The organism is Flavobacterium sp. 270, assembly GCF_004368785.1.
Taxonomy (GTDB): Bacteria; Bacteroidota; Bacteroidia; order Flavobacteriales; family Flavobacteriaceae; genus Flavobacterium.
Genome location: NZ_SODM01000001.1, coordinates 57,672 through 115,342 on the forward strand (window position 1 = coordinate 57,672; position 57,671 = coordinate 115,342).

Sequence of the window (57,671 nt, forward strand, 5' to 3'; positions counted from 1 at the left end):
GATTCACGTTGCAGTAATTGTAGCAAGTTATGGTCCTTTTGCTTTAGGAATGATTTTAGGTTTTGTGGCTTTGATATTGATTTTCTTTACCAATGATAAGAACAAGGCCAAAATGAGCTTAAATGTTAAGGAAATCACCTATATAAATGAAATGTCATTGACTATTGGTTTAATCATGCTAACAATAGGAAACTTCCTTGGAGGTCAATGGGCCAACGAAAGTTGGGGACGTTACTGGGGATGGGATCCAAAAGAGACTTGGGCTTTAATCTCTATTATGGTTTACGCATTTGTAATTCACGCGCGTTTTGTGCCGTCATTAAGAGGAAAATGGTTCTTTAACCTAATGAGTATGTTTGCCTTCATTTCGATTTTGTTTACTTATTACGGAGTAAACTTTCACTTAGTTGGATTGCATTCTTACGCAAGTGGAGAAGCACATTCTCTAAGCTGGATTTGGTATTCTTTAGGAACAATTTCTGTAATTGGAGCCATAACATATCCAAGTTATAGAAAACATTACAAAAGCAAAAAATAATAAAAGACATTATTATTAATTCATAAAAAAAGGTTCAACTTCTGTTGAGCCTTTTTTGTTTATTGACAATCTCTTAAACTCGACAGCTTTTTAAAACCTGTCGCGTTTATCGAAAACTTCAAACCTGAAACTTGAAACCTGAAACAAAAAAACAAACCTTAACTCCCTTCCTCAAAAGCAATAATCAAAGCTCCAATAGAAATAAAAAGAATCAAAAATATAATGTGACTCAAAATCGAAAGCCACAAGACTTTGGTTTTAGGCATTGTATTAAAGAATTGAATATTAGTCCAGATAATTAGAAAAACATCAAGGAGATAAACAAAATTAGTAACAGTCGTTATTTTAGAAGTTCCGTTGAAATAATAAAGGAGCGGAAATAAGAGAATCGAAATAAAAAGTTTTTGCGATGCTTTGTATGTATTTAAAACAAAATATTCAACAAAATTATATCCTTGATTTCGAAAACAAATATAAGTTCCCAATGTAAAAAGCGGAATAGTTGCAATAGTAACCCATCCAAAATGAGTAGAAACCCATTCATTAAATTCAACAAAATCAATTTTTGAATCTGAATTGTTTATAAATAAATTAATGTGAAAATAATGGCATAAAAAACCATAAAGTGCAGCCAAAACTACAACTAAAGAGAGCGGTTTAAAATGCTTAACTCGTTTTCCTTCAATGAATTCGCGGATAGAATGTCCGGGTCTCGTAAATAATTGCTTGATAGAATACGGAATTCCTTCGTCAAAATGTAATAAACTATGCTGGATATCGTGCCATATAAAGTGCCAGTTTATTTTATGCGTATCAGCAGTCTGCCCGCAATTATTGCAATAGTGGCCTGTGTAGGTATTATGACAATTCTTGCAGGTTATTTCCATTCTATAGTTTTTTAAATTTGAGCGTTTATTTTCTTAAATCCATTCGGATACATTATCGCCAAAAGAACAACAATCAATAAAAAATTATACTCCATACCATTTCGTCCGCCGCCAACAACAAACCAGCCTTCTTTAAAATGGACTAAAACAATACCCATAATAAGTACAAAAATGGTAACAAATCCCGCCAATTTAATGTATTTATTAAAGAGCAGTAAAATGGCAGCAATAACATGTGATAATTTTATAGACCAAGCCAAAAAGACTCCAAAAGGAGCAAAGCCAATTTGATTTAGATATAAATTGCCAAAATCATTAACACTATTATCAAACATTCCGAAAACGGAATGGGTAAGGAGAATGATCGCGACAGCAATTCTTAAAAGTAAAGTTCCGTTCATGGTTTAGTTATTACGTTTATAGCTTAAAAATAATAAAAAAACGCATATCAATTGAATCGATATGCGTTTAAATATTTAATAATTAGGTTTTTAAACTTTTCCTAAAGTATATAATTGTTCCATTGTAGGCGTCAAACTTCCGCCGGCAGGCTCAAGTGTAATTCCAAAAGCTTCTGCAGCATTGGTTTGACTTACAGCGAATATCTTTTGTCTATTTCCTTCAAAATCATCCAATAAACCAATACTTGTTGGTGTTAAAACAGGACTTAATTTTAATGCCCATACTTGATAAACCATTCCTTTTGGAGGTTTTGGTAAACCAGCAGCATCAATATAAGTAGTTTTAGTGTCTTTATTCCAATATACTTTTGCAAAAGATGTTGGAGAAACCGCTTGTCCGCCAAGAGTTACGCCAGTATTTTTAATATCTCTAACAATTGTTAAGTTTTTCTCTGTTTGTTTATTTTGCTGATCTAAATAAGCAAAATCTCTTTGGATTTTATTTTTCTCAGTACCAACAGTAGCAATAGCTTCTTTTGTTTTTGTTAGTTCTAAAGTTTGGTATCCAAGACCTAAAAGTAATACAACAGCTGCAGCCCAGCCCACATATTGTGACCAGTTTGATGCAGGTTTCATATCTACTACCTTGCCATGTTTAAGCTCTAAGCGCGCTTTAATTTTCTCAAAATTAGCTACTGAATGAAATGGAGAGAAACTAGATGATAAAGCAACAATAGCTTTTTCTATCGAAATAATTTCTTCTTCAACTTCAGGGTTGGTTTTTGCCAGCGCAGCTATTTCCAGATTCTCTTTTTCGGTTAATAAACCGTAAACATATAGTTCTAGAATTCCTGATTCAATATACTCTTGTGCTTCCATTAGATTTTTAAATAATTACGTAAATCGTTAATACAGTTTCTGTTTTGTGTTTTGATAGTACCCAGTGGCATTGCCAATTCTTCTGAAGCTTCTTGTTGGGTATATCCTTTAAAAAATAATAAATCAATTATCTCAATACATTTCGGTTTCAATTTTTTTACAAATTCTTGAATTCCAATTGTATCAATTCTATTCATTAATTTATTACTGTCATCTAACAGATTTACGAAATTATCTGAGGAAAGGTTTTTTTGGCTGTTATTAAAATTTTTAGATCGCAGTTTATCAATCGAGGTATTCCTAGCTATATTAAGGATCCACGTATAAAATCGTCCTTTACTTTCATTATATGAATCGATATTTTTCCAGATTTTGACAAAAACTTCCTGCAAAACATCTTCGGCTTCTTCTCGGTTTTTAATTAGAACATTTATGACTGAAAATAAACTTTTGGAGTACATGTCGTACAAATGGGTAAAAGCTCTTTCATCTTTTTTGTAGATTAAAACTAGCAATTCTTCTTGACTCATAGATTAGGATTTTTTAGTTTGAACAAATTTGTTAGACAATATTGTATTACTTGTTATAAAGATAATTTATTTTTTTGTGAAAATGATAAAATTTTTAACAGCCTTAAACTTAGTAAAATAAGGGGTTTGAAAAAAAAGTGATTTTTTTTTCATTTTTTTAAAACCAAAAGCAATCCAGTTACGTATATGCTATTATAACATCAAAATAATATTGTTTAAAATAGCAGGGAACAATAAAATGGAATTTAGGATTGGCGAGGTAGTATAATCTGGGAGAAATAAAAGAAAAAGAAATTTAACATTCTTCACAAAAAATTATCACAGAAATCGCTACAAATAAAGAGAAAATTATGATCAATATAAATAAACTGAAAATTTTAATTGTCGCTTTAACGAGTGTTTTAGCATTAGCCAATTTTAATAACAGTGATTTTTACAAAGCAATTGTACAGAATATACGCCATTAAATAGTTTAGTTATAGAAATAGTTGATGTCTTCGGACTTCCAACCGAAAATTTATAAAAGCCGCATCGCTAACAATAAGTTGAAATTATACCATATATAAACGCCATTTGAAAAGTATTTGAAGTTAGGATGAATTAAGGTTTAAAATTTTCACCATAACCGAGGCATCAACTATAATTTTTAAAAAGAAGTTTAAAAAAGAAAAAAAACGAGTCTGAAATTGTCGAATAAAAAGAATTTACATTCAGGACTCACTTTATTATAAAGCAATTTTTTGCGTAATAATTAATTCATGGTTTGATTTGTTTGTATGGGGGGAAGCCTAACGTCTGATTAACGTTAGGCTTCAATTTTTTTATTTAACTTATATTTAATAAAAAATAAAGCAGGTAAAAACTTTTGGAAGTCAGATTTTAATTAATTTTATAAAAAATTAAACAATGAAAAAAATAGCATTAATTGCTTGTAGTGCTTTCTTTCTGTTAACTACGCAGATTCAGGCTCAAACGAGTAAAAGTAAAGTATCTAAAACAGATAAAAACATGTCAAAAGAAACGATTTACCAATTTAAAGTAGAAGATTTATCAGGAGACACTTTTGATTTTGCTTCTTTAAAAGGCAAAAAAGTAATGATTGTAAACACCGCTTCAAAATGCGGATTAACGCCTCAGTACAAAGATCTTGAAGCGATTTACAAAGAGTATAAAGATAAAGGATTTGTAATTGTAGGTTTTCCGGCAAATAATTTTGCATCACAAGAGCCAGGAACTAATGAAGAAATCGGAGCTTTCTGTCAGCAAAATTACGGAGTTAGCTTTCCTATGATGGGTAAAGTATCTGTAAAAGGTTCAGACATGAGTGAAGTTTATAAATTCTTAACTCAAAAAGCTAAAAATGGTTTACAAGATTCTGAAGTAGAGTGGAATTTTCAAAAATACCTAATCAACGAAAAAGGAGAATTAGTAAAAGTAATTCACCCAAAAACATTGCCGACAGATCCAGAAATCATCAATTGGATCAAAAGCTAAGCTTAGAACTATCTAAACCAAAAAATCCACAAATTTGTTTATTCAAGTTTGTGGATTTTTTTTATACACAAGTTTTGTCATTGCGAGGAACGAAGCAATCTCATTTGCTAGATTGACAACGGCTCGCTATTGTTAGTGAGATTACTTCGTTCCTCGCAATTACATAAAACGTTACTTCAAAATCAGCTGCATAAAAACCAAATCCAGCCAATGATCAAATTTATATCCAACCTCGCGAATTGTTCCCGTAGCCACAAATCCGAATTTTTCGTGAAATGCAATACTTCCCGCGTTATCAGCATCGATAGCGCCAATCATAACATGCAAACCCTGTTCTTTGGCTAAACGAATTAATTCTACTAATAATTTAGAACCAACACCTTTTCCAATCACATTATCAACAACATAAACCGAATGTTCTACAGTATATTGATATCCAATTTTTTCTCTAAACTGTCCATAACTTCCAAAACCGACCACTTCACCGTCTAATTCTGCTACAACTATAGGTAGGTTTTTAGCCGTTTTATCTTCAAACCATTTTGTTTGTACTTCTAAAGTCTGAATATCATAACTATAATTTGCAGTGGTATGCAGAATAGAATGATTTACTATGTCCAGAATTTTTTCTAAATCGTTAGTGGTTGCTGGTCTTAATGTTACGTTCATTTTTTTGCGATCTTTTTAATATTATTTTGAGCCTAATTCGGCTAGTAAAGTATCTACTTCTTTAGTACTCCAAGTCATTTGAGAGCATATTACTTTTGCCTCTTTTGCGTATTGTAAAGCTAGTTTTTTGTTCTTTATTTTATTGTAAAGTCTTGCAATAAGTAAATTTCCATCGTAAGAATTATTTAATTCTAAAGAATGATTTACCCAGGAAATCGCTTTTTTTATACTTTCTGTATCCTTAATATGTTTTAAATAAGTCTGTCCGATATCTTTTAAGAAACTCGCATCATTCCAAACCAGCTTTTGAGTATCTTCCAACGTTACTTTTTTATAAAAATCCCATTTTTCAGTTCTTTCAGCAAGTGTCAAATCAAATTTAAAAACCAAAGAATCTGTTTTTTGCAAACGAATAGATTTGGCAATTTCCCTTTGTTTATAATAATTTATTGTATCTAAATTATCAACCAACGGACGAAGCGATTCGTTTACAATACTTTCTATTTTACGATCTATACGACTTTGAGAAGCTACAGCTGCAAATTCTTTCTGATGATTTAAAACATATTGAAATTCTCTCGATTTTATATCCGTAACGCCGTTTGCAATTATGCGCCAGTTGACTTCACTAACCAATTGTGCATCCGACTGTGTATTAAGATAAGTATGTGTCGCCGGCGATAAATCGGTTCGGTCTTTTCCTTTTTTTAATGTATTTAAATACACAAAGAATTTATCTGAATTGCTTGGATCTGCCATAAATTGCTGCTCTAAATAAGGCAATTGTAATTTAGGATTTAATGCATTGTAGGCTTCAGTCATAAATTCAGCTTTCTTCATTTCGCCTTTTAAGACATACAAAAGCGTTTCATTAGCATCCAAAAATAAAAACGTAGGCAGAGATTTGGTATTAAATTTATTCTTGAGTGCGGTTCCTTCTTCTTTTTCAATATTTTTCCAGGCGCAGATATAATTTTTGTTTAGAAAATCGATAACAGCCGGATCACTAAAAACCGTACTTTTCATCAAATTACAATGCGGACACCAATCTGCATAAAGCATAATAAAAATTGGTTTTCCTTGATTTTTAGCATTTTCCAGCATTGTTTTATAAGGAACATCAACCGGAACAAATTGATTTTGAGCATTTACACATTGTAACGAAATAAAAAGAAGACAAAAATATACGAAACGCATAAAAAGTGTATTGATGTTAAAAATTCGGTTTTACAAATATATTCCCTTTTTTAATAAAGAGACTTAATATATTCCCATTTATAAGTTAAATCAAGTGCTAAGTTTGTAACTTTGTAAATAAGAAAATAAGCTATATTTTTAGATTTTCTTTTAAAAAAAGTAATACGTCATAAGAATGATTTACCCCAAAATTCCGCTTGCACAAAGCATTATAGAAATTTTATCAGCCAAAGGCATTACCAATATTATAATCTCTCCAGGATCCAGAAACGCACCTTTAACGATAGGTTTTGCACAAAATCCTAATTTTAAATGTTACAGCATTGCCGATGAGCGTTGTGCCGCATTTTTTGCTTTAGGAATTGCGCAGCAAACCAAAAAACCTACTGCAATTGTTTGTACTTCGGGTTCTGCTTTATTAAATTATTACCCAGCTGTTGCAGAAGCATTTTATAGTGAGATTCCGCTAATCGTGATTTCAGCAGATCGTCCGCAAAGCAAAATTGATATTGGCGACGGACAAACGATTCGTCAGCAAAATGTTTATGAAAATCATTCTGTTTTTAATGCTAATTTAACCGAAGAAGCATCAGAAGAAAATGATTTAAAAATCAATAAAGCTATTGAAACTGCTATTCTCAAAAAAGGTCCCGTTCATATTAATGCCCCTTTTGAAGAACCTTTGTATGAAACTACAGAAGAACTTTCTGTACAACCTAAAATTACAAATGCTGAGCCTGTAACTATTCTAAAATCGATTGAAAATAAAGACAAGTTTGCCTCAATTTGGAATAACGCAAAGCGAAAATTAGTTTTAGTTGGCGTAAATGAAGCTAACGTAATTGATAAAGAAATAATAGACAATTTAGCTTCAGATCCGTCAGTAGTTGTCCTTACAGAAACAACTTCAAATCTGCATCATCCCAATTTTATTAATTCTATAGATACTTTAATTACGCCATTTGATGATTCTGATTTTAAAGAATTTAATCCAGAAGTTTTAGTGACTTTTGGCGGTATGGTAGTTTCAAAAAGAATTAAAGGATTTCTGCGAAAATATAAGCCAGAACATCACTGGCACATAGATACTTTACGCGCTTATGATACATTTGGTGCTTTGACAAAACATTTTGAAATGCAGCCAAATGATTTTTTTAAAGACTTGTTTTCGGAAACAAACTTTACAGAAAGCGATTATTTTAAAAATATTGATGCCGTTTATAAAACCAGATTAGAAAGAAGAAAAGATTATTTGAAAAAAATTCCGTTTTCTGATTTTAAGGTTTTTGAAAAAGTTATCGAGTCATTACCCAAAAACAGTCAGTTGCAAATCAGTAATAGTTCTGCAATTCGTTACGCACAATTAATAGATATTGATGCTTCTATAGAAGTTTTCTGTAATCGCGGTACAAGCGGTATTGACGGAAGTACTTCTACAGCAATTGGCGCGGCGGTTGCAAATTCTAAACAAAATATTTTTATTACAGGAGATATCAGCTTTTTATACGACAGCAATGCTTTATGGAATGCTTATATTCCTAAAAACTTCAAAATCATTTTGATCAATAATGGTGGAGGAGGAATCTTCAGGATTTTACCCGGACATGAAGAAAAACCGGTTTTTAATACATACTTTGAAACTTCGCACCACTTGACAGCCGAGCATTTGGCTAAAATGTATCAGTATAATTATTATGTTTCCTCAGATTTAAATTCTTTGGAAGAAAATATAAAAGCACTTTACAATCAAAATGATGCGCCATGTATTCTGGAAGTCTTTACACCAACTTTTGAAAATGATGTTGTTTTGAAGCAATATTTTAAAGAGCTGGTTTAAATTATTTGAAGGAAAAATAGTGTTAAAATTTAATATTTACTAGAATGCCCCAAAATTAATTTTTAAGTTTGGCTAAATTATAGTAACCAATATTAAACTTTTATCATGAGTGCAAGAGAAGAATTAATTACAAAGTATGCAGCAGATCTTAAAGACAAATGCGGAGTAACTCCAAACATGGATTTACTGACTAAAGTAACAATAGGATGCGGGCCATCAATTTATAATGCAGATTCATCTACCGTTGCGGGATCACAGCAATCTGAATTAGATACTGTTAAGAAAAACTTTTTAATCAAAAAATTAGGTTTGAAAGGCAGTCCTGAATTAGACACTGCAATTCACGCAGTTTTAGAGCAATACGGTAAATCAAACAAGCATAAATATAGAGCAGTTGTTTACTATTTATTGACTTTGCACTTTAAAAAAGAAAGTGTTTACAATAAATAAGCATTCAAAAGATTATAAAAGAAAAGCGCCAAATCTGGCGCTTTTTTATTGAAATAATTTTATCGAATTGGAATTGGAAAAACGGGCAGACTCGCGTGCCCCAAAGCATCTACAGTTTGAACGGCAAAAAAGTAATTGTCTTTAGAATACGGAATTTCCGCTTTAGTATCCTTTACAAAAAACACCTTTTCCCAATGAGAAGAAGAAGTTTCTCTCATCAAAATCTGGTATCCATATTGCTTTTTTCCTTCTGGAGCCGTCCATAAAAGAGCAGAAGAATTAGAAAGATTTTTAACTTCAATACCAACATTTACAGGTGCTTTTGGCGACCAGGCCAAATTCGCCAAAGTAGCTAAATTAGAACAAGTATTTTTTCTTAAATAATCAAAATCCATAAATTCCGGAAGATCTCCATATACAATTCCATTTTCTGTTCGTAAATCCTGATGCTGATGATCAAAATTTTCATTCAATTCACAAAAACGAACCGCTGTAAATCCGTTTTGACTAAAAGGCGTATGATCGCCGCCACGTAAAAAACGATCATTTCTGTAAACCAATTTCACTTTTAACTGATCTACATATTGTTCTGTAACTGTTTTAATATAACGCGCCAGTAATCGTGAAGGGCTGTCATTATCACGGTTTGTTGCTTTTCGCATTTTGGCTTCATCTTCGGTTTCTGTAAACGGAATGGTTTCGCTAAAAACTCTAATTTGCGTATTATCTCTTAAATTGGTTCCGCTGGATAAACTGTTACCAATCATATCATTATTAAGCATGGCAACAATATTCCATTTTCCTTCTTTGGCAGTTTCAGCAAGGTGTCTGGCGCCGTAAAGACCTTGTTCTTCGCCTGTTACAGCAACAAAAATTATGGTAGCAGGAAAAGCTCTTTTGCTCATGATTTTAGCTAATTCTATTACAGCAGCAACGCCAGAACCATCATCATTTGCACCAGGCGCATCAGATTTTACATTCATGACATCTGTAACACGAGAATCCAAATGACCGCTTATAATAAGGACACGATCATCATTAGGATCTGTTCCTTTTAGAGTTGCCATAACATTGGCAACCTGACTATCGGCAGGAATACGTTTTCCGTCTGCCTTAACCGTAAAATAGTCAATTTTAGAAGTCAGTCTTCCGTTAGATTCTAAAGCATATTTATCAAACTCCGATTTTATCCATTCTTGTGCAGCGCTGATTCCTCTTTTTTTATTTTTAGGATCACTTAAGGTATGTCTTGTTCCAAAAGAAACCAGTTTTCTCACGGTTGCTTCAAGATTTTCGGCTTTTACTTCGCTAATCATTTTTTTTATTTCCGGATCTTCAGATACTTGGGCAAAAGAAATTTGAGTGAAAAGTGAAAGGATAAAAATGGTGCAAAAAATATACTTTTTCATTGATTTGGGATTTATTATAATTCTCAAATTTAATTAAAAAAACTTCAAACTATAAAAACCTTTAATCTAAAACATAACTTCGTACATTTGCACCACAGAAACTTAGTCCCTTTGTGGCTTAGAACTCAATAAAATGATTGAAATAGGAAAATACAATGCCCTTACTATATTACGTGATACCAAAGTTGGTTTGTTTTTGGGAAATCCAGAAAAAGACCCAGAAGGAATTCACGATATATTATTACCCAATAAATACGTTCCAAATGAATTTGAAATCGGCGAAGAACTTGTCGTTTTTGTTTATTTAGATCACGAGCAGCGTCCGGTTGCTACAACACTTGAACCGTATATTTTCTTGAATGAATTTGCGCTTTTAAGAGTAAATTACATCAATCAAGTTGGTGCTTTTATGGATTGGGGAATGGAAAAAGACATTCTGGTTCCGTTTAAAGAACAGGCACGCCCGATGGAAAAAGGAAAACGTTATTTGGTTTACCTTTATATGGATGAAAAAACTAAGCGTTTGGTGGCTTCAAGTAAAACCAATCAGTTTTTGAATAACGATAATTTAACCGTTGAAAAAGGAGAAGAAGTAGATTTAATCGTTTCGCACATTACAGAAATTGGTATCAATGTTATTATTAATGAACAGCATAAAGGTTTATTATATAAAGACGAAGTTTACGATGATGCAATAAGAACAGGTGACAGAATGCGTGGTTTTATAAAAAATATTCGCCCTGATAATAAAATAGATGTTGCTTTACAAGAGCAAGGTTATCAAGGTATTGAACCAAACGCAGATAAAATTTTAGACGAATTAAGAGCCAATCGTGGTTTCTTGCGCTTAAATGATAATTCGCATCCGGAAGACATTAAAACAGTATTAAAAATGAGTAAAAAAACCTTTAAAAAAGCAATTGGAGCTTTATACAAAGAAAAACTCATAGAAATTAAAGAAGACGGAATTTATCTTGTAAAAGACAACTAAAGTTTAAAATTCCAAATTCCAAACTGCATTAAACATTGGAATTTGGAATTTTATTTTTGGAATTTTATTTTTGGAATTTATTCTATTAAACAATAATAACAGGAAAGGCTGCTCATTACAAGCAGCCTTTCCCTTTTTATTCAGTTTTAAAAAAAATTGTAATTAAAAAAAAACAGAAATAAAATAATTCGAATCCTTTACAAGAAACAATAGCTTTAAAAATTTTAGAAATTACTTCTTGATTGGGTATGTCTTTAAACGATCAATATATTTGTTTTTAAAAGCAAAAAATTAATTTCACGGCTTCTCCATTGGTTGATAAAATAACTTTTAGAAAGTGTCAATTAGTATTTTTTCCTCTTTTCGTTATCAATTTTATACTAAGTTATAGATACAATTCTAACATTTAACCTTAGGTGTTACTATTTCCTTTTTGAAGTTTCGACAAACACATAAATCATTTGCTCATTAATCGAAGGTTTACTAATAAAAACCGTAAAAAAATGAGCGACAAATTTTTTAAATTTTCTCAAAAAAATCATTTTTTAGGTTAATAAATCAGTGAAAGAAAATCAATCCTAAATCAATGAAATAAAATGTATCTCATTGATTTCTAGGATGTAAAATTACTCATTATTTTTTAAAACGAATGTTAAAAAATGTTATTTTTTGTAAGTAAATACCAATTGTTAACATTGGGAGTTATTTTCGTACATACTAAAATTAAATTGAGTAGGTAAAAATGTAAAAATGGTTTATTTTTACACTATAATTATTTTAAATAAAACAAATAGAAATGGATTGGATCACTGCCAGAGAATTTGAAGATATAACGTATAAGAAATGTAACGGAGTTGCAAGAATCGCTTTTAACAGACCAAATGTTAGAAATGCTTTTCGTCCAAAAACAACTTCAGAATTATATCAGGCTTTTTACGATGCACAAGAAGATACATCAATAGGAGTAGTTTTACTTTCTGCCGAAGGGCCGTCAACAAAAGATGGCGTATATTCTTTCTGCAGCGGAGGTGATCAAAACGCCCGCGGCCATCAAGGATATGTGGGAGAAGACGGGCAGCACCGTCTAAATATATTAGAAGTACAACGTTTAATTCGTTTTATGCCAAAAGTGGTTATAGCAGTCGTTCCAGGCTGGGCTGTTGGTGGTGGACACAGTTTACATGTAGTTTGCGATATGACTTTGGCAAGTAAAGAACACGCGATTTTTAAACAAACAGATGCCGATGTTACCAGTTTTGATGGTGGTTACGGATCTGCTTATCTGGCCAAAATGGTAGGACAGAAAAAAGCACGTGAGATTTTCTTTTTAGGGAGAAATTATTCGGCACAAGAAGCAATGGATATGGGAATGGTAAATGCTGTTATTCCACATGACGAGCTTGAAGATACTGCTTACGAGTGGGCACAGGAAATCCTGCAAAAATCGCCGACTTCTATCAAAATGCTAAAATTTGCCATGAACTTAACAGACGACGGAATGGTTGGACAACAAGTTTTTGCCGGAGAAGCAACTCGTCTAGCCTATATGACCGAAGAAGCAAAAGAAGGAAGAAATGCCTTTTTAGAAAAAAGAAAACCGAATTTCGGAGAAAATAAATGGCTGCCTTAAAAAGTTAAAAATATTGTTTCAAGTTTCAGGTTTCAGGTTCTGAACATGAAACTTGAAACTTAAAACCTGAAACAAACTAAACAAAAAATTAGAATGAAACATTGGATTGAAGCCGCTAGACTGCGCACATTGCCTTTATCAGTTTCTGGAATTATAGTTGGAAGTATATACGCCTTATCAAACCCGACAGAAACCATTAATACGCCTACAGAAGTATTCAGTTGGAAAATTTTTGGATTTGCGCTTTTAACAACTCTTGGTCTGCAGATATTATCCAATTTTGCAAATGATTATGGGGACGGTGTAAAAGGAACAGATAATGAAGATCGAGTAGGGCCAAAACGTGCCATACAAAGTGGCATTATTACGCCGCAAGCAATGAAAAAAGCGATTATCATTACTTCTGCATTAACTTTATTATCGGCTATTACCCTGATATATTTTGCTTTTGGGAAAGATAACTTTGCATATTCTATTTTCTTTTTATTATTAGGGATTGCTGCCATCGTTTCTGCAATTCGTTATACGGTAGGAAATTCAGCTTACGGATATAAAGGTTTTGGGGATCTTTTTGTTTTCATATTCTTCGGACTTGTAAGTACTTTGGGCGTTAACTTTTTATACTCAAAAGAAATAGATCCGCTTTTAATTCTGCCAGCAGTTTCAATTGGTTTGTTAAGCGTTGGGGTTTTAAACCTAAACAATATGCGTGACGAAGAATCCGATAAAAAATCTGGAAAAAACACGATTGTTGTGCAAATGGGCGGCGCTAAAGCTAAAATTTATCACTTTTCATTAATTATAACTGCAATGCTTTTAGTGGTAATTTTTGCCATTTTAAGCGATTATAATTTCGATCAATATTTGTTTTTACTGGCTTATATACCTTTAACTAAACATTTAATTACGGTTTATAAAAACCAAAACCCTAAGCTTTTAGATCCAGAATTAAAAAAACTGGCGCTTAGTACATTCTTGCTTTCAATATTATTAACAGTTTGTATGATTTCATTGATTTCAGACATTATTGTTAATCTTTTTTTGGGCGGAAGATAAAAAATGACATTCAACTTAAAAATTTATAAAAATGAAAATTACATTTTACGGACATGCTTCATTAGGAATTGAAGTTGGAGGAAAACATATTATTGTTGATCCATTTATTACAGGAAATCCAGAAGCTTCGGCAATTGATATCAATACATTAAAAGCAGATTATATCTTGCTTACACACGCGCACGGCGATCACGTTTTGGATGCCGAAGCAATTGCAAAAAATACGAATGCAACAATCGTTTCTAATGCAGAAATTGCAAGTTATTATGCAAAATTAGGTTTTCAGGCGCACCCAATGAATCATGGTGGAAGCTGGAAATTTGATTTTGGAACTGTAAAATTTGTAAACGCAATACACTCAAGTTGTTTTCCTGACGGAAGTTACGGCGGAAATCCTGGTGGTTTTGTAATCGAAGGAGAACACAAAAACATATACATTGCAGGCGATACTGCGCTTACTTACGATATGAAACTGATTCCGCTAAGAACAGAATTAGATTTAGTAATTCTACCAATTGGAAACAATTTTACAATGGATGTAGAAGATGCTATTATCGCTTCTGATTTTGTAGAATGCGACAAAATTCTAGGATATCATTTTGATACTTTTGGATACATTAAAATCGATCACGAAGAATCTATTCGTAAGTTTTTTGATAAAGGAAAAGATTTAATGCTTCTTGAAATCGGAGAATCTATTGAATTGTAATTTTCTGTTTATTTTGTTTCAAGTTTCAGGTTTCAGGTTCTGAACGTGAAACATGAAACTTGAAACAAAACTATTTAATTATTCAGGCACAATATTTGAATCACTAGTGCGATTTCTCCTTCGTCGAAATGACAAAAGAAGCAGAAAAAAATTAGTGGAAATTCGTGTAATTCGTAGCAAAAAAATCCAATCTATGACCTTCAAAAATATAATTCTATTTTTTTCTGTGATTTCTTTCAGCAGTATTTTTGCTCAGAAAGACGGATATTGGGACAAAGAACGTGCAACAACTAAAGAATTTTTGGTTTCTGCACACGACAGATTAATCGTAAATACAGAAGATTTACCCGTTGGTACAACAGAGATTGTGTATAGAATTACACTTTTAGATAAAAATCAGGAAATTTCAAACAGCTTAGTTTCTGTATTAAAAGCGATTCCGGATCCAACAGGAATTAGTCAGGGTTCTGCGGGTGCTGTATTTTTGATGTCAAAAATTTCTGGAGATGATCAATGTACGTATTCAATTTTTACTACAAATGAAAATGCAAAAAAATACGCAGCCGACGGAAAAATTGACAAAGCTTGTTTCTCACAATCAGAACCTGTAAGTAAAGACGCAAAGAGATTGTCGATTGATAAATCTTCTTGTATAAAAGAAAATACGCCTGTAATTTGGTTTGGTTTTGAAAGTAAAAATTGGCTTTTAAGTCAGAAAATTGTTTTAGAAGTGGTGCCGTGGGTTGATGTAAAACTAAACCGCGGTTGGAATCAAGACAATAAAAATGAAATTATTAGTTTGTGCAAAACTTCTACAATGGCACAAAAAATGGCCAATTCTGATGATTTTTGCGTATGTATTCTAGAGAAAATCATGAAGCAATATCGATATACAGAATTTCAGAAATTACTAGCAATCGAGAAAACTAAAGTTTACAAAGATTTCGGGAATGCTTGTTATAAAGATGCCGACATTTCTAAAAACGTATTTAATGATTTAAGAACACAAGCTGCAGTTTTAATAAAATCGCAAAAATACAACGAAGCGATTCCAAAATTAACTACTATAATTAATGAAGGAAAAGCAACTGCATTAGATTATAGTTCAATTGGTTACTGTTACCTTTTAACCAAGCAATACGCCAAAGCGCTCAAATTCTTAAAAGACGGCGAAAAGGTTGATGATACAGAATTAATGGTAAAATTAAATCTGGCGCATACTTATCTTATTACTGATGATTACAGCGCTGCAAAAGCAATCTACAAGCAATATAAAACTCAAAATGTAACTGATAATCTAAGTTGGGCTGATAAAACCAAAGCAGACTTTGAAGTCTTTAAAAAAGCAGGTTTACCATCAAAAGATTTCGACAACATTTTAAAACTTTTCAAATAAAAATAATATTTCACCATATAAGTGATATAAGATATTATAAGTTTAACGGTATTTTTTAAATGAACTTATATGACTTATATGGTTTTAAAAACTTCAATCTTGACAGCTTCCTACCACAAATACATGCTTGAGTTTAAACGTCCTTCCGGAACTTCCAGAGGCGTTATGACCGAGAAAGAAACCTGGTTTATTGCTCTTGAAGAAAACGGTAAAAAAGGAATAGGAGAGTGCGGGATTCTTCGCGGCTTAAGCGCCGATGACCGTGATGATTATGAAGAAAAACTAAATTGGGCTTGCCAAAATATTCATTTAGGAGAAAAAGCGCTTTGGGAATCTTTATTAGAATTTCCTTCTATTCAATTTGGAATTGAAATGGCTTTTTTATCTCTAAAAAATGAAAATCCATACCTATTATTTCCTTCTGATTTTACTGAAAATTCAAAATCAATTGTAATAAATGGTTTAGTTTGGATGGGCGAAGCTTCTTTTATGAAAGAGCAGATTGAAGAGAAACTAGCACAAGGTTTTAGTTGTATAAAACTTAAAATTGGAGCAATAGATTTTCAAAAAGAATTAGAATTACTGCAATTTATCAGAAGTCATTTTTCTGCAGAACAAATCGAAATTCGTGTTGATGCCAATGGCGCTTTTGCTTTAAATGAAGCTTTAGATAAATTAGAACAATTAAATGTATTTCAATTACATAGTATTGAACAACCAATTAAAAAAGGAAACATTAAAGCAATGACGGATTTGTGTGAAACAACACCATTTCCAATTGCATTGGATGAAGAATTAATTGGTGTATTTTCATTAGAAGAAAAAGAACAGCTTTTGCAAAAAATTAAACCACAATACATCATTCTGAAACCAAGTTTTATTGGTGGTTTTAGAGGAACTCAGGAATGGATTTCGCTGGCAGATAAATACAATATTGGCTGGTGGATTACATCGGCTTTAGAAAGCAATATTGGTTTAAACGCAATTTCGCAATGGACATTTTTGCAAAATTCAGAAATGCCACAAGGTTTAGGAACTGGAGGACTTTATACCAATAATTTTGATTGCCCGCTTGAAGTTTCAGAAGGACAATTATGGTACAATAAAACCAAAAAATGGGATTCTGTTTTTTGGGATAAAATATAAATTTTAATTTTCAATTATTCTTTTCCGGCTTGTAAACTATCCTGCCAGTCTTTTAGTTCGATCCATTTTCCTTCATAAGCAAATAAAGCTTGTTTAGACCAGGTACTCGGGTTATGAATCGCATAATTTTCGCCGCCGGCATCAATAATAGATTGTAGTTTTTCAGTTTCTGTTTCAGAAAGATCTTTCCAAGTACTTATTCCGGCGTGTTTTAGAAGAAATTCTATTTTCGGGCCAATTCCTTCTACAATTTTCAAATCATTTTCTTTTATAGCTTTACCGCAGACATCAGCAGCAATTGAGCTGTCAAAAAACAAAACAGACTCTGCTGGAGTTGCAAAAGATTTTTTTTTCTTTTTAGCTTTTGCTTCTAATAAATCATTTTCTAAGGAAGAAATTCGTCTGCTTAAATTCTTGGCAGTAGCTTTAGAAGCATCCAGATCATCTTGTAGGATTGATGCAAGAGAATCTTCATTTTTCAAACTCTTTTTTCCAAGTATATAACCTACAATCCCGCAGATTAATCCAACCAAAACTGGAAGTATAAGATAAGGTATATTCATGATAGCATTAATTTAAATTATTTTAAAGAAATTCTAGTCTATCAAATTTAATTAAATAAAAAAATATAAGCTGTTAACAATCAGTTATATTGAGCGGTTTTATCTGTTAAAATCAATAAAATTTATAGCTGAGTTTTGCTCTTCGTTCATTTAAGAACAAAATTAAATTGAGTAACTTGCAGTAAAATTAATTTAGAATAAAAATGATTGAAATTGAAAGAAAGTTTCTTGTAAAATCTACAGATTTTAAAGAACAGGCTTTTACTCAAAATAATATAGCACAAGGTTATTTGAGTTCAATTCCTGAAAGGACTGTCAGGGTTAGAATTAAAGGCCAAAAAGGATTTATTACTATCAAAGGTATTGGACATCAAGGCGGTATGTCGCGTTTTGAATGGGAAAATGAAATTCCGATTGATGAAGCGCAAGAATTACTTAAATTATGCGAAAAAGGTAAAATTGAAAAAACACGTTTTGAGATAAAATCAGGAAATCATGTTTTTGAAGTGGATGAATTTTACGGTGAAAATGAAGGTTTAATTATGGCCGAAATTGAACTTGAATCAGAAAATGACGAATTTGAACGTCCAGAATGGCTGGGAGAAGAAGTAACAAATGATGAACGTTACTATAACGCTTATTTGAGTAAAAACCCTTTTAAGGATTGGAAATAAAAGCGTTATGACAAAACAATACGATCTAATAATTGTTGGCGGAGGCCCAATTGGTCTGGCTTGCGCGATTGAAGCACAAAAGAAAAATCTAAAATATTTAATTATTGAAAAAGGCGCAATTGTAAACAGTATTTTCAATTATCCGCTATATATGACTTTTTTCTCTACAGCAGAACGATTAGAAATTGGCAATATTCCCTTTAATTGTCTGGCACCAAAACCAGGACGTCAGGAAGCTTTAGAATATTATCGAAATATTCATCGTTATTTTAATTTCAATATTAATTTATTTGAATGCGTTTCTGAAGTTAAAAAACAAGAAGATGATTCTTTTAAAGTAAAGACCGACAAGGATTTATACAATACTAAAAATGTCATTATTGCTACAGGTTTTTATGATATTCCGATTGAAATGAAAATAAAAGGTGAAGAACTGCCAAAAGTTCGCCACTATTATAAAGAAGCACACGAATATGCTTTTAGAAATATTTTGGTTGTTGGTGCTAATAATTCGTCTGTTGATGCTGCTTTAGAATGCTGGAGAAAAGGAGCAAATGTTACTATGGTAATTCGTAAAAACGAAATTAACAGCCGGGTAAAATATTGGGTAAAACCAGATATCGAAAACAGAATTGAAGAAGGAAGCATAAAAGCTTATTTTGCATCAAATATTACTGAAATTCGAGAAAGTGAAGTAGAAATCGAAACTCCAAATGGAAAAGTGACGATAGATAATGATTTTGTTCTGGCATTAACAGGTTATAAACCAGATTTGTCTTTTCTGCAAAATATGGGAATTCAGCTTTCTGATGATGAATTAAAAATTCCGGTTTACAATCCTGAAACGATGGAAACTAACGTAAAAGGTTTATTTCTGGCAGGTGTAGTTTGTGGCGGCATGCAGACGCATAAGTGGTTTATTGAAAATTCCAGAATTCATGCCAATATGATTATGGATTACATAACAGCATAAATAAGTTTGCCACGAATTTCACGAATTACTCGAATTTATTTCCTTTAATCTAGGGTAAAATTCGAGTAATTCGTGAAATTCGTGGCAAAAAAATATTTTAAGAACTACAAGAAAGCATAGAACAACCTACTTTTGAGCGTGCCCAATCGGGTCTTTTGGCGAACCATTTTTCCATTTCCGGTTGTTCGTCGTATGGTTTTTGTAAAAGCAAATACAATTCGTTTACCAAAGAAAAATCATCTTTGTCAGCAGCATCAATACTCAATTGCGCCATATAGTTTCGCAAAACATATTTCGGATTTACAGCATTCATTTTTATAGCACGATCTTCATCTGATAATTCTTCGACATTCAATCTTTCCAAATAAGTTATAAACCAATTGTTCCAATTTTCTAAAACATTATTGGCAATTTCTTCTGGAATATAAAATGCATCTTTGATTTTTTCTAATGCATTTGCAACTGTATCTTCTTTTCTAATTTTACTTAAATTTCTAAAAAAGATTGTCATATCCGTTTCAGACATTTGCAGATTAGCTTGTAAATCAGTTATCAATTCACTGTCTTTTTCACTTGAAGTGAACAAGCCTAATTTGCTTAAAAACATTAGTTTATAATCTTTATCAAATTCAGTCATAAACGATTCCAGAATATCTTCCAGAGGTTTCGCTTCATTGATTAAAGGATAAAGCGCATTTGCTAATTGAAACAAATTCCACTGCGCTACAGCTGGCTGATTTCCAAAACGATATCTTCTGTTTTGGCTGTCAGTTGTATTTGGCGTCCAATTGGGATCGTAATTTTCCAGCCATCCGTATGGACCGTAATCAATTGTGATTCCGTGTATAGACATATTATCTGTATTCATAACTCCGTGAACAAAACCAACTCGCTGCCAATCTAAAATCATTTGGCGAGTCGTATCGGCAACTATTTTAAAGAATTGTAAATATTGTTCTTTCGGTTCGCCTTTAATTTCAGGAAAATAATGCTTGATCGTATATTCTACAAATTGTTTTAGATTTCTTAATTCGTTACGAGAAGTAATCATTTCAAAACTTCCAAAACGAATAAAAGACGGCGCTACGCGACAAACAACAGCACCTTTTTCGTAAGCGGGATTTCCGTTATACAAAATATCACGTAAAACTTCATCGCTAGAAAGCATTAGAGAAAGCGATCGGGTAGTAGGAACGCCTAAATAATGCATGGCTTCGGCACATAAATATTCTCTAATAGAAGAACGTAAAACAGCCAAACCATCTGCGGTTCTGGAGTATGGAGTTTTTCCAGCGCCTTTTAACTGTAAGGTAAAAAACTGATTATTATGTTCAATTTCTGTTAAGTTGATAGCGCGGCCGTCGCCCAATTGTCCAGCCCAATTCCCGAATTGATGTCCTGCATAACACATCGCATACGGACGTGTTTCTGGCAATATTTCTTTTCCAGAAAAAGCATTCAAAAATTCTTCGGACTGTATTTCTTCTTTAGAAATCCCAATCATTTCTGCCACATCTTCTGAAGCGTGAATTAGTTTGGGATTTGAAGGTTTTGTTGGATTTACATACGAAAACAATGCATTAGAAACCTGACGAACTTCATTGATTTCGTTAGGATCTGCGGGTAATTCGGCAGTAAATCTGTTGTTTATTTTTAAGTTTTTCATTTTTATGTGGTATTTTTTTGCCACAGATTACACAGATTTAAAGGATTAAAAATCTCCCAAATCTCCCAAATCTGCGAGAAAAAATCTCTCCCGCAGATTTGGCAGATTGAGCAGATAAAAAAGAAATCTCTTTAATCTGTGTAATCTGTGGCTAAACTAATATTTAGCTAACTAATCGATCAGCATACATTTTTTTAAGTTTTTGAACTTTTGGGTCGATTACCATTTGGCAATAACCTGCTTCCTGATTTTCGTTGTAATAGTTTTGATGATAATCTTCGGCTTCGTAGAATACCTCAAAAGGTTTTAACTCCGTTACAATTGGATCAGGAAAAAGGCCTTTTACTTCTTCAAAAACCTGTTCTGCAATTTCTTTTTGTGATTCGTCGTGATATAAAATTATTGAGCGATATTGTGTACCGCTGTCGCCACCCTGACGGTTTAAAGTTGTTGGGTCATGACTTGTCATAAAAATGGAGATTAAGTCATGATATGAAATTATGTCAGGGTTGAATGTTACTTGAATTACTTCTGCATGTCCGGTTCTTCCGGTACACACTTCGCGATAAGGAGGATTTTTAATAAAACCACCTGAATAACCTGATTTTAAAGACTCTATACCTTTTAAACGCTGAATTACAGCTTCTATGCACCAAAAACATCCACCACCAAAAGTAGCCGTTGATAAATTTTCCATAAATAATAAAGTTAAAGTTTTTATTGCCCTATTAATCCGATAGAATATTGTGATAAATTATTAAAAAAAAGTATGTTTGATTAAATATACTAATCGGTTATTTAAGGTTTGAAGTTTACAATTGATAAATTCGCAATTCTATAAAAAAGCAATATATTTGCATTTCAAACTTAGGCACACTTATGAATAGCAAAAATAGTACCATCAGTCTAGAAACGTATTTTCAGGATTTTCGAAAAAATATTGTCGGAATTAATCAGGAATTTTCGTCTCCATATGGTAAAAAAAATATTATTTATACAGATTGGACTGCCAGCGGAAGGTTATACCGACCAATAGAAGAGAAACTTCTCAATCAATTCGGGCCTTTTGTGGCTAATACACATACAGAAACTACTGTGTCAGGTACTGCCATGACAAAAGCATACCATCATGCCAGAAATATAATCAAGCGTCATACTAATGCAAATAGTGATGATGTTTTGATTACAGACGGTACTGGTATGACGGGCGTTATCAATAAATTTCAGCGTATTTTAGGTTTAAAAATTCCTGAAAACCTAAAAAATTTCACGACTGTTCCAGCAGAAAAAAAACCTATTGTTTTTATTTCGCATATGGAGCATCATTCTAATCAAACCTCTTGGCTAGAGACGATTGCAGATGTAGAAATTATTCCATCTTGCGAAAAAGGACTTTTTTGTCTGGATAATTTAGAACTTTTATTAGAAAAATATAAAGACAGAACGATTAAAATTGCTTCGATAACGTCATGTTCAAATGTTACGGGTTTGAAAACTCCTTTTCATGAAGCGGCTAAATTAATGCACCAACATAACGGTGTCTGTTTTGTAGATTTTGCCTGTTCTGGCCCTTATGTAGAAATTGATATGCATCCTTCAGATCCAGAATCTTATTTGGATGCGATTTTCTTTTCTCCGCATAAATTCTTAGGCGGACCAGGAACTTCTGGAGTTTTGATTTTTAATAAAAAATTATACAACAACATGATTCCTGATCACCCGGGTGGAGGAACAGTGAGCTGGACAAATCCTTGGGGTGAACATCAATATGTTGATAATATTGAAGACCGAGAAGATGGCGGTACTCCTGGTTTTCTTCAGGTTATAAAAACAGCACTTGCAATTGAGTTGAAGGAAGAAATGGGAATTGAAAACATTTTACAGCGTGAACACGAAATTGTTGATTTTGTTTTCAACGAATTAGATCCGGTTGAAAATATCAAAATTTTGGCAGGTCAGCATAAAAACCGTTTGGGTGTGATTTCGTTTTTTATTGAAAACCTACATTTTAATTTAGGAGTAAAATTACTGAATGATAAATTCGGAATTCAAACTAGAGGTGGCTGCAGCTGCGCGGGTACTTACGGACATTTCTTGCTACACGTAGATCAGGAAACGTCAAACAAATTGGTTAACGAAATTACGATTGGCGATTTAATCAAAAAACCGGGATGGATTAGAATGTCTATTCACCCAACAACTACAGATGATGAAATTGCTTATGTGTGTGAAAGTATTAAGGACTTAGCTAAAAATCATGAATCTTGGGCTTTGGATTATTCTTATAATAAAAACACTAACGAATTTATTCATAAAAATGCTAATTCTTTTGAAGATGAATTAGTTGCTGGTTGGTTTAAATCTTAGTTTTTTTAACCGCAAAGTTTATAAAGGTTTCAAAGTTAAATAAGCTGTATGTTTAAACTTTGTGGTAAAATATATAATCTACATTATCAACCGTACACCGCCAAGATCAGAAACACGATATGAGAATTTATTTCCGGGAGAACCAATAAACATAAAGTTTTTTGGAATATTCCATTTCTTAGAAAGTTCATCAATAATTTCTGGACCAAAAACACCTTCGATTTCCAGATATTCAATATCAATATCATCATAAGCACGATCTAAAACTTCAAGATCTTTTATAAGTGCTTCATTATTTGATGCATCATTTTTTACATGAACAATTTTTAGTTTTTTAGTAGTTTCATTTCCTTCTACATATTGCAAAACTTTATTGAGTATGGCAATATTATCACCTTTTGTAAAAAACACAAATTCCTGCGAATTAATTTCAACACTTAATTTTTGCAGATAGCGATTGCTCAAAATTACCATTTTACGCAAGGGACGATAAAAATATTCTAAAACTTCAACCAAAAGCCTGATGATTATTACACGGTTCAGCATAATCCCAATGAAAAGGAGAGAAGGAACCATGTATTTTAAAAAGGTATAAAAGGAATGTATATTCAATTTCATATTTCCAACAAAAGCGGTGATGATGCAAGAAATTGCAATTACAACAACAATTCCTTTAGCGCGTTCGGGTCTTGGCAATTTTCTTCGTTTAAATTTTAAAAGTAAATTCCCAATTCCGAATAAAGCCATAACGGCAAGAAATGAAAAGGTATAAACGCCGGCCAAAGATTCTAAATGACCTTTGGTGGCAAATAAAACAGATATACAGAGAATTAAAAAACTAATAATAATTCTATAATTTGAACCTCTTTTGTTTTGTTTTAAAAAATAATTAGGAAGAATTCGATCTAAAGTCATTCGGCTTAATAAACCAGAAACACCAACAAATGAAGTTAATACGGCTCCGCATAAAACCAAAACAGCATCTATAGAAATTAACCAGGCGAGCCATGAACCTCCGGCTGTCTGTCCTAAATAAGATAAAAGTGATTCTTTGTGCGCGCCAACTTCTGCGAGCGGAATTATACTTATTAATAAAAGTGCAATTACAGGATTAAAGAAACTAACGATCGCCCACATGTTGCGCAATGTTTTTGGAAAAACACCATGTTCTTGTTCTTCAACAAAATTGGCAGAACTTTCAAAACCAGAAATTCCAAGCATTGCTGCAGAAAATCCCAGAAAGAGCGCTGTTTTAATATTCCCGTAGGCAATTGGCATTTCCCAATTAATATGAAAAGTTTCTACACCATTATTCATTATAAACCAAAAGGAAGCCAAAACCAATAAGCTTAAAGTGACTAAATGTGTTAGAAATATAATTACGGCAACAAATGCAGATTCTCCTATTCCTAAAATGGCAAGTCCTGTAAATAAGGCTAATACAACAACTGTTGCGATGGTAACATTTAAACTTTCGAAAATACTGTGCAGATAATGCATTCCTTCTGAGGCAGATATAACCGCGGTTGCCATATAAGAAAGCACCGTTAAGGTAGCTGCAAGTGAAGCTAAACGTTTGGTAGAAGTATTTAATAAAACATTATAAGCGCCTCCATTTAAAGGGATTGCGCCAACAACTTCGCCGTAAATTCTTCTGAACATGAATAAAACAACAGCAACAATTAAAAGTGAAATCCAGGCATATTGCCCCGCATAAATAATAGTAAGTGCCGAAACATACAGGCATGAAGAACTAATGTCGTTGCCGCAAATTGCCGTAGCTTGTAATACGTTTAATTTCTTGTGTAGAATTTCTTTCATAATTAGTTATAGTAAAAACACAATTAACTTAATTGAAGCAACGCAAGAAATAAAACTTCTAAAAAAAAGATAGCTATTAGATGCCTTAAATTATTTTATCCTTTAAATTTTTCTAAGGATAATAAAGCCTGCTTTTGTATTTTTTTCTGAAAAAATCCTGTCCAGCCCAATAAATATCCAGCAGGACCAAAAGCTTGTTTTGACCATTTCCAAACATCAAAACTATCTGTATGTTTGATAATTAGCCCATCTTTAAAGACAAATTCGGCAGCGATTTTATTAATTACATTTCGATTGGTTTTACTAAAATTATAGGTTGCAACCCAATTGGCAGAACCAGTGGTTTCATCTGCTTTAATATTAGAAAACTCAATTTTAATGTTTCCTTTGCTTCTTAAAATGAGCATTCTCCACATTTTAGAAACCTGTTCTTCTTTTAATAATCCAAAAGCCGGATCAATAAAATGAATTTTTGGATGATAACATTCCGACATTGTTTGAGCATCAGAATTGGCAAAAGCGGTGTAGAATTTTGTAATTAGAGCTTCGTTGGCGTTCATAAAAGTGGTGTTTAGAATATAAATATAAGATTAATTAACTCAAATTATATTCATAATACACTAATTTCTTTTGCGGTATCGTAAGATTTCTTTGATTTATCGTACGCCGTCGAAAAATAGTTCATTTTATTATAGGTAGTAAAGTAACCCGTCTGATTTCCAAAATTATTTGGCCCGCCGGCAATTATAAATCGTATGGCGTAAATATCAGTTTTCTTTAGTTTTAAAAATTCTGCCGGAGTAAAATAATAATAAGCTGTCGTTGTGCCGTCTGCAGCTTCTTTTACATTTTTATCTGTACAGGCAATTACATCGGCATTGGCCAAATCTACATAAAGTCCGCCGGCAATTCTGGCCTTATCATTGGCCGTTGCAATAGTTAATTTTAAAATACCACCTTTATCTGTTTTTGCAATCTGTACTTTTGTTTCGCCTGTAAAAGCATATTTTTCGCAAATAAAAGTATATTTCTGAGTTGCAGGAAAAGGTTTAGAACCGTTTACAGTAATGGTTTCCTGTGCATTTGCAAAAGTTGAAAGTAAGAGCAGTAGAAAAAGTAATAATTTTAATTTCATATTTACTTATTGTTCGTTTAGTTTAGAATCAAATTTTTCGTCCCAATCCATTGATTTTATGGCAGAAATCAAATTTTCATCATTTACAAAAATACGCAGTTCTTTGTTTGCGACTTTTTTGGTGTATAAAGCATGATAGCGATAAATGACTTCTTGTTTAGTTTTATAAACTCCATCTAATTTTAAATCAATAAAACTTCCGTAGTATTGTCTAAATCTTGTACAAGTTTTAGTCAATCGTTCTTCTGTTGTATTTTCTCTTACCGAAGCCGTAACCTCAGTTTCGTTAAAAGGTTTAAACTTTGATGTGTTGCAAGTTTCTAAAACTCGTTTTCCTAATTCGTATGCTTTTCTCTGCTGATTGGCATCAATATCAGAACCAGAAACTTTTTTAATTTTCAAATCTTCTGTATCTCTGCTAATCGTTTTAGACTTACACCCAATTAATAACAACAAACATATAATCAATCCCGCTTTCTTCATAACTATTTAAGTAATTTTTAATAATAAGTTGGGGTCTGGGCAGTTTTCTATATAAAAATTTAGGTCGTTTGTGTTGCAGACTCCGGGATAATCTCCCCAATAATCTTCAATATTATTGATGATTTGAAAGTGCAAATGAGGCGGATAATCTCCGTTAACTTCCTGATTCCCAATTGTTGCAATTTCCTGACCTTTTTCAAAACTGTCCCCAACAGTTAAGTTCTCTATACTTTCTAACGATAAATGTCCGTATAAAGTATAAAATTTTTCATTTTCAATTTCGTGTTCTAATATTATCGTTGGGCCATAATCTCCCAAACCAATGTTATTTTTAAAACTGTGAATTTTTCCGTCAATCGGTGCCAGCACAGGCGTTCCCGCTTTTGCCCATAAGTCAACTCCAATATGAATGTTTCTTTCTGGCAGCGAATCGTTTTTAAAAATCGTACTTCGTTTGTACAAAGAGCGGCCTTCTATATAACCGCCAAAGGCAACTTCGGCATTATTCTTTTTTATATAATTTGAAATATAAACATCAAAAGCAGCAGTGCTTTCGGGCTTAATATCAACCAATTCCTGATTCGTAACCGATAGATCTAATAAAATATATTTAGAAAAATCAATATTCGAATCGATTACTTTAGTAGGTGGCAAAGTTTTTAAAATAGAGGCAAGGGGTTTCATAAAATTTTAAATTTAGGCTACTTTTTCAATGATTATCAATTCATTATGCACTTCTATGCGGGGCAGCATTTTTGAAGTAAATAACTTAGAGTCAATTTCGGCAATGTATTTTCTATTTCGAACATTATGTGCTTCATCAAGAATCATGGTATTGAATAACACAAAACCCTGATCTTGCAAAAGATAACAGATACGCTCGCTAAAGAAACGTTCAAACAAAAAGTTGGGCATATTAATATCTTCAAAAATATCGATAATAATAAGATTATACTTTTCTTTTGTTTTTAAGACAAACTCAAAAGCATCATCAATAATAATTTCAAGTTGTTTTATTTGATTAAGGTTAAAATACTGGTTGGCAATCTGAATCATATCTGAGTCAATTTCTACACCCGTAATTTTACCTTTATATTTAATCTCATCAACCAGCGTTTTTATAACACTGCCGCCGGCAACGCCAAGCAATAAGATGTGGTCCATTTTAAGAATCGCATCGTAACCAATATTTCTAAGTCCGTACCTTAATATACGCTGCAAACTCCCGTAGGAATAATTTGTGTTTTCAGAATCTAAGACCAATTCGCCATTTGCCCAGGTAACTTCAATAACTTTGCTTCGTGCCGATTTTTTTTTAAATATTTTTACTGGAATAAGATAACTGAATAATTTTTGAATCATTTTTTGTAAAGCTTTTACTCAAATTTAGCATTAAATCTTTTATTTTGCATCAAATAAATAAACATTAATGAAAAAACAATTGTACAAATACATTTTTTTTAAGCTAATGGGCTGGAAAATAGTAGGATTGGAAAATGCTGAAGTGAAAAAATGTATACTGATGGTAATGCCGCATACAAGTAATCATGATTTTTATTTAGGAATTTTCACTAGAGGAATCTCAGGCTTACAAATGAATTGGGTAGGGAAGAAAGAATTATTCAAATTCCCATTTGGATATTACTTTAGAAGTGTTGGCGGAGAACCTTTAGACCGTTCTGGCGGATTGAATAAAGTAGATTCTATTGCAGCAATTTTTGACCGTAAAGAAGTTTTTCGTTTGGCTGTGGCACCAGAAGGAACACGTAAAGAAGTTTTAGAAATTAAAACCGGTTTTTATTATATAGCGCTTAAAGCAAATGTGCCAATTGTTCCTGTCGCTTTTGATTGGGGCAAAAAAGAAGTAAATCTAGGCAAACCTTTTTTTCCGACTGGAGATTACGAAGCTGATATTCAAATTTTGAAACAACACTATAAAGGAGTTTTAGGTAAGATTCCTCAAAATGGCATTCAAGTCTAATTTTTTCGTCTTTTTTCCTAATGCGTGAGAATCGCGTAAATGAAAAATATTTTTTTGAATGGGCAAATATGCGCTAATTTTAATTAGGGTGTATAAATCTTAAAAGTTCCATTTTTGTAAAAAAACACAATTTTTTCAATTTCACTTTCTTCCGAACTAAAATTTGAACTTTTTATTTCGGAAGAAATTTTTATTTCCGGTTTTGGTTCTTCTTTATAATTAATAGTAGAAAATAAATCTTCTCCGCCATAAATTTCATTTGATAAAATAGGAGTAGGTTTTGCAACTTCCGGAGAAACCTCTTCATCACTTTTTGGAAAATTTCCCTTTCCGTTCAAAATCCAATATAAGTCTACATCTGGAAAAACTTCCAGAATTTTCATGACAAAATCTAAACTTGGTTTGTTTCTGCCAGACAATAGGTGAGACATACTAGAGCGCTGCACACCAATTCTGTCAGCAAAAGCAGAAGCATTCAGTCCATAATAATCGAGTATAATTTCCAGTCTTTTTACAAAATCATCGATGTTTACCATTGTAAATTCTCATTTAAAAAATCTATGTTTACAAATGTAACTAAAAGGAACCAATAAAGCAATTTTACAGTTGTAAATCGTATAAAGCATTCTTTATTTCTAAGATATTTACTTTAATTAATGATGTTTAAGTAGTTGAAATAGTGCTATTTAATTTTATTTAATTAAAGTAATAACAATTGTTAATCAATATGGTGCTTAATAGTAAATAATTACTTAAAATTATGTTTACATTTCTAAATTACTCTTTATTTTTAATGTTTACAATTGTAAAAATAAAGATGTTTACTTTTGTAAACTAATCAAAACACAATGAATTTAGAAGAATTATTCAACCAATACAAAGAGCAATCTATTAGCGGACGTTATTTAACTTTAAAAGAAATCGAGCCTTTATTAGAAAAATTAAATACCAATAATCAAGTTAAAGTTATAGGACATTCTGTTTTAGAACAACCTATATATAGTTACGAAATTGGGACTGGAGAAACTCGTGTTTATCTTTGGTCTCAAATGCACGGAAACGAAAGCACTACAACCAAAGCATTGTTTGACTTTATTAATGTCTTAAACAGTGGTTCTGAATATGCCGTTAAAATGCTTAATACTTTTACGTTTTACTGTATTCCTATATTAAATCCAGATGGTGCTAAGCTTTATACACGAGCAAATGCTAACGAAATTGATTTAAATAGAGATTCGCAGGATTTAACGCAGCCAGAGAGTAAAGTTCTTAGAAAAGTATTCGAAGATTTTAAACCTCATTTTTGCTTTAATCTTCATGATCAGCGTACTATTTTTGGTGCTGGAGATACCGGAAAACCGGCTACAGTTTCTTTCTTAGCGCCATCTTTTAATGAAGAAAGAGATATAAACGAAAACAGATTAAAGGCTATAAACCTTATTGCAGGCCTTAATGATGTGCTTCAGCAGTACATACCGGGCCAAGTAGGCCGTTTTGACGACTCTTTTAATATCAACTGTATTGGAGATACTTTTCAATATCTTGGAGTACCAACCATCTTATTTGAAGGAGGTCATTTTCCAGGCGATTATGATCGTGAAATCACCAGAAAACTCCTATTTTTCTCACTAATTTCAAGTTTTAAACTCATTAGCGAAAACGATTTAGTTGATAACAGAATTAATGATTATTTGAATATTTCACAAAATAAAGTCGTTTTTTATGATTTTATGTATAAAAATGTCAAAATAAATTATGATGGTATCGAAATTATTACGAATTTTGTCGCTCAATACAAAGAGGAATTGATTGAAAATAAGATTCACTTTAACGCATATATCGTTGAAGTAGGTGAATTAGAGAATTATTTTGGACATTATGTATACGACGCAGAAGGTGCTGTTTACTCTGATGACCTAGGTAATTTTCCGAAAACCAATCAAAAAGCAGATTTTTATTTAAATAAAAATGTTAAATTTGTTAACGGATTAATAAAAAGTTAATTTTTTTGTGAATTTGTTGTTTTTTATATATAATTTTATACTTTGTAATAGCAATTAGTAATATTAATTAAAGAATTATGAGTAAATTTCGTTTAGATGAAGTAGATCACCAGATTTTAGATATGTTAATAGACAATACGAGAGTTCCGTTTACTGACATTGCAAAAAAACTATTGATATCTGCTGGAACAGTACACGTTAGAGTAAAAAAGATGGAAGACGCAGGAATCATAATGGGTTCTTCTTTAGCCTTAGATTATGATAAACTAGGGTATTCATTTATTGCTTATGTAGGTGTGTTTCTTAACAATACGTCGCAGACAAAATTTGTATTAGAGCGAATTAACCAAATTCCATTCGTTACAGTTGCATCTGTAACTACAGGAAAATTCAATATTTTTTGCAAAATTAGAGCAAAAGATACAAAACATGCAAAAGAAGTTATCTTCATGATTGACGATATCGAGGGTGTTTACAGAACAGAAACAATGATTTCATTAGAAGAAAGTATAAACGATAAGAAGCGTTTGATGCATACTATTTTTAAAAATATGTAATAAATTCTCTTGAATGCTATATTAAAATATACCTCAAGTTTATTCTTGGGGTTTTTTTATGACTAAATAATTAACCAACCAACTATAACACGATTATGTATACGCTGCCAAAAATTGAGCGCTTTAATCAAGATGTACTCTCAAAATATCACATTTACAATAGTGTTTTTATAACATTACCTTTTGATTCTATTGATAATACTGGAGTTTTACTTCCATTATTTACAGAAACTTGCGAAACAGGCTTTAAAAAACAAGAAACACCAAAGGAAATTTTTAATTTCTTTTCTAATAAATACCTTAATGATGCTTCTGAAAAGGAAAAAATCGATCTTATGTTTCGATTTATTCAATATATAGAACGTCAAATTGTGCTTTTTGATGCCATCGAAGACGCTGCTTTTCCTGCTGTAAACAACATGGAAGGACGTGGTTCTTTGCGCGATATCAAAGAGAAATCAGATGCAAAAGAGAAAGACGATGAGTTAATCGAATTCCTTGAAAACTTCAACGTACGCACGGTTTTAACGGCGCACCCGACACAGTTTTATCCTGGGCCGGTTCTTGGAATTATAAATGATTTGACAGAAGCAATTCGATCTAATGATTTATTAAAAATAAAACAATTATTAGCGCAGTTAGGAAAAACTCCTTTTATCCAAAACGAAAAACCAAACCCTTATGATGAGGCAGTAAGTTTGATTTGGTATCTGGAGAATGTTTTCTATGCAACTTCTGGAGAAATTGTACATTATCTGCAAAAAAATATTTTGCAGGGAAGTGCAATTCAGAACCAATTAATCAAACTTGGATTCTGGCCGGGAGGAGATCGCGACGGAAATCCTTTTGTAACAACAGAGATTACACTAAAAGTAGCAGAACGTTTAAGAACTTCTATTTTAAAGTGCTACTATGTTGAAATGAGAAATTTAAAAAGAAAGCTAACCTTCTCAGATGTAGATACTTTGGTAGCCGATCTTGAACATAAACTTTATCGTTCTGTATTTTATTCTAAAGGTGAAATTTACATCACTTTAGATGAATTATTAACGCAGTTGAATAAAATAAGAAACATAATTATCGAGAAGCATCAGTCTTTATATTTAGACGAACTAGAAGCTTTATTGGTAAAGATTAATCTATTCGGATTTCATTTTGCAACCTTAGACATTCGCCAAAACAGCAAAATTCATAATGTTGTTTTTAAAGATGTTGTTAATTATTATTTGAGTTCTGGATCTGATGTTTTCCCTAAAAATTACTTTGAATTATCTGAAGCCGAAAAATTGGTTGTTTTATCTAAAGTGAAAGGAAATTTAAATCCTGCCGATTTTACAGATGAAATTACACAATCTACTTTAGAATCTGTTCAGGCTATTAAAACCATTCAGGAACGTAACGGAGAATTTGGAGCAAATCGTTATATTATTAGTAATAACGAAAGTGCACTAAATGTAATGGAAACTTTTGCCATGATTCGTTTGAATAATTGGGAAAATCCATCTGTTGATGTAATTCCGCTTTTTGAATCTGTTGATGATTTGCAAAATGCACACGATGTTATGGAGCAGTTATATACTAATCCAGAATACTCTAAACATTTAAAAGCAAGAGGAAACAAACAAACTATTATGCTTGGTTTCTCTGACGGAACTAAAGATGGTGGTTATCTAATGGCAAACTGGAGTATTTATCAGGCAAAAATTGCTTTGACTGAGATTTCCAGAAAATATGGCATTAAGGCTATTTTCTTTGATGGACGTGGCGGACCTCCAGCACGTGGCGGGGGTAAAACACATAAATTTTACGCTTCGTTAGGGCCAAAAATCGAAAACAACGAAATTCAGATTACGGTACAAGGACAAACGATTAGTTCTAATTTTGGAACTTTAGATTCTTGTCGTTACAATATCGAAAACTTACTTACTGCAGGTGTTACTAATCAGGTTTTTAGCAAAGATAAAAATGAATTATCTGCTGAAGAAACTCAAATCTTGACACAATTAGCAGATTTAGGATATGAGAAATATTTAAGTTTTAAAAACCATCCAAAGTTTATTCCTTATTTGGAAAAGATGAGTACTTTAAAATATTACTCTAAAACAAACATCGGAAGCCGTCCTTCTAAAAGAAGTAAATCAGAATCGCTTGATTTTGCAGATTTAAGAGCAATTCCGTTTGTGGGTTCTTGGAGTCAATTAAAACAAAATGTACCAGGATTTTTTGGTGTAGGTACTGCTTTAAGATATTTTGAGGAAAGCGGACAATGGGATAAAGTAAGTGACTTATACCATAATTCTTTGTTCTTTAAAACACTGCTTGAAAACAGTATGATGTCTTTGGCAAAATCATTTTTACCATTAACAGCTTACATGAAAAATGATGCTGAATTTGGAGAATTCTGGCAGATTATCAACGAAGAATTTCAAGAAACAAAACGTCTTCTTCTTAAAATTGCTGATCATAAAACCTTGATGGAAAATTATCCTGATGGTATAGCATCGATTCAAATAAGAGAGCGTATCGTATTGCCATTGTTGACGATACAACAATATGCTTTACTTAGAATTAATGAATTGAATAAAGAAAATAACGGAAACGAAGAGTTGATAAAAGTTTATGAAAAGATCGTTACGAGATCACTTTTCGGAAACACAAACGCAAGTAGAAATTCAGCTTAAAAAAATCCATTAATTTCAAAATTGTAAAATAATGAATACATCACAATTATTAGAAAGTGAATATTCCGGAGGATTTATAACGTATGTAAAAGAAGCCGGAGAAGTAAATTTAATTGAAGAATTAGAAATTTCTCTGCATGACTTTATCCGATTTGTACAAAATATTCCAATGGATAAATTTGATTATCGTTATGCCGAAGGAAAGTGGACAATTAAAGATATTATTCAGCACGTAATTGATACGGAACGTATTTTTGCTTATCGCGCACTGCGTTTTTCCAGAAATGACAAAACGCCTTTGCCAAGTTTTGAAGAAAATGATTATGCCGATAATACGGAGTCAAGCAAAAGAAGTATTCAGGATTTATTAACTGAATTTTCTGCTGTAAGACATTCAAATTTATTGTTTTACAAAAGTTTATCTGAAGAACAGCTTAAAAGAATCGGAACTGCATCAAACAATCCGATTTCTGTTCGTGCTTTAGGTTTTGTTTTGATAGGACATCAAAAACATCATCAAAAAGTTTTTCAGGAAAGGTATCTATAATACTAGAAAAATCATAAAACAAAAAACCTGTAAAAATAATTTTTACAGGTTTTTTGTTTTTAAGTCTATTCTTGTCATTTCTCCTTTCAGTCGAAATGACAAAAAAAAATTACAAGCCTGACTTCTCAATCACAGCTAATCCAAAACGAATTTTATCATAACCCATTTTTTCCTCAAAATATTCGAAGTATGGTCTAAGTGCATTTGGATTTTCTAATTCGTTTTTTGCGTTTTTGATTAGGTTTACTTCTTCATCAGAAACAAATTTTGTTATATCAATATCAAATCCTTCAGAATATAATTTTGCTAAATGCGAAATTATCGTAGTTACGCCCAGATTTCTGCTTTCTGCAATTTCTTCGACGCTAACACCATTCTGATACAATTCAAAAGTAACTTTATAAGTATTATTTTCTTTCTTGCTTTTTACTTTCTCTTTTTTATTTTTCTGAAATTCTATAATAGCGTTTATAAATTCAGAACCGTATTTTTCTAGTTTTGCTTTACCAACACCTTCTACAGTAAGGAATTCTTCATCACTTGTAGGTCGTATAATTTCCATCTGTCTTAAAGCAGCATCGCTAAAAATCACATAAGCCGGAACTTCTTCTTCTTGTGCAATTTCATAACGTAATTTTCTAAGCGTCTCAAAAAGAGAATTTTTAGTTGCTTTAGCTTTTGTTTCTTTGATTTCGTTTTTATCAATTACTTTTTTGACAACCGTCGTTAGTTTTACTTTTTCGCCTTCAAACAAAACTTTCTTTGCAAAAGGCGTTAGTAAAATTTTATTGTGTTGATGAAAAGCAATTTCACAATATCCTAAGTTTATTAATTGAATTAAGTATTGATTCCAATCGTACCAAGAAATGTCAGCGCCAATTCCGTACGTTTTAAGCGTTTGATAATTTTTTTCGTAGATATACGCGTTTCTCGAGCCTCTTAAAAAATCTACAATTACAGCCAAAGTCTCAGATTCCTGTAAACGGGTAATCGCAGAGAGTGCTTTTTGAGCCAAAATTGTTCCGTCAAAAAATACTGGCGGTTTTTTGCAGATATCACAGTTGCCACAATTTTCAGTTACCAATTCACCGAAATAGGAGAGTAGAATTTTTCGTCTGCAGCTTAATGCATCTGCATATTGTTTCATACGTTCTAATTTTGCCAGCTGTACATCAGCATTTAATCCTTCTGAAGCAAATTTCTGAAGCTGAATAACATCGGCATAACTTTCAAATAAAACCGTTTCAGCCGGAAGTCCGTCACGCCCCGCACGCCCAATTTCCTGATAATAACCCTCTATATTTTTTGGCAGATTATAATGAATTACCCAGCGCACATTCGATTTATCGATTCCCATACCAAAAGCAATTGTAGCACAAACTACCTGACAATCATCGTTTATAAATTCATCCTGAGTTTTAGCACGAACTTTATTGTCTAATCCGGCATGATACGCTTTTGCCGTGATACCAGCCTTCTGTAATTTTTGAGCCAGTTCTTCTGTAGTTTTTCTGCTTAAACAATAAATAATTCCAGATTCATTTGGATGCTCTTCTACAAAATCAACAATTTGTTTTACACGATCTAATGCCGGACGAACTTCTAAGCTTAAATTAGCTCTGTCAAAAGAAGCTACAAAAGTTTTTGGGTTTCTTAAATTTAATTGTTTCGTAATATCTGTGCGCGTTGCTTTATCGGCTGTGGCAGTCAAAGCCAGAACCGGAGTAGAAGAGAAGCGGCTTTTTAAATATCCTAAATTAGTATAAGCCGGTCTAAAATCATGTCCCCAGGAAGAAATACAATGTGCTTCATCAATTGCAATTAAACTGATTGTCAATTCATTAAAAACCACATCTAAATAAGAAAGACTTTCTGGAGCAATGTAAACCAGTTTAAAATTATTAGATTTTAAATTATCGATATAAAATTGCTGTTCTTCGCTTGATTGGCTGCTGTTGATGTAACACGCAGAAATTCCATTTGTTTTTAAACTGTCAACCTGATCTTTCATCAGGGCAATTAGAGGAGAAATAACAATTGTGATTCCAGGTAAAACCAAAGCCGGAAGCTGGAAACATATCGATTTTCCCCCTCCAGTCGGCATTATAGCCAATGTATCCTGACCAGAAAGAATGGTATTAATAATTGTTTCCTGATTGGGTCTAAATTTTTCAAAACCAAAGTTTTCTTTTAGCTTGGCGTGTAATATTTCTGAGTTCATTTTTATTGCTAAAATTTACATTACAAACATAGTACTTTTCTTATAATGTAATTGTTATTTATTGTAACAAAAAAAGGAACCCGAATTGAGTTCCTTTAGTTTAATATTTAGAAAGAGAAGAAATTAATCTTCGTCTTCATCATCTTCATCGTCAGCAATATCGTCTGGGTCTCTGTCTTCATCATCGTCATCATCTCCACCGTCAGTATCTGGCTTGTCTAGATTATCGTCATCATCATCGTCATCATCGCTGTCGTCATCAAGATCAAGTCCTTTTACTGGTTCGATTGTATCAACATCAAGATCGATATCGTCATCTTCATCGTAATTTTCGATTCTGTCTGCAAGTTTAGTACTAATTTTTACTAAATAAATAGTGTCTTCAGTACGAACTTCAACAGCCTCGATTAACTCGTTTTTAGCATTTCTAAAACGGATAACATCCGAATCATCATAACCATCAGGAAACTTTTCAACCAAAAGGTTCAAAATTTCGTTGGTAAGTTTAGCGTAGTCTACTATAACTCTTTTCATAAAATTATCCTATAAATCTAATAAATATGCAAAAATTAACGGTGCAACAATTGTAGCATCCGACTCAATAATAAATTTAGGGGTTTTGATATCTAATTTACCCCAAGTGATTTTCTCGTTTGGAACTGCTCCAGAGTACGAACCATAACTGGTTGTAGAGTCTGAGATTTGGCAGAAATAACTCCAAAACGGGACATCATGCATTTCCATATCCTGATACAACATCGGTACAACACAAATAGGAAAATCTCCTGCAATACCACCACCAATTTGAAAAAATCCAATTCCGTTGCTGCTGTTTTTTGGATACCAGTCTGCAAGGAATGTCATATATTCTATACCAGATTTCATCGTAGATGCTTTTAAATCACCTTTGATTACGTATGATGCGAAGATATTTCCCATTGTACTATCTTCCCATCCTGGTACGATAATAGGCAGGTTTTTCTCTGCAGCTGCATACATCCAGCTATCTTTTAAGTCAATTTCGTAATATTCTTCTAAAACGCCAGATAATAACATCTTGTACATGAATTCATGAGGAAAATAACGTTCTCCTTTATCATCTGCATCTTTCCAGATTTTGTAAATGTGCTTTTGCAAACGACGGAATGCTTCGTGCTCAGGGATACAAGTATCTGTAACACGGTTTAATCCTCTTTCTAGCAATGCCCATTCGTCTTCTGGGGTTAAATCACGGTAATTTGGTACTCTTTCGTAATGAGAGTGAGCAACCAAATTCATAATGTCTTCTTCTAGATTGGCTCCAGTACATGAAATTATTTGTACTTTATCTTGTCTAATAATTTCGGCAAAAATTTTACCAATTTCTGCTGTACTCATAGCGCCAGCCATACTCACCATCATTTTTGCTCCATTTGCCAATTGTTGTTCGTATGCTTTTGCAGCATCAACAAGAGAAGCAGAGTTAAAGTGTAAATAATGTTTTTCAATAAACTGACTGATAGGTCCTTTCATTACTTTTTTGTTTTTTTGTTTTTTTTGAATTAAGCTTAACCTTTTAAGAGGACACTGCAAATTAATACTTTTATAAATATTAACATAAAATTCACAGCTTTTTTTTTACGTTTTTTTTGTGTATCCTAAAATTTTCAATACATCATCAGAAGTCTGTTGTTCTGAGAAAACCTCAGTTGCCAAAATCCCGTTTTCATCACGATCTATTAAAATATGTTTAGGCTGCGGAATCAAACAGTGATGTAAACCTCCGTATCCTCCAATAGTTTCCTGATACGCACCTGTATTAAAGAAACCAATGTATAATGGCTTTTCTTTGCTGTATTTAGGCAGATAAATCGCGTTCATATTTTGTTCAGAATTGTAATAATCGTCACTATCACAAGTCAGACCTCCTAATAAAACCCGTTCGTACGTATCATTCCAGCGGTTTACCGCCAGCATAATAAAACGTTTGTTTATAGCCCAAGTATCTGGCAAAGTAGTTATGAATGAAGAATCAATCATATTCCATTTTTCTCTATCATTTTGTTGTTTTTGATACAAAATCTGATAGATTGCACCACCACTTTCACCTACGGTAAATGATCCAAATTCAGTAAAAATATTAGGAACATCAACTTCAGCTTCGTCACATGCAATTTTAATCTGATTGATAATTTCGTCAATCATATATTGATAATCATAATCAAAGGCTAATGAGTTTTTAATCGGGAAACCACCACCAACGTTTAATCCGTCTAGGGTAGGGCATTCTTTTTTAAGCGCAATATATACTTTTATACATTTTACTAACTCATTCCAATAATATGCTGTATCATTAATACCAGTGTTAATGAAAAAGTGAAGCATTTTAAGCTCTAATTTATCATTCTCCTGAATTTGTTTTTTATAAAACGAAACAATGTTTTTGTAACCAATTCCTAATCTTGATGTATAAAATTCAAATTTAGGCTCTTCCTCGGCTGCAATACGAATTCCGATTTTGAATTTTCCTTTAATTTCAGCCTGAAGAAGATCAAGTTCTTCATAGTTATCAATTATAGGAATAGTATTTTTATGTCCGTTATTAATTAATCTTGCAATATTTGTTATGTATTCGTCTCTTTTAAAACCATTACAAATTACATAGGTACTTTTATTGATCTTACCGTTTTCTAACAAATTTTCTACAATATTAACATCAAATGCAGAAGAAGTTTCGATATGAATGTTATTCTTAAAAGCTTCATTCATAATGTACTCAAAATGAGAGCTTTTTGTACAATAGCAATAGTAATATTTTGCTTCGTATTTGTTTTTTTCCATAGATTTTCTGAACCAGGCTTTTGCCTTATTAATGTTGTTCGAAATCTGTGGTAAGTAGGTAAATTTTAATGGGGTTCCGTATTGTTCAACCAATTTCATCAAATCGATATTGTGAAACTGAAGGTTGTCTTTGTTTAGTTTAAATTCCTCTTGAGGAAAATAGTATGTTTGATTAATTAGATCAGAATATTTTGTATTCATTTATTTTTAAATATTTAAGATTGTGATTTATTTTAGAAAAACGGCGTTTAGTCTAAATTCAAACCCTAAAATTTTCAAATATAATCTGTAGCTTTTCATTCTCTGCTTTTGAATACTGAAAGGCATCAAAACAAAAAGGACTTTTACTATTATAAAAACGGTTCAACATTCTTAGTAAAGAACTATTGAGGCGGTTTCTATAAGAACTAAATCGTCTTTGTTTATTGTTTGTTTTCATTGTGGCAAATGTAAAAAATAATATATACCTAAAGCAACGGTTTTGATTAAAAAAAGTTTAAGATTTATAATCTTGAAACGCATCTAGAATCAATTTATTTTCAACCAATTGGTTAATTTTAATTTTGCCTATTCCTTCGATCAAAGCAAATTGAATTAAACCGTATTCATTTTTTTTGTCATGAATCAGCAATTCTAAGATTGGTTCGATATCATTTTCTTCGATTATTACATTATCATAAATGCCCTGAATCGCCGTTTTGATTTCTGCGTATTCGGCTGCCGTAATTAAGTTTTTATGCAGTGAAATATAACTTTCCAGAATCATTCCGATTGCGATTGCTTCTCCGTGCAATAATGTTGTTTTGGTTTCACTTTCTAAAAAATAACTTTCTATAGCGTGGCCTAAAGTATGTCCAAAATTTAGTGCTCTTCGGATATTTTTCTCTGTCGGGTCTTGTATTACAATTTCATTTTTAATTTCAACAGAACGATAAATCAATTCATCAAAATCGGCAAAATCAATTGCTTTTAGATCTAAAAACTTTCTCCAATATGGCGCATCGTAAATCAGACCATGTTTAAGCATTTCTGCCAATCCAGAGCGCATTTCAGTTTTTGCTAAAGTTTCTAAGTATTGCGTATCAATTAATACCATTTGCGGTACATTAATAACTCCGATTTGATTTTTAAGGTTTCCTAAGTCTACTCCGGTTTTTCCTCCAACAGAAGCATCAACCATAGATAATAAGGTAGTCGGAATATTTATAAAATCAACTCCACGTTTAAAGGTAGAAGCAACAAAACCTCCTAAATCTGTAACTACACCGCCTCCAAGATTGATAATAAGAGATTTTCTATCTGCTCCAAGTTCAGTTAAAACATTCCAGATTTCGATACAGGTTTCTATATTTTTATTGATTTCACCTGCTTCAAATTCAATTATTTCGATTGTTAAATCAGTTTCGAGAAGAGGCAGAAATTTAGGTAAACAATATTCATTGGTTTGATTATCAACTATAATGAATAAATTTGAATATTTATTTTCTTTTAAATGTTTATTTAAAGCTTCGTAAGCATTGTGGTTAAAATGTACGTGATAATTATTAGCTTGAATAGATTGCATAATTCTTTGGTTAATTGAAAGCGCAAAATAAGGCATTTTTAAGGAAATAATGTTTAAACTGAACGTAATAATTTAAAAATTGATCGCTATAATTTCAGCTATAACTTTTTTGATTAGTTTATAAATTAGAACTGCTTTATAACTAAAAAATATTTATTAAGCTTTATAAAATTTAAAACTTAATAAATATTTTTAATGAATTAGTTCAAGATTTATTCACAAACATCTTTTGGTAGCTGTAGTGCCTGAGGATAGTTTTTGTTTTTAGAAATCTTAAAATACTTGCAGGCATTTTCTTTATCATTGATATTAACATAACATAAACCAATAAAATATTCTGTTTTTCCATCATAAAGACCAGGTTTTTTAATCGCATTCAAAAGATAAGGTACTGCTTGTTTGTATTGCCTTAAGTTTAAATAATAAAAACCTATATTTTGCATAACGTAAACATTTTCAGGATCTAATTTTAAAGCTTTTTCATATGCTTTTAACCCCTCTGCTAAATTTGATTTTGCAATATTTTCCTGTCCTTCCATGATGTAATTTGTTATCAAAAAGTCCTTTTTCTGTTTTAGCAGTAAGCTATCTTTCGGGAAGTTTTTAAGACCGTTATCAATAAGTTTACCTAAGTTTTTGCGATTAAAATTTGTATTAAGTAAAACTCTGGCAGGTGTACTCCATGCATCTGGAGCCTTTTTGTATTTAGAATATATTTTCTGTTCTTTTAGAATCTCAATAGTATCATTTTTTTTGGCAGCTGCAATAAGTGAGTTTTGAAATATCTTACTATGCCTTGGTCTTAAATAAAACGCTTGTTTTATATATACATACGCACTATCCTGATTTCCTTTTTTTCCAGCTATTACATATTTATAAAAATTGATTCGACCTGTATAAGGATTGATCTGGCTGGCCTTATAAAAACATTTAAACGCTTTTTCAAAATTATTTTCTCTTATATAATAAATTCCGGCATATTCATAAAAGGCTTCTGATGAACTTAATACATTAGGAAATTTAGCAATTTCAGCAACAACTTCATCGCCAGTCATTGAGCCCTTATTTTTGTTGTTAATATCGTCTTTAGCTATTAGATATTCTAATTTTGACGCTTTATATATAATGTGCGCAGCATAAGTTGCTGGAATAGATATCAAAATTATTACTAACGCCAGGTTTATTTTGGTATATATTCCTGAATTGGTTTCAAGCCCAACTTTCTTTTTTTTATTAACAACAGTAAAAGCCATCAGAAGCACAAAGAAAATCTGCATTGTTGGTCTGTACATAGGGAAATTGAACAATGAATCGACTCCAAAAACTATTAATAGCAGCAATGCTAAAAGTGCCAAAATTCTAGTGTTCACATCTTCGGATTTAATTATTCTTGTGACATTTACAAAAAAGAGATAGACAAATAGAGAAAAATATATAAGCCCATTTATAATCCCGGTTTCAGCCGTAATTTCCAGAAAATCATCGTGGGAATGTAATGACACTACAAATTCATCTGAAATTTCTTTTTCATAAGGAATAGATTCAACTTGATAATTACCTAATCCGATACCTAAAATTGGGCTCGTTTTGGCTAATTTTATAGCATTTTTCCAATATTCAAGCCTTACATTAATAGAGGCATCTTCTGAATTAAGTGTAGAAACCCTATGTTCTATGGAAACATATCTATCAACATTCTTTGATTTTTCGAATATTTCATTAGAAACGTATACTGAAATCAGCAATGGTATTATTAATGCTAATGATTTAATTATAGTAGATTTATTAACTGAATTTTCTCGTAAGTAATAAATTATATAAATTGTAAAAATTAGAAATAAGTTAATTAAGCTGTTCTGGCACCAGTCAACAAAATGACTAATGCCACTATAATTAAGGTAAAAACTGCGAAAATTCTTTTGAAGTAAGTAAAATTAAAGATACCTATAATTAAAAAAGGGACTTTTATAGTTAAGCTGGCCGCAAGAATATTAATATTTCCTGTATTTCCCTTCATATTACTTAGTGCAGCCATTGTATCGATACCTTTGGCAATTTCCTTGAAATAAAATAGCTGCTGTGCTGCCTGAAAAAATGCACTAATACACACTACTAAAATAATCTTATATAGTATGTCTAACTTATCTTTTAACAAGATAGTTAAGTTTATAAACAGTGTAAATGAAATTACTAATTCTGTAAATTTTGTAATGGAAAGTGCTGTGTTTTTGGCTGGTAGAAAAGATAACGCACAAAAGAATAAAAACAATAAATAAATTTTTGGTACATAATTCCTTTTTAATACCTGAAATGCTTCTATAGTTGAGAAATTTGAATTGAAATAAAAATAAACCCCCATTAAAAGGTTTATGACCGACAAGTATAAAAACTGAACGTTGATAATTTCTGCCGTTTTAAAATAAGGCATAAAATCAATAGCCAGAATAGAAGCTAAAAAAAGAATAACAATTGCGTCTGGAAATTTATAACTTGCTTTAAAATAGTTATTTACAAAATCAGTACTCATGACATTTTATTTAATTTTGCAAAAGTAATACTATTTTTTAAAATAAGTAAAATCTTACATTAAAAAATTTACTTCAAAACATTGAAATATTATCAAATTCTGAAAAAAATAAGGCGTTTTTTAACGAAATAATAATTGAAGTCTTTTTATATTTGCACAAAAATTTACTCTTAATGAAAAAAATATTCGACAATACTCAGGTTGCATTTTCGTTAAAAAGCGATACAGAACTTGATAGAGCTTATTTTCTTTTTAAAATGATCGACAGCGAGCCTTTGGTGAGAATTGGAACTGCTGTTACAAACTTTGCTATCAAAGCACATTTACCAGTAGAAGGATTAATTCGTGCAACTGTTTTTGACCATTTTTGTGGTGGTGTAAACGAAGATGATTGTATTACCGTGGTAGACAAAATGTTTACAAAAGGTGTTTCATCAGTTTTAGATTATTCAGTTGAAGGAAAAGAAGAAGAAGCACAGTTTGATGCAGCTTTGGAAATGACATTAAAAACGATAGAATTTGCAAAAGAACGTTTAGCGATTCCGTTTGCAGTTTTTAAACCAACAGGTTTAGGTCGTTTTGAATTGTATGAAAAACTGGGAGAAAAACAAACTTTATCTCCAACAGAACAAGCAGAATGGGATCGAGTAGTAGCTCGTTTTGATAAAGTTTGCAGTGAAGCACACAAAAAAGATGTTGCGTTGCTTATTGATGGTGAGGAAAGCTGGATGCAGGATGCTGCTGATGACTTGGTTACCGATATGATGCGTAAATACAACAAAGAAAAAGCAATTGTTTTTAATACTTTACAAATGTACCGTTGGGACCGTTTGGATTATTTGAAAAAACTGCACGATATTGCCAAAAACGAAGGTTTTTTTATTGGTATGAAATTAGTTCGTGGTGCTTACATGGAAAAAGAGCACAAAAGAGCAGAAGAGAAAAATTATGTTTCTCCGATTTGTGTTTCTAAAGAAGCTACTGATGTTAATTACGACAACGCTGTACATTATATGTTAGAGCATTTGGATATGATGTCAATTTTTGCCGGAACTCACAACGAATTAAGTTCTTATAAATTGATGGAAATGATGCAGGAAAAAGGTATTGCCAAAAACGACCACAGAATCTATTTCGGTCAATTGTACGGAATGAGTGATAATATTAGTTATAACTTAGCCGAAAATGGATATAATGTTGCTAAATACCTTCCTTTTGGACCTGTAAAGGATGTTATGCCATACTTAATTCGTCGTGCAGAAGAAAATACTTCTGTTGCCGGACAAACTAGCCGCGAATTATCTATGATTAAAGCAGAACGTAAAAGAAGAAAAGGAAAATAATCTGGATTTTAGATTTTAGATTTTAGATTTTAGATTTTAGATTTTAGATTTTAGATTTTAGATTTTAGATTTTAGATTTTAGATTTTAGATTTTAGATTTATATAAAAAAAACTCCGTTTGCAACGCAAACGGAGTTTTTTTTATAATTTGGAATTTGGAATTTTTATAATTTGAATTTTCTTTTTAAGAATTACTAAACTGAAGATTACTAAGGTTTTTATAAATACCGTTTTCAAGATTTATCAATTCCTGATGTGTTCCTTCTTCTGTAATTTTTCCGTTATCTAAAACCAAAATTTTGTCAGCACTTCTAATCGTCGAAAGGCGGTGCGCAATAATAATACTTGTTCTTCCTTCCATTAAAACTTCTAATGCTTCCTGAACTAATTTCTCGCTTTCGCTGTCTAAAGACGAAGTTGCTTCATCTAAAATTAGAATACTTGGATTTTTAAGCAGCGCTCGTGCAATTGCAATACGCTGGCGTTGTCCGCCTGATAATTTAACACCGCGTTCTCCAACTAATGTTTCAAATTTTTCAGGGAAACCTTCTACAAAGTTAAAAGCATTGGCTTGTTTGGCTGCTAAAATAATTTCTTCATCAGTTGCGTCTGGTTTTCCGTAAGCGATATTTTCTTTGATCGTTCCGCCAAATAAAATTACATCTTGGGGTACAATACTCATATTACCACGAAGATTTTCTAAATCATACTCATAAATATTTTTTCCATCTACAGTAATTTCTCCAGAAGTTATATCATAGAAACGCAGTAATAAAGATGAAATGGTCGATTTACCAGCACCACTCGGGCCCACAATAGCTATTTTTTGACCAAATTCTGCTGTAAAGTTTACGTTTTTCAATACTTCAACTTCTTTACGAGAAGGGTAGCTGAAAGCAACATTATTAAAAGATACATTTCCTTTAATTTTTTCGTGTGCTCCGTTTGCAGCAAGATCTATTTTTTCCGGAGTTTCATCTAATAATTCAAAAACTCTTTCGGTAGCGCCAATCGCTTTTTGAATTTGAGCATATAATTCGGCAATTCCTCCAAAAGAAGCACCAACAAATGTAGAATACAATACAAATGAAATTAATTGTCCAACGCTCATTTCGCCTGCTATACTCAAACGTACACCATACCAAACTACGGCTACAATTGCTCCAAACAAACAGAAGATAATAAAGGAAGCAAAATAACCACGGTATTTACCGCCTTTGATGGCCAGTTTTACCACTTCGTTTATTTTTCCTTTATATCTTGCAATTTCGTACCATTCGTTGGCAAAAGCTTTTACAATGCTAATTCCCTGCATGGTTTCTTCTACAATTACCTGGCTTTCTGCAACCTGATCTTGTACTTGTTTCGAATATTTTCTGATAAATCTTCCGAAAATTACTGCAGCAACTGCAACCAATGGAACAACGGCCAGCATTAATAAAGTCAATTTAAAACTTTCTGTTGCCAATAATATTACACCACCGATAATGAGTATAAACTGACGTAAAAACTCTGCAATTGTACTTGTTAATGTATCTTGAATTTGTGTAATATCGGCACTGATACGGCTGTTTAATTCGCCGACTCTTTTTTGCGAAAAAAACGTCATTGGCAATTTCACCAAGTTTGTATATAAAGACAAACGCAGGTTTGCCAATGTATTTTCGGTAAAATTGATAAACAATGATAATCTAAAGAAAGAAAAGAAAGCTTGTAAGAACAAGATAACGATTAATCCTAAGGCAATTTCATTCGTTCTGGTGTTGTCTTTGTTTTTAACGCAATCTACAAGCATTCCCATTAATTTAGGAAAGGCGAGGGCAGTAGCGCCTGTAAGTAATAGGAAGAATAAACCAACATAAAATTTCCATTGGTGTTTTCCGGCGTATTTGAATATTAATTTTGCTTTATTAAGTGAAGTAGCAGTAATTTTTGATTTTGGTAAATCATTTTCTTGAAATCTAGCCATTTGAGAATCTATTTTTAAGGTATGCAAATGTATGACTATAGCCTCTGAATACAAAAGATTATTATTAATTAGGCTTATTGATTTCTATATTTAACTAAATTTAAGAAATCGTTTCTTTTTTTTAATTTTTAAAGAGCTGAAAAATAGCTTTGTAAAAAATAAACCGAAAAAATATTTCATTTTTTTAGTCAATATGCTTGCAAATACAAAATCTAGGTGTATATTTGCACTCGCAATCACAAACGATAGCAACCTAGTAAAATAGGGCGATTAGCTCAGCTGGTTCAGAGCACCTCGTTTACACCGAGGGGGTCGGGGGTTCGAACCCCTCATCGCCCACAGAATTTAAAACCTCCAAAGTCTTATGATTTTGGAGTTTTTTTTATGGTTCAAAATTTACACTTTTCTGTACATATCCCTCTGAAAAGCCTTTTTTCTTAAAAATTATAACAGTAAAACAATCATACAATAAACTAATAGTTGATTTATAGTTTAATTGAGAATTGTTTCTATATTTATAATAATAAAAATGCTTTGTATTCTTATATATATCCACCAGAATTAGTGAAGAAAATCTAGTTTGTCTAAAAAAAATAAAAATTGACAGAATATTATTTGAACTCAAAAAAGAAAAAAGGTTACTGGAAAAGTCATTTTTTGGGTTTATTCTTTTGTTTCATACTGGCTACATATACCTTAATAAAATACACACCTGAAAATAATGCAAAAAACTTTTGTTTGATTTTCTTTATTCTGTCTTTAATCATTTCAGTTTTTATTATAGTTAATTTTTTTTCAATAAAAAATTTCAAGATTTCAAATAAGAAATTGATACAGTTATCATTTTTTATGAAAGAACAAAAAGTGTATAGTTTTAATGAAATTGAAAGTTGGACCGAAAAAAAAATAAAGGGAAAATATGATAAATGGGACGAAATAATAGTATACTTTAAAAATGGCGAAAGAATTAAAATATCAAGTGAATATTTTGACAATTATTCTGAAATAAAAAATGAAGTTACTAAAGGCATAAAACATGATATATTACTTGAAAAAATGATGAAAAATGAAACAGAAAAAAGGCTGGCTATAATATTTTCGATAATTAGCTTTTTATTATTCTATGGAGCATATAATGCTTTAAAAATTAAAGATATAATGCCTAAGGATATAGTTGTTTTTGGCGATTTAACATCCGAAAATATTGAATATGTACATAGTAAACGCAGCTACATTAATATCAGATTAAAAAAATATCCTGATTTGATTTTTTATATAAGCAATAAGACCTTGAAGGCAACTTTTGTAGATGATTTAATAAGTGAAATAAATAAAGGAGATTCTATTTTTCTTGGCATTGATAAAAGAGATTATCGAGAAAAACTAATAAAAGTTGATTCGCTATCAATAAGTGATAAATATTTTTTTAATGAAAATATTAGCGTCGAAAGTGTTAGAGCAAAAAATGGCAATTATTTAAATTTATCAGAAAATAATCTTAATAGATCTAAGAATAAATATTGGAATTGCTTCATATTTTTATTCGGTGGTTTATTGTTGTTAATTATGTCAATAATTGGCTTCGCAGGGGAATCGGATAAAGACTTTCATTAATAGCTATTGCAACTGAACTGGCAACCGATTTGCTTTTTTGAAAAATTTGTCCAAACATAATTATTCTAGTCATGGAATGTTTGCATTACCTTTTCTAGTTCAATTTTATTTTCCTTATGAAATGGCACTTCTAAAAAAATCCAATCTAAATTTGATAAAAATGGTTCAAATTTTTCCATTAAGATTGACTTTAAATAATTGGAATTGTCTTGAAAAGATTCTACTCCAATTCTTATATCAATATCAATAACATAATTAAACTCTTTGTCATTTTGAAAAAGAAATGTGTTGCTCAAAAATTGATTTGGTGTTAATTTTAAATATGCTGACAGGCTCGAATTTAACTTTAATTCTCCACAAAACCATTTTTCGAAATTGTACCAACCATAACCATTATCTGTCTTCGTTTCAAGTTGTAGATAAAATGATTTTTCAATCAATTCAAAAATTTTCTCAATTGATTCATTTGACTTAATTCCAATATAAAATGAAGTTGATTCATAGCCGTAATAAACTAAGTTATTAATTAGTTCATCGTAGGATTTTAATCTTAGTTTTTCTTCATAGCCATTTTCGGCACACTCTAATTCAAAATATACAATTTCGGGTATTTCATATTCGTTTTCAACATTATAACCATAGTCAAAACACAATATTGTATGACCACCCATATGTGAAAGAATTGGAAGTCTATCTAAATAAAGAAAATCTGAATTTGAAGAAGTCTCCAATTTTTCGTTATCTATATATTCTAATAAAACATCCTTTAAAGTCTTGTAACTATTCTGCTGAATTATTGGATCAAAAGTAGCGTCATTACATAAAAGTTCGTTTACGTCATTATTATAATTCAAAGCACTTTTCCATAAATAACCACCATTTTGCAACTTCATATGTTCTTTATAAAGTGCTGGAAATTTAAACCCAATTTCGATTTCTTTTTGAATGATTTGCTCTTCAGTTCTTCCAATAGTTTCTTCAGTAAAACCTTCTGCAGGTTGTTTCCAAATATCTTTTATCATGCTTATTTAGATTATTGAAATTTTGTGTCAATAATAATTGACGACATAAATAAAACTCTTGTAAACGAATATATAAAAATTATTTGGGATGTTTTTTTAATACTTTAATGTTTAATTATTGTTTTTTTTTAAATAATTAACTATTAAGGAAAGCTAATAAATAAGGAAAATGTTCAAGATTTCAATGCTTTTAGAATGTTATCCTTACATACCAATATATATGCATCAATAAAGAAATCATATTCTAAAAAATAGTAAATTTAACTACATTTTAAAAATATGAATTATGATAAAATTTTGGTTGATTACAATTTTGATCTTTATTATTTCAACATATATATTGGCGAAATTAACTTTAAAATCAAATAGGGAAGAAGCCGGTGAAAGAATTTGGCGATTTGGATATGGTAGATCTACTTATTGGCGTATTCTCACCTTGTGCAGTATTGGAATTACTATCGCACTACTACTTGTATTTTATTGGGTAGGAATTCCTATTGTATAAAATAAAAAAGTTAGTATTAATACAAAAAGCATCTGTACATTATAATACAGATGCTTTTCTAGAAAAAATTTAAACAGAAATAGTTTTATTTTACTCTGCAGCCACAACATTTACAGTATTTAGCGCAATATCATTAAGCAAACAATCAGCTTCTTTTTCTTCTGCTAGAGTTTGAGTTAATAATTTTGCAGCGTCATTTTCTCCTAAAGTTTTGGCAAATGCGACTAAAGTGCCATAAGTAGCAATTTCATAATGTTCTATTTTTTGTGAAGCCGCAATAATTCCGGCATCTCTAACGGCTCCGGGAACGGTTTCCTGAAGAATTGAATCTCCTTCTTTAAGCAGTCCGGCCATAGCTTCGCATTTTTTTCCTTCCGCTTTTTCTCCCAAAAGATCAAAGACTTGTTCCAATCTTGCCACCTGAAGCTGCGTTACAGCATGATGCTCTAAAATTGTACTCGAAAGTCCTGCAGACGAAGCATTTGCTGCCATTTTAGGAAGTGCGCCAACTAGCGCATTTTCTGCCCAATAAATATCTTTTAAGCTGTCTATAAAAAGCTCTCTCAATTCTGTTGCCGCGTCTGCTGCTGGTTCAACAATATTAATTTTAGCATTAGTCTTCACAGCTTTTGGTTGTGCTGTATTAGTTTGACTTTGTTTTTCTGAATTTTTCATTTTTATTTTTTTTTTATAATTATAATATATTATAGATATAAGTTTGGTTCACGATCCCAGAAACGATGTTTCGTCATAGCATCTATAAATTCTTGTGCAAATGCAGGAGAAGCTATTTCGCTGGTTACGACAATTCCGTTGTCATCATTTGTTAGTTTTGATGCAAATGGTGCAGCATTTAGTACTTCAGAAGCTTCTCCGTCTGCGCCGATAACTTTACAATGTTTGTAAGCATCGTTTAAATACTCCAAAACATCGTCATTTTCTGCCAAGACATTAACTCCTAATCCGTGTGGAATATAAACAGCATCAAACAATACTGATGATGCAGTTAGAAAGCTGAATTCAGCAGAAATTGCGCCATCGGTATCTGTAACAACCGAACCCAAATGTGGTGCAATTACACATCCTTTTGCACCTTGTTTTTTTAAGGCATTTTTCATATTAAGAACAGCACTTTCAGAAATGCCGTCAGAACAAAGAATCGCTACTTTTCTGGATTCAATAGTAGGGGAGTTCGTCGGATTTTTTATCATACTAAGAGCATCCGAAGAGTCAACTGCCTGATCAACAGTTTTAGGTTCCTGATTTCCGCCTTCGTTTTCTGGAGAAACTCCTTTGTTTACCGGATACTCTAAAGTTGACGGTACCGTGGCGCCTAATCCTACGGCTACTTTTTCGGCAAGAGCAGCATCAACCTGAGAAAGTAATCCAAGCATTCTCACTCTAATGGCAGTAGTTTCTACTTTACCAAGTTCAAATCGAAGTGCTTTTACAATATGGCTTTTCTCTTCTGGTGTCTGACTGTTGAAGAATAATTTTGCCTGACCAAAATGATCTGCAAAACTTTCGCTTCTTTCTCTCACTTTATGCGCTTCAATTCGCTCATTAAAACTAGAAAATCCACCTTCAGCAATTTTTGCCTGATATGGACAACCGCCGCCAAGCGAATTTGGATGATAACTTACTCTGCCAACATTTACTTCCTGACGCATAATTCCGTCGCGTTGATTGTTATGCGTAGGTGCAATACTTCTGTTAATTGGGATTTCATGAAAATTGGGTCCGCCTAATCTGGTAAGCTGTGTATCGGTATAAGAAAATAATCTTCCTTGTAATAATGGATCGTTTGTAAAATCGATTCCCGGAACTACATGCCCTGGGTGAAAAGCGATTTGTTCTGTTTCTGAAAAGAAATTATCCGGATTTTTGTTTAATACCATTCTTCCAATTACCTTAACAGGTACTAATTCTTCTGGAACAATTTTGGTTGGATCCAGTAAGTCAAAATCATATTTTTGCTCATCATCAGAAGGAATAACTTGTACTCCTAATTCCCATTCTGGGAAATTTCCTGATTCAATAGCTTCCCATAAATCTTGTCTGTGAAAATCAGGGTTCTTTCCAGAGATTTTCTGAGCTTCATCCCAAGCGACAGCGTGAGTTCCTAATTTTGGTTTCCAGTGAAATTTTACAAATACCGATTGGTTTTCCGCATTAATTAAACGAAAAGTATGCACACCAAAACCTTCCATCATTCTATAACTTCTTGGAATAGCACGGTCAGACATCGTCCACATAATCATGTGCATTGATTCTGGCATAAGCGAAATGAAATCCCAAAATGTATCGTGTGCAGATGCTGCCTGAGGCATTTCGTTGTGTGGTTCTGGTTTTACAGCATGAACTAAATCAGGAAATTTTGATGCATCCTGAATAAAAAATACCGGAATATTATTGCCCACAAGATCGTAAATACCTTCCTGCGTATAAAACTTAACTGCAAATCCTCTTACATCTCTGGCGAGATCTGTAGAACCACGAGAACCTGCAACGGTTGAAAATCTTGTAAAAACAGGCGTTTTCTGTCCAACTTCCTGAAGAAATCCTGCTTTAGTTAATTCTGGAATTGGATTCGTTACTTCAAAAAAACCATGCGCGCCCGAACCTCTTGCGTGTACGACTCTTTCAGGAATTCGTTCGTGGTCAAAATGCGTAATTTTTTCTCTTAATATAAAATCTTCCAATAAAGATGGACCTCTTTCGCCGGCTTTCAGCGAATTATTGTCATCATTAATACTAACTCCTTGATTTGTAGTCAGGACTTTGTTTGTTCCGTCTGATTTGTTTGTGGATAAATCGCGTTGTTTTTCGTTTTGAAAATTTTTCATAAAAAATTTTATTTTAGTTAACTATTTGAAGATGAATTGTACGGATAGTAAAGCTAGAACAAAGGCTAATCTTTTTCTTATATAATTATATTCATAAATATTATAATTGTCAGCAGTTTCCTGATATGTTACAGAAAGTATTAACTTCGTTTTTGAAGAAAAATCAGGAAAAATATTTTGATTAAATAAAAATTAAAAAAATGCAGAAAAAGAACAAGATATACACGCATACGCAAGATAGTAAGGCTATTGGCGGTATTGATCTTGTAAAATTTCCTTTTAATGAAGAAGAACTGCAAACCGAGTATGAGCAATCAGAAAGTCCGTTTGAAACCCATCGGGATGAGTATTATATTTTTGCTTTATTGACAAAAGGATATGTAGATTTTGTTTGTGATATGGAGGATATTTCTTTGAGCAAAATGACTTTGATGGTTCTTAAACCTTATCAGGTGCATTCGGCAAAAAAATATGATCCAAAATCCGAAGGTTATTTTATTACTGTAAATCCATTTTTGATTCCGAATGACTGCAATGAAGTTTTTCAAAATTTGAATGCCTCAAAACAGGTTCTTAAAATTTCAAATGTGCATCATAAAGAAATTATAGATACTGTTGTTCTTTTATACCAAACATTCGGCCAGCAATTGCCGAATAAACAACAAATAATAAATGGACTTTTTATTTCTTTTGTTTACAGAATCTCTAATCTTTTTGCAGATTCTGAAAAGAAAATAAAAGTAAAAATGAATCAGTCGCAATTAATAACTTCCAAATTTAAAAGAATACTTACATCAGATTCTATGTTAGAATCAGCTTCTTATTTTGCTAAAAAACTGAACATTACAACTTCTCACTTAAATGATTGCGTAAAAGAAACAACGGGAAATTCAGTTACGTATTGGCTGCAACATAAAATGATTATCGAAGCCAAAAGACAGCTTTATTACACGAATAACGATGTAAAAGAAATTTCGTTTGATTTGGGTTTTGAAGATCATACTTATTTTTCAAGATTATTCAAAAAAGTAACTGGTGAAACACCACTTTCGTTTCGAAATAAATTCCGTGAATAGTCCAATTATCACCTTTTTGACGCTGTTTTAAAATCAACCTCAAACTGTTCCTTTGCTGCATAAAACTTTACAATTATGCCAAATGCACCAAAATGGTTATTAGATGTTGTTGAAAAAATATTTATTCCAAAATTACCTATGATGGAAGTTCGCAGCACCGAACTTTTATCACCTTCTGTTAAGAGAATCCGTTTTAGCGGTGATTTTAAAAAATTGACTTTTAAGCCTGGTTCTTATATGGATATCCGCGTTAGCGATACCGAAGTTCGACGTTATACTGCCGCTTTTTCAGACACAAAAAACGGATTGATGGATTTTATTGTTCACCTGCACGGCGCGCATCCCGGAAGCCTGTTTATGCAACAGCTCAATGTTGGTAACAAAATCAATACAAGCATTATAAAACCACATAAATGTTATAGCGAATCGGCTAAAAAGTATGTTGTTTTTGGTGACGAAACTTCGCTGGCGCTAGCTTGTTCTATATTTCCTGTTTTAAAACAAAACAACGATCAATTTCAGTTTTATTTTGAATTAGACGAAGAAAATAAAAACGTTCCTGGATTACTCAATCTGGAAAACTATACTGTATTTCCGAAGGACGGATCTTTTAGAAATGAAAAATGGATCAGCAATTTGCCTGTAATTCAAGAAGAAAAATGGAAAGATGCTCATTTTATTTTGACGGGAAATGCAAAATCTGTTCAATCCTTTCGAAAAGTAGTAAAGGGAAATACTGCAGCAAAAATAATCGCTCACGGTTATTGGCTTGAAGGAAAAAATGGATTGTAAAGCTTATAGATAATCAAATTATAAAAAATATGATTTATATATTTAAAACCTCGGTAATGACGCAAAAAGCGGTAAAAAAGCTGGCCAATAAACTGAACCAGTTTATCCCAAACTCAAAATGGAATTTTGATCTCGAAGACTGCGATAAAATTTTAAGAGTAGAAAGCAGGGAAGTAAATGTTATCCAAATCATTGAATTTCTGAATAAATATAAATTTGAGTGTTTGGAGTTGGAGTAGTTCACTAAAATCAAATTTTAGTTATTTTTTTGGATGTTAACTGTTCATTAATCTTTTACCTAAAGCTTTACAATATTCCTATTTAATTTAAATTTGATGCTATAAATTTATCAAAACCTAAAAATGATAAACCGCCTTTTAATTCTACTTACAACTTACCTTGTTATATCCTGTAATTCTCAGGCAGATAAAAAAATAGAAAATCAGCCCGTTGTAAAAATTCCAAAAAAAATTGAAAAGATTTCACAAACAGAAAGGTTTATTCCTTTAGAAAAAACTGTAAAAAAATTTGATACTATTTTATCAGAACATCAAATTCAAATTTCAATTACAAAAAAAGATTTAGACAGTTATGTAATTAATCAGTATGAAATTGATGGCAAAAAACAGATAGATAAATACAGAGATGCCATAATATTATTAAAGATTAGGAAAAAATCAGAAGTAATTTTAGATACTATATTTAGAAAGGAACAATTTGAAAATCATTGTGGCAGGCAATTTAAGAATATTGCAATATTTCATAATTATTGGTTTGAGAGTATTGATGAAAATCAAATTCAATTCTTTGGTGTAATTTCACAGCCAGAAACAGATAATTCACTTAGTTTTTATCATTATTTTAATTTAAAAAATAAAACATTCAAGTTTGTTAAAATGGTAGATGAGGAATAAATATATCAGAAAAATTGTATTTTCGCTTTAGTTTTAAACAATAAAACAGCAAATTGTATCTTACAAAAACAACTTTGTTTTTTTTCCAAAATCTTTTTCTTATATAATTATATTCATTAATATTATAATTGACAGCAGTTTCCTGATATGTTGCAAAAAGTATTAACTTCGGTTTGAAGAAAAATCGAAGATTAATAGACTTTAAATACTTAAAAAAATGTCAATTACTACAGAATCAGAATTAGTTGGAATGCAAAAAGCAAGTCAAGCTGTGGCTTTTGCATTAAAAGAAATGAGAAATTTTGCTAAGCCGGGTATGACAACAAAAGAATTAGATGATTTTGGCGGACAAATTCTCAACGATTTATGCGCTAAATCTGCACCGTATGAAACTTACGGTTTTCCAGGTTGGACTTGTATCAGTGTTAACAAAGAATTTTGCCATGGAATCCCTTCTGATAAAAGAATTCTTAGCGAGGGTGATTTAATTAATATTGATGTTTCGGCAGAATTAAACGGTTTTTGGTCAGACAATGGCGGTTCTTTTGTTATTGGCGAAGATGTAAATCAGCATCAAAAACTAATTGAAGCTTCTAAAGAAATTCTGCATAAAGCCATTCATAATATAAAAGGCGGTGTTCGTATTTCTGATGTTGGACATATTATGGAAACCGAAGCAAAAAAACGAGGTTACAAAGTCATTAAAAACCTTACAGGCCACGGAATTGGAAGAAGTCTTCATGAGGCTCCCCACGAAATTGCCAATTACAGAGACAAATTTAATCTGACCCGATTTAAGAAAAATGCTGTGGTTGCCATTGAAACCTTTATTTCTACAACTTCTACTTACGCCGAAACTTTTCAAGACGGCTGGACAATGGTTGGCAACAAAGGCGGTTTTATGGCGCAACACGAACATACTATTGTGGTTACAGATGGTAAACCAATTATTTTGACGGAGATGAATGGGATTTGGAATTAAAAATATAATAAGAAAAAATAAACAGAATATTAATATTAAATCAATTACATAAAAATGAGTTTTTTTCAAAAATTATTTGGTATAAAAAGCCAAGGAGAACAAAAAAACAATGAGCTTAAACAAATCGAAAATAAACAAATTGAAAGTAATCACATTAAAACAACAGGAAATCCATTTTTCACAAATGCACCTAAACATTGGCCTGTTATTACAGATGATTTTTTAAATAGTAATAAAGATTTTAGTAATAATTTTGATAACAAAACTGGAGATATTATTTTAAAAAAGAGAATGTTTATGGTTAATTCTCTTGTTTTAATGGGGAAATTAAACGAAGAACTATCTGTTATTGCAGGTAAAAAAATAACACACTCCTACAGAGACAGTCTAATTGATAATGAAGAAAACTATGCTACAACATTCTGTATTGATAAAGTTTTTGAGTTGGGAATTATTAAAACGCATGGAATAGTAATAGAAAATTCGAAAAAATATGCTATTATTCTATTTCATAACTCTGAGTCAATTAATTATATAAACGAATTAAAAAAACTTTTTCTAGAAGAAGGTTTTGAAGATTTGATCTATTATGCTACCGTAGATCCAGCATCGATAATAGAAATAAATCCAAAAGAAATAGAATTTGAAACTATAAATCAAGAATGTTTTCATTTAGATAAGGAAAAACAATCTAAAAATGATAGAAAATATTCTCAATATGCATTGTGGTGTAGTAGAGATTCTATCCAAAAATTTATTGATTCTAAAGTTTATAAAAGTTTAAATGAATATCATAATTATTGTAG

55 protein-coding genes and 1 tRNA gene (2 of these 56 cut by a window edge) are annotated in these 57,671 nt (G+C 31.8%); 28 read left to right on the top strand and 28 right to left on the bottom strand.

What is annotated here, in order from left to right:
• On the top strand, window positions 1-538 hold the final stretch of the coding sequence (gene ccsA / locus EV144_RS00265) for a cytochrome c biogenesis protein CcsA (protein WP_134145035.1). The gene continues 2,663 nt to the left of window position 1, outside the view; only the last 538 of its 3,201 coding nucleotides appear in the window; its start codon lies beyond the left edge, outside the window; it ends in the stop codon at window positions 536-538.
• Window positions 539-696: 158 nt separating this feature from the next.
• Here the strand turns inward: ccsA and EV144_RS00270 are convergent, their stop codons facing one another.
• The 4 genes from EV144_RS00270 to EV144_RS00285 form a co-directional block, all read right to left on the bottom strand.
• Window positions 697-1,425 (bottom strand): DUF3667 domain-containing protein, encoded by a 729-nt coding sequence (locus EV144_RS00270; RefSeq protein ID WP_134145037.1) that lies wholly within the window; start codon window positions 1,423-1,425, stop codon window positions 697-699.
• 11 nt (window positions 1,426-1,436) lie between these two features.
• Window positions 1,437-1,826, bottom strand: a complete 390-nt coding sequence (locus tag EV144_RS00275) for a DoxX family protein (RefSeq protein ID WP_134145039.1) — start codon at window positions 1,824-1,826, stop codon at window positions 1,437-1,439.
• Between the two features lie 90 nt (window positions 1,827-1,916).
• Window positions 1,917-2,705 (bottom strand): anti-sigma factor domain-containing protein, encoded by a 789-nt coding sequence (locus EV144_RS00280; protein ID WP_134145040.1) that lies wholly within the window; start codon window positions 2,703-2,705, stop codon window positions 1,917-1,919.
• Window positions 2,705-3,235, bottom strand: coding sequence for an RNA polymerase sigma factor (locus EV144_RS00285; RefSeq protein WP_134145042.1), 531 nt, complete (start codon window positions 3,233-3,235; stop codon window positions 2,705-2,707). The genes EV144_RS00280 and EV144_RS00285 overlap by 1 nt, the downstream gene beginning before the upstream one ends.
• 906 nt (window positions 3,236-4,141) lie before the next feature.
• Here EV144_RS00285 and EV144_RS00290 point away from each other — a divergent pair.
• On the top strand, window positions 4,142-4,729 hold the full coding sequence (locus EV144_RS00290; protein WP_134145044.1) for a glutathione peroxidase: 588 nt from the start codon (window positions 4,142-4,144) through the stop codon (window positions 4,727-4,729).
• Window positions 4,730-4,900: 171 nt separating this feature from the next.
• Here EV144_RS00290 and EV144_RS00295 read toward each other — a convergent pair whose 3' ends face one another.
• Together EV144_RS00295 and EV144_RS00300 are read right to left on the bottom strand one after the other, a co-directional pair.
• Window positions 4,901-5,398, bottom strand: a complete 498-nt coding sequence (locus tag EV144_RS00295) for a GNAT family N-acetyltransferase (protein ID WP_134145046.1) — start codon at window positions 5,396-5,398, stop codon at window positions 4,901-4,903.
• A gap of 21 nt (window positions 5,399-5,419) precedes the next feature.
• Window positions 5,420-6,595 carry a thioredoxin family protein gene (locus tag EV144_RS00300; protein ID WP_134145048.1) on the bottom strand — a complete coding sequence of 392 codons (1,176 nt, stop codon included), beginning with the start codon at window positions 6,593-6,595 and terminating at the stop codon, window positions 5,420-5,422.
• 175 nt (window positions 6,596-6,770) lie between these two features.
• Between EV144_RS00300 and menD the strand changes: the two genes are divergently transcribed.
• Complete coding sequence (gene menD / locus EV144_RS00305; protein ID WP_134145050.1) at window positions 6,771-8,432, top strand: 2-succinyl-5-enolpyruvyl-6-hydroxy-3-cyclohexene-1-carboxylic-acid synthase; 1,662 nt, start codon at window positions 6,771-6,773, stop codon at window positions 8,430-8,432.
• 105 nt (window positions 8,433-8,537) lie between these two features.
• Window positions 8,538-8,882: a DUF2853 family protein gene (locus tag EV144_RS00310; protein WP_134145052.1), complete on the top strand. Its 345-nt coding sequence runs from the start codon at window positions 8,538-8,540 to the stop codon at window positions 8,880-8,882.
• Window positions 8,883-8,941: 59 nt separating this feature from the next.
• Here the strand turns inward: EV144_RS00310 and EV144_RS00315 are convergent, their stop codons facing one another.
• Window positions 8,942-10,291: a M28 family metallopeptidase gene (locus EV144_RS00315; RefSeq protein ID WP_166670519.1), complete on the bottom strand. Its 1,350-nt coding sequence runs from the start codon at window positions 10,289-10,291 to the stop codon at window positions 8,942-8,944.
• A 133-nt stretch (window positions 10,292-10,424) separates the two neighbouring features.
• Between EV144_RS00315 and EV144_RS00320 the strand changes: the two genes are divergently transcribed.
• The 6 genes from EV144_RS00320 to EV144_RS00345 all read left to right on the top strand — a co-directional run bounded on the left by EV144_RS00320 (window position 10,425) and on the right by EV144_RS00345 (window position 17,219).
• Window positions 10,425-11,282 carry a S1 RNA-binding domain-containing protein gene (locus tag EV144_RS00320; protein ID WP_134145053.1) on the top strand — a complete coding sequence of 286 codons (858 nt, stop codon included), beginning with the start codon at window positions 10,425-10,427 and terminating at the stop codon, window positions 11,280-11,282.
• A 796-nt stretch (window positions 11,283-12,078) separates the two neighbouring features.
• Window positions 12,079-12,912 carry a 1,4-dihydroxy-2-naphthoyl-CoA synthase gene (locus EV144_RS00325; protein ID WP_035681238.1) on the top strand — a complete coding sequence of 278 codons (834 nt, stop codon included), beginning with the start codon at window positions 12,079-12,081 and terminating at the stop codon, window positions 12,910-12,912.
• A 93-nt stretch (window positions 12,913-13,005) separates the two neighbouring features.
• Window positions 13,006-13,968 (top strand): 1,4-dihydroxy-2-naphthoate octaprenyltransferase, encoded by a 963-nt coding sequence (gene menA / locus EV144_RS00330; RefSeq protein ID WP_134145055.1) that lies wholly within the window; start codon window positions 13,006-13,008, stop codon window positions 13,966-13,968.
• A 31-nt stretch (window positions 13,969-13,999) separates the two neighbouring features.
• Window positions 14,000-14,677 carry a metal-dependent hydrolase gene (locus tag EV144_RS00335; RefSeq protein WP_134145057.1) on the top strand — a complete coding sequence of 226 codons (678 nt, stop codon included), beginning with the start codon at window positions 14,000-14,002 and terminating at the stop codon, window positions 14,675-14,677.
• Window positions 14,678-14,870: 193 nt separating this feature from the next.
• Complete coding sequence (locus EV144_RS00340; RefSeq protein WP_134145059.1) at window positions 14,871-16,073, top strand: tetratricopeptide repeat protein; 1,203 nt, start codon at window positions 14,871-14,873, stop codon at window positions 16,071-16,073.
• Window positions 16,074-16,172: 99 nt separating this feature from the next.
• Complete coding sequence (locus tag EV144_RS00345) at window positions 16,173-17,219, top strand: o-succinylbenzoate synthase (RefSeq protein WP_134147493.1); 1,047 nt, start codon at window positions 16,173-16,175, stop codon at window positions 17,217-17,219.
• A gap of 14 nt (window positions 17,220-17,233) precedes the next feature.
• Here the strand turns inward: EV144_RS00345 and EV144_RS00350 are convergent, their stop codons facing one another.
• Window positions 17,234-17,782: a hypothetical protein gene (locus EV144_RS00350; RefSeq protein WP_134145060.1), complete on the bottom strand. Its 549-nt coding sequence runs from the start codon at window positions 17,780-17,782 to the stop codon at window positions 17,234-17,236.
• A gap of 203 nt (window positions 17,783-17,985) precedes the next feature.
• Here EV144_RS00350 and EV144_RS00355 point away from each other — a divergent pair, with 203 nt between their 5' ends.
• Together EV144_RS00355 and EV144_RS00360 are read left to right on the top strand one after the other, a co-directional pair.
• On the top strand, window positions 17,986-18,456 hold the full coding sequence (locus EV144_RS00355) for a CYTH domain-containing protein (protein WP_134145062.1): 471 nt from the start codon (window positions 17,986-17,988) through the stop codon (window positions 18,454-18,456).
• 7 nt (window positions 18,457-18,463) lie between these two features.
• Window positions 18,464-19,429, top strand: coding sequence for a YpdA family putative bacillithiol disulfide reductase (locus tag EV144_RS00360; protein ID WP_134145064.1), 966 nt, complete (start codon window positions 18,464-18,466; stop codon window positions 19,427-19,429).
• Between the two features lie 97 nt (window positions 19,430-19,526).
• Here the strand turns inward: EV144_RS00360 and EV144_RS00365 are convergent, their stop codons facing one another.
• A complete protein-coding gene (locus EV144_RS00365; RefSeq protein ID WP_134145066.1) occupies window positions 19,527-21,095 on the bottom strand; it encodes a protein adenylyltransferase SelO in 1,569 nt (522 codons plus the stop codon).
• Between the two features lie 163 nt (window positions 21,096-21,258).
• A complete protein-coding gene (gene msrA / locus EV144_RS00370) occupies window positions 21,259-21,792 on the bottom strand; it encodes a peptide-methionine (S)-S-oxide reductase MsrA (protein ID WP_134145068.1) in 534 nt (177 codons plus the stop codon).
• A 182-nt stretch (window positions 21,793-21,974) separates the two neighbouring features.
• Between msrA and EV144_RS00375 the strand changes: the two genes are divergently transcribed.
• Window positions 21,975-23,462 carry an aminotransferase class V-fold PLP-dependent enzyme gene (locus EV144_RS00375; RefSeq protein WP_134145070.1) on the top strand — a complete coding sequence of 496 codons (1,488 nt, stop codon included), beginning with the start codon at window positions 21,975-21,977 and terminating at the stop codon, window positions 23,460-23,462.
• A 78-nt stretch (window positions 23,463-23,540) separates the two neighbouring features.
• Here EV144_RS00375 and EV144_RS00380 read toward each other — a convergent pair whose 3' ends face one another.
• The 6 genes from EV144_RS00380 to EV144_RS00405 all read right to left on the bottom strand — a co-directional run bounded on the left by EV144_RS00380 (window position 23,541) and on the right by EV144_RS00405 (window position 28,263).
• Window positions 23,541-25,283 (bottom strand): APC family permease, encoded by a 1,743-nt coding sequence (locus EV144_RS00380; protein WP_134145072.1) that lies wholly within the window; start codon window positions 25,281-25,283, stop codon window positions 23,541-23,543.
• A 95-nt stretch (window positions 25,284-25,378) separates the two neighbouring features.
• Window positions 25,379-25,843: a nuclear transport factor 2 family protein gene (locus EV144_RS00385; RefSeq protein ID WP_134145074.1), complete on the bottom strand. Its 465-nt coding sequence runs from the start codon at window positions 25,841-25,843 to the stop codon at window positions 25,379-25,381.
• A gap of 50 nt (window positions 25,844-25,893) precedes the next feature.
• Entirely contained in the window at window positions 25,894-26,418 is a 525-nt protein-coding gene (locus EV144_RS00390; RefSeq protein WP_134145076.1) for a hypothetical protein, read from the bottom strand.
• Between the two features lie 6 nt (window positions 26,419-26,424).
• Window positions 26,425-26,901 (bottom strand): hypothetical protein, encoded by a 477-nt coding sequence (locus EV144_RS00395; protein ID WP_134145078.1) that lies wholly within the window; start codon window positions 26,899-26,901, stop codon window positions 26,425-26,427.
• A gap of 6 nt (window positions 26,902-26,907) precedes the next feature.
• A complete protein-coding gene (locus EV144_RS00400; protein ID WP_134145080.1) occupies window positions 26,908-27,585 on the bottom strand; it encodes a peptidoglycan DD-metalloendopeptidase family protein in 678 nt (225 codons plus the stop codon).
• A gap of 12 nt (window positions 27,586-27,597) precedes the next feature.
• Complete coding sequence (locus EV144_RS00405) at window positions 27,598-28,263, bottom strand: spermidine synthase (protein ID WP_134145082.1); 666 nt, start codon at window positions 28,261-28,263, stop codon at window positions 27,598-27,600.
• A gap of 67 nt (window positions 28,264-28,330) precedes the next feature.
• Here EV144_RS00405 and EV144_RS00410 point away from each other — a divergent pair, with 67 nt between their 5' ends.
• Window positions 28,331-28,882, top strand: coding sequence for a 1-acyl-sn-glycerol-3-phosphate acyltransferase (locus EV144_RS00410; protein ID WP_134145084.1), 552 nt, complete (start codon window positions 28,331-28,333; stop codon window positions 28,880-28,882).
• Between the two features lie 83 nt (window positions 28,883-28,965).
• On the opposite strand, the gene EV144_RS00415 is transcribed toward EV144_RS00410, so the two are convergent.
• Window positions 28,966-29,418, bottom strand: coding sequence for a helix-turn-helix domain-containing protein (locus EV144_RS00415; protein WP_134145086.1), 453 nt, complete (start codon window positions 29,416-29,418; stop codon window positions 28,966-28,968).
• A gap of 312 nt (window positions 29,419-29,730) precedes the next feature.
• Between EV144_RS00415 and EV144_RS00420 the strand changes: the two genes are divergently transcribed.
• The 4 genes from EV144_RS00420 (at window position 29,731) to EV144_RS00435 (ending at window position 34,670) form a co-directional block, all read left to right on the top strand.
• Complete coding sequence (locus EV144_RS00420) at window positions 29,731-30,885, top strand: M14 metallopeptidase family protein (RefSeq protein ID WP_134145087.1); 1,155 nt, start codon at window positions 29,731-29,733, stop codon at window positions 30,883-30,885.
• Window positions 30,886-30,962: 77 nt separating this feature from the next.
• The gene (locus tag EV144_RS00425; RefSeq protein ID WP_007805990.1) at window positions 30,963-31,442 is read left to right on the top strand and encodes an Lrp/AsnC family transcriptional regulator; all 480 of its coding nucleotides are present in this window, start codon (window positions 30,963-30,965) and stop codon (window positions 31,440-31,442) included.
• Window positions 31,443-31,537: 95 nt separating this feature from the next.
• Window positions 31,538-34,123 carry a phosphoenolpyruvate carboxylase gene (locus tag EV144_RS00430; protein WP_134145089.1) on the top strand — a complete coding sequence of 862 codons (2,586 nt, stop codon included), beginning with the start codon at window positions 31,538-31,540 and terminating at the stop codon, window positions 34,121-34,123.
• 31 nt (window positions 34,124-34,154) lie between these two features.
• Complete coding sequence (locus EV144_RS00435; RefSeq protein ID WP_134145091.1) at window positions 34,155-34,670, top strand: DinB family protein; 516 nt, start codon at window positions 34,155-34,157, stop codon at window positions 34,668-34,670.
• Window positions 34,671-34,779: 109 nt separating this feature from the next.
• Here EV144_RS00435 and recQ read toward each other — a convergent pair whose 3' ends face one another.
• From recQ to EV144_RS00470, 7 genes are all read right to left on the bottom strand, one after another.
• Entirely contained in the window at window positions 34,780-36,891 is a 2,112-nt protein-coding gene (recQ, locus tag EV144_RS00440) for a DNA helicase RecQ (RefSeq protein ID WP_134145093.1), read from the bottom strand.
• Window positions 36,892-37,014: 123 nt separating this feature from the next.
• Window positions 37,015-37,425: a DNA primase gene (locus EV144_RS00445; protein ID WP_134145094.1), complete on the bottom strand. Its 411-nt coding sequence runs from the start codon at window positions 37,423-37,425 to the stop codon at window positions 37,015-37,017.
• A 9-nt stretch (window positions 37,426-37,434) separates the two neighbouring features.
• On the bottom strand, window positions 37,435-38,403 hold the full coding sequence (locus EV144_RS00450) for a deoxyhypusine synthase family protein (RefSeq protein ID WP_134145096.1): 969 nt from the start codon (window positions 38,401-38,403) through the stop codon (window positions 37,435-37,437).
• A gap of 105 nt (window positions 38,404-38,508) precedes the next feature.
• Window positions 38,509-39,912 (bottom strand): arginine decarboxylase, encoded by a 1,404-nt coding sequence (locus EV144_RS00455; RefSeq protein WP_134145098.1) that lies wholly within the window; start codon window positions 39,910-39,912, stop codon window positions 38,509-38,511.
• Between the two features lie 295 nt (window positions 39,913-40,207).
• Entirely contained in the window at window positions 40,208-41,275 is a 1,068-nt protein-coding gene (gene aroB / locus EV144_RS00460; protein ID WP_134145100.1) for a 3-dehydroquinate synthase, read from the bottom strand.
• Between the two features lie 212 nt (window positions 41,276-41,487).
• Window positions 41,488-43,158, bottom strand: coding sequence for an O-antigen ligase family protein (locus tag EV144_RS00465; protein WP_317129076.1), 1,671 nt, complete (start codon window positions 43,156-43,158; stop codon window positions 41,488-41,490).
• Window positions 43,122-43,802, bottom strand: coding sequence for a hypothetical protein (locus tag EV144_RS00470; protein WP_134145104.1), 681 nt, complete (start codon window positions 43,800-43,802; stop codon window positions 43,122-43,124). The genes EV144_RS00465 and EV144_RS00470 overlap by 37 nt, the downstream gene beginning before the upstream one ends.
• A gap of 173 nt (window positions 43,803-43,975) precedes the next feature.
• On the opposite strand from EV144_RS00470, the gene EV144_RS00475 reads away from it, so the two are divergent.
• Window positions 43,976-45,145, top strand: coding sequence for a proline dehydrogenase family protein (locus EV144_RS00475; RefSeq protein WP_134145105.1), 1,170 nt, complete (start codon window positions 43,976-43,978; stop codon window positions 45,143-45,145).
• Between the two features lie 184 nt (window positions 45,146-45,329).
• Here EV144_RS00475 and EV144_RS00480 read toward each other — a convergent pair whose 3' ends face one another.
• Window positions 45,330-47,114, bottom strand: coding sequence for an ABC transporter ATP-binding protein (locus EV144_RS00480; protein ID WP_134145107.1), 1,785 nt, complete (start codon window positions 47,112-47,114; stop codon window positions 45,330-45,332).
• Between the two features lie 264 nt (window positions 47,115-47,378).
• Here EV144_RS00480 and EV144_RS00485 point away from each other — a divergent pair.
• A tRNA-Val gene (locus EV144_RS00485) sits at window positions 47,379-47,453 on the top strand.
• Between the two features lie 261 nt (window positions 47,454-47,714).
• Entirely contained in the window at window positions 47,715-48,728 is a 1,014-nt protein-coding gene (locus EV144_RS00490; protein ID WP_134145109.1) for a hypothetical protein, read from the top strand.
• 65 nt (window positions 48,729-48,793) lie between these two features.
• Here the strand turns inward: EV144_RS00490 and EV144_RS00495 are convergent, their stop codons facing one another.
• A complete protein-coding gene (locus EV144_RS00495) occupies window positions 48,794-49,750 on the bottom strand; it encodes an SMI1/KNR4 family protein (RefSeq protein WP_134145111.1) in 957 nt (318 codons plus the stop codon).
• Between the two features lie 286 nt (window positions 49,751-50,036).
• On the opposite strand from EV144_RS00495, the gene EV144_RS00500 reads away from it, so the two are divergent.
• The gene (locus EV144_RS00500) at window positions 50,037-50,255 is read left to right on the top strand and encodes a hypothetical protein (protein ID WP_134145113.1); all 219 of its coding nucleotides are present in this window, start codon (window positions 50,037-50,039) and stop codon (window positions 50,253-50,255) included.
• A gap of 90 nt (window positions 50,256-50,345) precedes the next feature.
• On the opposite strand, the gene EV144_RS00505 is transcribed toward EV144_RS00500, so the two are convergent.
• Complete coding sequence (locus EV144_RS00505) at window positions 50,346-50,930, bottom strand: ferritin-like domain-containing protein (RefSeq protein WP_134145115.1); 585 nt, start codon at window positions 50,928-50,930, stop codon at window positions 50,346-50,348.
• Window positions 50,931-50,959: 29 nt separating this feature from the next.
• On the bottom strand, window positions 50,960-53,101 hold the full coding sequence (locus EV144_RS00510; protein WP_134145117.1) for a catalase: 2,142 nt from the start codon (window positions 53,099-53,101) through the stop codon (window positions 50,960-50,962).
• Between the two features lie 200 nt (window positions 53,102-53,301).
• Here EV144_RS00510 and EV144_RS00515 point away from each other — a divergent pair, with 200 nt between their 5' ends.
• The 6 genes from EV144_RS00515 to EV144_RS00540 all read left to right on the top strand — a co-directional run.
• Window positions 53,302-54,177, top strand: coding sequence for a helix-turn-helix domain-containing protein (locus EV144_RS00515; RefSeq protein ID WP_134145118.1), 876 nt, complete (start codon window positions 53,302-53,304; stop codon window positions 54,175-54,177).
• A gap of 75 nt (window positions 54,178-54,252) precedes the next feature.
• Window positions 54,253-54,969: an FAD-binding oxidoreductase gene (locus EV144_RS00520; RefSeq protein ID WP_134145120.1), complete on the top strand. Its 717-nt coding sequence runs from the start codon at window positions 54,253-54,255 to the stop codon at window positions 54,967-54,969.
• Between the two features lie 29 nt (window positions 54,970-54,998).
• Entirely contained in the window at window positions 54,999-55,208 is a 210-nt protein-coding gene (locus tag EV144_RS00525; protein ID WP_134145122.1) for a hypothetical protein, read from the top strand.
• A gap of 123 nt (window positions 55,209-55,331) precedes the next feature.
• A complete protein-coding gene (locus tag EV144_RS00530; protein ID WP_134145123.1) occupies window positions 55,332-55,883 on the top strand; it encodes a DUF4738 domain-containing protein in 552 nt (183 codons plus the stop codon).
• Window positions 55,884-56,100: 217 nt separating this feature from the next.
• The gene (gene map, locus EV144_RS00535; RefSeq protein WP_134145125.1) at window positions 56,101-56,865 is read left to right on the top strand and encodes a type I methionyl aminopeptidase; all 765 of its coding nucleotides are present in this window, start codon (window positions 56,101-56,103) and stop codon (window positions 56,863-56,865) included.
• A 54-nt stretch (window positions 56,866-56,919) separates the two neighbouring features.
• Window positions 56,920-57,671, top strand: the 5' portion of a protein-coding gene (locus tag EV144_RS00540) for a hypothetical protein (RefSeq protein WP_134145127.1). 391 nt of this gene lie beyond the right edge of the window; the window shows 752 of its 1,143 coding nt (coding positions 1-752); it begins with the start codon at window positions 56,920-56,922; the stop codon falls past the right edge of the window.

What these genes read in the sequence shown, in the direction of transcription:
- EV144_RS00405 (WP_134145082.1), bottom strand. Translation starts at nt 28,263, where the DNA reads ATGATTCAAAAATTATTCAGTTATCTTATTCCAGTAAAAATATTTAAA.
- EV144_RS00445 (WP_134145094.1), bottom strand. Translation starts at nt 37,425, where the DNA reads ATGAAAAGAGTTATAGTAGACTACGCTAAACTTACCAACGAAATTTTG.
- EV144_RS00355 (WP_134145062.1), top strand. Translation starts at nt 17,986, where the DNA reads ATGATTGAAATTGAAAGAAAGTTTCTTGTAAAATCTACAGATTTTAAA.
- menD (WP_134145050.1), top strand. Translation starts at nt 6,771, where the DNA reads ATGATTTACCCCAAAATTCCGCTTGCACAAAGCATTATAGAAATTTTA.
- EV144_RS00335 (WP_134145057.1), top strand. Translation starts at nt 14,000, where the DNA reads ATGAAAATTACATTTTACGGACATGCTTCATTAGGAATTGAAGTTGGA.
- EV144_RS00420 (WP_134145087.1), top strand. Translation starts at nt 29,731, where the DNA reads ATGAATTTAGAAGAATTATTCAACCAATACAAAGAGCAATCTATTAGC.
- EV144_RS00480 (WP_134145107.1), bottom strand. Translation starts at nt 47,114, where the DNA reads ATGGCTAGATTTCAAGAAAATGATTTACCAAAATCAAAAATTACTGCT.
- EV144_RS00525 (WP_134145122.1), top strand. Translation starts at nt 54,999, where the DNA reads ATGATTTATATATTTAAAACCTCGGTAATGACGCAAAAAGCGGTAAAA.
- menA (WP_134145055.1), top strand. Translation starts at nt 13,006, where the DNA reads ATGAAACATTGGATTGAAGCCGCTAGACTGCGCACATTGCCTTTATCA.
- EV144_RS00510 (WP_134145117.1), bottom strand. Translation starts at nt 53,101, where the DNA reads ATGAAAAATTTTCAAAACGAAAAACAACGCGATTTATCCACAAACAAA.
- EV144_RS00505 (WP_134145115.1), bottom strand. Translation starts at nt 50,930, where the DNA reads ATGAAAAATTCAGAAAAACAAAGTCAAACTAATACAGCACAACCAAAA.
- EV144_RS00350 (WP_134145060.1), bottom strand. Translation starts at nt 17,782, where the DNA reads ATGAATATACCTTATCTTATACTTCCAGTTTTGGTTGGATTAATCTGC.
- EV144_RS00360 (WP_134145064.1), top strand. Translation starts at nt 18,464, where the DNA reads ATGACAAAACAATACGATCTAATAATTGTTGGCGGAGGCCCAATTGGT.
- aroB (WP_134145100.1), bottom strand. Translation starts at nt 41,275, where the DNA reads ATGCAATCTATTCAAGCTAATAATTATCACGTACATTTTAACCACAAT.
- EV144_RS00300 (WP_134145048.1), bottom strand. Translation starts at nt 6,595, where the DNA reads ATGCGTTTCGTATATTTTTGTCTTCTTTTTATTTCGTTACAATGTGTA.
- EV144_RS00365 (WP_134145066.1), bottom strand. Translation starts at nt 21,095, where the DNA reads ATGAAAAACTTAAAAATAAACAACAGATTTACTGCCGAATTACCCGCA.
- EV144_RS00315 (WP_166670519.1), bottom strand. Translation starts at nt 10,291, where the DNA reads ATGAAAAAGTATATTTTTTGCACCATTTTTATCCTTTCACTTTTCACT.
- recQ (WP_134145093.1), bottom strand. Translation starts at nt 36,891, where the DNA reads ATGAACTCAGAAATATTACACGCCAAGCTAAAAGAAAACTTTGGTTTT.
- EV144_RS00470 (WP_134145104.1), bottom strand. Translation starts at nt 43,802, where the DNA reads ATGAGTACTGATTTTGTAAATAACTATTTTAAAGCAAGTTATAAATTT.
- EV144_RS00425 (WP_007805990.1), top strand. Translation starts at nt 30,963, where the DNA reads ATGAGTAAATTTCGTTTAGATGAAGTAGATCACCAGATTTTAGATATG.
- EV144_RS00430 (WP_134145089.1), top strand. Translation starts at nt 31,538, where the DNA reads ATGTATACGCTGCCAAAAATTGAGCGCTTTAATCAAGATGTACTCTCA.
- EV144_RS00515 (WP_134145118.1), top strand. Translation starts at nt 53,302, where the DNA reads ATGCAGAAAAAGAACAAGATATACACGCATACGCAAGATAGTAAGGCT.
- EV144_RS00400 (WP_134145080.1), bottom strand. Translation starts at nt 27,585, where the DNA reads ATGAAACCCCTTGCCTCTATTTTAAAAACTTTGCCACCTACTAAAGTA.
- map (WP_134145125.1), top strand. Translation starts at nt 56,101, where the DNA reads ATGTCAATTACTACAGAATCAGAATTAGTTGGAATGCAAAAAGCAAGT.
- EV144_RS00455 (WP_134145098.1), bottom strand. Translation starts at nt 39,912, where the DNA reads ATGAATACAAAATATTCTGATCTAATTAATCAAACATACTATTTTCCT.
- EV144_RS00375 (WP_134145070.1), top strand. Translation starts at nt 21,975, where the DNA reads ATGAATAGCAAAAATAGTACCATCAGTCTAGAAACGTATTTTCAGGAT.
- EV144_RS00295 (WP_134145046.1), bottom strand. Translation starts at nt 5,398, where the DNA reads ATGAACGTAACATTAAGACCAGCAACCACTAACGATTTAGAAAAAATT.
- msrA (WP_134145068.1), bottom strand. Translation starts at nt 21,792, where the DNA reads ATGGAAAATTTATCAACGGCTACTTTTGGTGGTGGATGTTTTTGGTGC.
- EV144_RS00270 (WP_134145037.1), bottom strand. Translation starts at nt 1,425, where the DNA reads ATGGAAATAACCTGCAAGAATTGTCATAATACCTACACAGGCCACTAT.
- EV144_RS00285 (WP_134145042.1), bottom strand. Translation starts at nt 3,235, where the DNA reads ATGAGTCAAGAAGAATTGCTAGTTTTAATCTACAAAAAAGATGAAAGA.
- EV144_RS00385 (WP_134145074.1), bottom strand. Translation starts at nt 25,843, where the DNA reads ATGAACGCCAACGAAGCTCTAATTACAAAATTCTACACCGCTTTTGCC.
- EV144_RS00280 (WP_134145040.1), bottom strand. Translation starts at nt 2,705, where the DNA reads ATGGAAGCACAAGAGTATATTGAATCAGGAATTCTAGAACTATATGTT.
- EV144_RS00475 (WP_134145105.1), top strand. Translation starts at nt 43,976, where the DNA reads ATGAAAAAAATATTCGACAATACTCAGGTTGCATTTTCGTTAAAAAGC.
- EV144_RS00390 (WP_134145076.1), bottom strand. Translation starts at nt 26,418, where the DNA reads ATGAAATTAAAATTATTACTTTTTCTACTGCTCTTACTTTCAACTTTT.
- EV144_RS00500 (WP_134145113.1), top strand. Translation starts at nt 50,037, where the DNA reads ATGATAAAATTTTGGTTGATTACAATTTTGATCTTTATTATTTCAACA.
- EV144_RS00395 (WP_134145078.1), bottom strand. Translation starts at nt 26,901, where the DNA reads ATGAAGAAAGCGGGATTGATTATATGTTTGTTGTTATTAATTGGGTGT.
- EV144_RS00325 (WP_035681238.1), top strand. Translation starts at nt 12,079, where the DNA reads ATGGATTGGATCACTGCCAGAGAATTTGAAGATATAACGTATAAGAAA.
- EV144_RS00435 (WP_134145091.1), top strand. Translation starts at nt 34,155, where the DNA reads ATGAATACATCACAATTATTAGAAAGTGAATATTCCGGAGGATTTATA.
- EV144_RS00290 (WP_134145044.1), top strand. Translation starts at nt 4,142, where the DNA reads ATGAAAAAAATAGCATTAATTGCTTGTAGTGCTTTCTTTCTGTTAACT.
- EV144_RS00275 (WP_134145039.1), bottom strand. Translation starts at nt 1,826, where the DNA reads ATGAACGGAACTTTACTTTTAAGAATTGCTGTCGCGATCATTCTCCTT.
- EV144_RS00320 (WP_134145053.1), top strand. Translation starts at nt 10,425, where the DNA reads ATGATTGAAATAGGAAAATACAATGCCCTTACTATATTACGTGATACC.
- EV144_RS00410 (WP_134145084.1), top strand. Translation starts at nt 28,331, where the DNA reads ATGAAAAAACAATTGTACAAATACATTTTTTTTAAGCTAATGGGCTGG.
- EV144_RS00340 (WP_134145059.1), top strand. Translation starts at nt 14,871, where the DNA reads ATGACCTTCAAAAATATAATTCTATTTTTTTCTGTGATTTCTTTCAGC.
- EV144_RS00310 (WP_134145052.1), top strand. Translation starts at nt 8,538, where the DNA reads ATGAGTGCAAGAGAAGAATTAATTACAAAGTATGCAGCAGATCTTAAA.
- EV144_RS00450 (WP_134145096.1), bottom strand. Translation starts at nt 38,403, where the DNA reads ATGAAAGGACCTATCAGTCAGTTTATTGAAAAACATTATTTACACTTT.
- EV144_RS00520 (WP_134145120.1), top strand. Translation starts at nt 54,253, where the DNA reads ATGCCAAATGCACCAAAATGGTTATTAGATGTTGTTGAAAAAATATTT.
- EV144_RS00495 (WP_134145111.1), bottom strand. Translation starts at nt 49,750, where the DNA reads ATGATAAAAGATATTTGGAAACAACCTGCAGAAGGTTTTACTGAAGAA.
- EV144_RS00530 (WP_134145123.1), top strand. Translation starts at nt 55,332, where the DNA reads ATGATAAACCGCCTTTTAATTCTACTTACAACTTACCTTGTTATATCC.
- EV144_RS00415 (WP_134145086.1), bottom strand. Translation starts at nt 29,418, where the DNA reads ATGGTAAACATCGATGATTTTGTAAAAAGACTGGAAATTATACTCGAT.
- EV144_RS00380 (WP_134145072.1), bottom strand. Translation starts at nt 25,283, where the DNA reads ATGAAAGAAATTCTACACAAGAAATTAAACGTATTACAAGCTACGGCA.